This is a genomic window from Nonomuraea antimicrobica (assembly GCF_039536965.1).
GTDB classification, from domain to species: Bacteria; Actinomycetota; Actinomycetes; order Streptosporangiales; family Streptosporangiaceae; genus Nonomuraea; species Nonomuraea antimicrobica.
Map to the genome: position 1 here is coordinate 56,978 of NZ_BAAAZP010000149.1, position 54,574 is coordinate 111,551.

The 54,574-nt window shown below is 69.9% G+C and carries 56 protein-coding genes and 1 riboswitch (1 of these 57 only partly in view); of the genes, 32 read left to right on the plus strand and 24 right to left on the minus strand.

Annotated elements, in window-relative coordinates; translation table 11 throughout:
* Positions 1-97 precede the first annotated feature (97 nt).
* Positions 98-1,555 carry a bifunctional lysylphosphatidylglycerol synthetase/lysine--tRNA ligase LysX gene (lysX, locus tag ABD844_RS36900; RefSeq protein ID WP_344888900.1) on the plus strand — a complete coding sequence of 486 codons (1,458 nt, stop codon included), beginning with the start codon at positions 98-100 and terminating at the stop codon, positions 1,553-1,555.
* Here the strand turns inward: lysX and ABD844_RS36905 are convergent.
* Complete coding sequence (locus tag ABD844_RS36905; protein WP_344888592.1) at positions 1,539-2,801, minus strand: cytochrome P450; 1,263 nt, start codon at positions 2,799-2,801, stop codon at positions 1,539-1,541. The two genes, lysX and ABD844_RS36905, sit on opposite strands and share 17 nt — an antisense overlap.
* 145 nt (positions 2,802-2,946) lie before the next feature.
* On the opposite strand from ABD844_RS36905, the gene ABD844_RS36910 reads away from it, so the two are divergent.
* A complete protein-coding gene (locus ABD844_RS36910) occupies positions 2,947-3,159 on the plus strand; it encodes a LuxR C-terminal-related transcriptional regulator (RefSeq protein WP_043615366.1) in 213 nt (70 codons plus the stop codon).
* 27 nt (positions 3,160-3,186) lie between these two features.
* On the opposite strand, the gene ABD844_RS36915 is transcribed toward ABD844_RS36910, so the two are convergent.
* A complete protein-coding gene (locus ABD844_RS36915) occupies positions 3,187-4,143 on the minus strand; it encodes a C40 family peptidase (RefSeq protein ID WP_344888596.1) in 957 nt (318 codons plus the stop codon).
* A gap of 92 nt (positions 4,144-4,235) precedes the next feature.
* Positions 4,236-4,387, minus strand: a riboswitch (cyclic di-AMP (ydaO/yuaA leader).
* A gap of 277 nt (positions 4,388-4,664) precedes the next feature.
* Here ABD844_RS36915 and ABD844_RS36920 point away from each other — a divergent pair.
* From ABD844_RS36920 to ABD844_RS36940, 5 genes are all read left to right on the plus strand, one after another.
* On the plus strand, positions 4,665-5,234 hold the full coding sequence (locus tag ABD844_RS36920; RefSeq protein ID WP_344888598.1) for an amino-acid N-acetyltransferase: 570 nt from the start codon (positions 4,665-4,667) through the stop codon (positions 5,232-5,234).
* 85 nt (positions 5,235-5,319) lie between these two features.
* A complete protein-coding gene (locus ABD844_RS36925) occupies positions 5,320-6,702 on the plus strand; it encodes an RDD family protein (protein ID WP_344888600.1) in 1,383 nt (460 codons plus the stop codon).
* 113 nt (positions 6,703-6,815) lie between these two features.
* Entirely contained in the window at positions 6,816-7,304 is a 489-nt protein-coding gene (locus ABD844_RS36930; protein ID WP_344888602.1) for an RDD family protein, read from the plus strand.
* A gap of 512 nt (positions 7,305-7,816) precedes the next feature.
* Positions 7,817-8,149, plus strand: a complete 333-nt coding sequence (locus ABD844_RS36935; protein ID WP_344888605.1) for a histone-like nucleoid-structuring protein Lsr2 — start codon at positions 7,817-7,819, stop codon at positions 8,147-8,149.
* A 1,257-nt stretch (positions 8,150-9,406) separates the two neighbouring features.
* Positions 9,407-11,908 carry an ATP-dependent Clp protease ATP-binding subunit gene (locus ABD844_RS36940; RefSeq protein WP_344888608.1) on the plus strand — a complete coding sequence of 834 codons (2,502 nt, stop codon included), beginning with the start codon at positions 9,407-9,409 and terminating at the stop codon, positions 11,906-11,908.
* Between the two features lie 209 nt (positions 11,909-12,117).
* Here ABD844_RS36940 and ABD844_RS36945 read toward each other — a convergent pair whose 3' ends face one another.
* Positions 12,118-12,909: a helix-turn-helix domain-containing protein gene (locus ABD844_RS36945; RefSeq protein WP_344888611.1), complete on the minus strand. Its 792-nt coding sequence runs from the start codon at positions 12,907-12,909 to the stop codon at positions 12,118-12,120.
* An 87-nt stretch (positions 12,910-12,996) separates the two neighbouring features.
* Here ABD844_RS36945 and ABD844_RS36950 point away from each other — a divergent pair, with 87 nt between their 5' ends.
* A complete protein-coding gene (locus ABD844_RS36950; protein ID WP_344888614.1) occupies positions 12,997-13,377 on the plus strand; it encodes a nuclear transport factor 2 family protein in 381 nt (126 codons plus the stop codon).
* A 609-nt stretch (positions 13,378-13,986) separates the two neighbouring features.
* Here the strand turns inward: ABD844_RS36950 and ABD844_RS36955 are convergent.
* On the minus strand, positions 13,987-14,637 hold the full coding sequence (locus ABD844_RS36955; RefSeq protein WP_344888617.1) for a hypothetical protein: 651 nt from the start codon (positions 14,635-14,637) through the stop codon (positions 13,987-13,989).
* Complete coding sequence (locus ABD844_RS36960; RefSeq protein ID WP_344888620.1) at positions 14,619-14,861, minus strand: hypothetical protein; 243 nt, start codon at positions 14,859-14,861, stop codon at positions 14,619-14,621. The genes ABD844_RS36955 and ABD844_RS36960 overlap by 19 nt, the downstream gene beginning before the upstream one ends.
* Before the next feature lie 624 nt (positions 14,862-15,485).
* Between ABD844_RS36960 and ABD844_RS36965 the strand changes: the two genes are divergently transcribed.
* A complete protein-coding gene (locus ABD844_RS36965; protein ID WP_344888623.1) occupies positions 15,486-16,424 on the plus strand; it encodes a sugar phosphate isomerase/epimerase family protein in 939 nt (312 codons plus the stop codon).
* 182 nt (positions 16,425-16,606) lie between these two features.
* On the opposite strand, the gene ABD844_RS36970 is transcribed toward ABD844_RS36965, so the two are convergent.
* Positions 16,607-17,071, minus strand: a complete 465-nt coding sequence (locus ABD844_RS36970) for a MarR family winged helix-turn-helix transcriptional regulator (protein ID WP_344888903.1) — start codon at positions 17,069-17,071, stop codon at positions 16,607-16,609.
* Between the two features lie 60 nt (positions 17,072-17,131).
* Here ABD844_RS36970 and ABD844_RS36975 point away from each other — a divergent pair, with 60 nt between their 5' ends.
* Positions 17,132-17,509: a cupin domain-containing protein gene (locus ABD844_RS36975; protein ID WP_344888625.1), complete on the plus strand. Its 378-nt coding sequence runs from the start codon at positions 17,132-17,134 to the stop codon at positions 17,507-17,509.
* A 12-nt stretch (positions 17,510-17,521) separates the two neighbouring features.
* A complete protein-coding gene (locus ABD844_RS36980; protein ID WP_344888627.1) occupies positions 17,522-17,938 on the plus strand; it encodes a cupin domain-containing protein in 417 nt (138 codons plus the stop codon).
* A gap of 81 nt (positions 17,939-18,019) precedes the next feature.
* On the opposite strand, the gene ABD844_RS36985 is transcribed toward ABD844_RS36980, so the two are convergent.
* Positions 18,020-18,895, minus strand: coding sequence for an HhH-GPD family protein (locus ABD844_RS36985; protein WP_344888630.1), 876 nt, complete (start codon positions 18,893-18,895; stop codon positions 18,020-18,022).
* A gap of 78 nt (positions 18,896-18,973) precedes the next feature.
* Here ABD844_RS36985 and ABD844_RS36990 point away from each other — a divergent pair, with 78 nt between their 5' ends.
* On the plus strand, positions 18,974-19,657 hold the full coding sequence (locus ABD844_RS36990) for a hypothetical protein (protein WP_344888633.1): 684 nt from the start codon (positions 18,974-18,976) through the stop codon (positions 19,655-19,657).
* A 25-nt stretch (positions 19,658-19,682) separates the two neighbouring features.
* On the opposite strand, the gene disA is transcribed toward ABD844_RS36990, so the two are convergent.
* The 5 genes from disA to ABD844_RS37015 form a co-directional block, all read right to left on the minus strand.
* On the minus strand, positions 19,683-20,759 hold the full coding sequence (gene disA / locus ABD844_RS36995; protein WP_344888636.1) for a DNA integrity scanning diadenylate cyclase DisA: 1,077 nt from the start codon (positions 20,757-20,759) through the stop codon (positions 19,683-19,685).
* A gap of 39 nt (positions 20,760-20,798) precedes the next feature.
* Positions 20,799-22,202 carry a DNA repair protein RadA gene (gene radA, locus ABD844_RS37000; RefSeq protein ID WP_344888639.1) on the minus strand — a complete coding sequence of 468 codons (1,404 nt, stop codon included), beginning with the start codon at positions 22,200-22,202 and terminating at the stop codon, positions 20,799-20,801.
* 80 nt (positions 22,203-22,282) lie between these two features.
* Complete coding sequence (gene trxA / locus ABD844_RS37005; RefSeq protein ID WP_344888642.1) at positions 22,283-22,588, minus strand: thioredoxin; 306 nt, start codon at positions 22,586-22,588, stop codon at positions 22,283-22,285.
* 2 nt (positions 22,589-22,590) lie between these two features.
* On the minus strand, positions 22,591-22,959 hold the full coding sequence (locus ABD844_RS37010; protein ID WP_344888645.1) for a MerR family transcriptional regulator: 369 nt from the start codon (positions 22,957-22,959) through the stop codon (positions 22,591-22,593).
* Positions 22,960-23,000: 41 nt separating this feature from the next.
* Positions 23,001-23,699 (minus strand): class I SAM-dependent methyltransferase, encoded by a 699-nt coding sequence (locus ABD844_RS37015; RefSeq protein WP_344888648.1) that lies wholly within the window; start codon positions 23,697-23,699, stop codon positions 23,001-23,003.
* A gap of 124 nt (positions 23,700-23,823) precedes the next feature.
* Between ABD844_RS37015 and ABD844_RS37020 the strand changes: the two genes are divergently transcribed.
* From ABD844_RS37020 to ABD844_RS37050, 7 genes are all read left to right on the plus strand, one after another.
* Entirely contained in the window at positions 23,824-24,633 is an 810-nt protein-coding gene (locus ABD844_RS37020) for a sugar phosphate isomerase/epimerase family protein (protein ID WP_344888651.1), read from the plus strand.
* Positions 24,630-25,403 carry a class I SAM-dependent methyltransferase gene (locus tag ABD844_RS37025; RefSeq protein ID WP_344888654.1) on the plus strand — a complete coding sequence of 258 codons (774 nt, stop codon included), beginning with the start codon at positions 24,630-24,632 and terminating at the stop codon, positions 25,401-25,403. The genes ABD844_RS37020 and ABD844_RS37025 overlap by 4 nt, the downstream gene beginning before the upstream one ends.
* A gap of 49 nt (positions 25,404-25,452) precedes the next feature.
* Positions 25,453-26,142 (plus strand): TetR/AcrR family transcriptional regulator, encoded by a 690-nt coding sequence (locus ABD844_RS37030; protein WP_344888657.1) that lies wholly within the window; start codon positions 25,453-25,455, stop codon positions 26,140-26,142.
* 140 nt (positions 26,143-26,282) lie between these two features.
* A complete protein-coding gene (locus tag ABD844_RS37035; protein WP_344888660.1) occupies positions 26,283-28,388 on the plus strand; it encodes a (Fe-S)-binding protein in 2,106 nt (701 codons plus the stop codon).
* A 147-nt stretch (positions 28,389-28,535) separates the two neighbouring features.
* The gene (locus tag ABD844_RS37040; RefSeq protein WP_344888663.1) at positions 28,536-29,339 is read left to right on the plus strand and encodes a hypothetical protein; all 804 of its coding nucleotides are present in this window, start codon (positions 28,536-28,538) and stop codon (positions 29,337-29,339) included.
* A complete protein-coding gene (locus tag ABD844_RS37045) occupies positions 29,336-30,403 on the plus strand; it encodes a glycosyltransferase (protein WP_344888666.1) in 1,068 nt (355 codons plus the stop codon). Before ABD844_RS37040 ends, ABD844_RS37045 begins: the two co-directional genes overlap by 4 nt.
* Positions 30,404-30,480: 77 nt before the next feature.
* Positions 30,481-30,762, plus strand: coding sequence for a metal-sensitive transcriptional regulator (locus ABD844_RS37050; protein ID WP_080044376.1), 282 nt, complete (start codon positions 30,481-30,483; stop codon positions 30,760-30,762).
* Between the two features lie 511 nt (positions 30,763-31,273).
* Here the strand turns inward: ABD844_RS37050 and ABD844_RS37055 are convergent.
* A complete protein-coding gene (locus tag ABD844_RS37055) occupies positions 31,274-32,614 on the minus strand; it encodes a hypothetical protein (RefSeq protein ID WP_344888668.1) in 1,341 nt (446 codons plus the stop codon).
* 53 nt (positions 32,615-32,667) lie between these two features.
* On the opposite strand from ABD844_RS37055, the gene ABD844_RS37060 reads away from it, so the two are divergent.
* Positions 32,668-33,570 carry a DUF1349 domain-containing protein gene (locus ABD844_RS37060; protein ID WP_344888671.1) on the plus strand — a complete coding sequence of 301 codons (903 nt, stop codon included), beginning with the start codon at positions 32,668-32,670 and terminating at the stop codon, positions 33,568-33,570.
* Here the strand turns inward: ABD844_RS37060 and ABD844_RS37065 are convergent.
* A complete protein-coding gene (locus tag ABD844_RS37065) occupies positions 33,542-34,063 on the minus strand; it encodes a gamma carbonic anhydrase family protein (protein ID WP_425568720.1) in 522 nt (173 codons plus the stop codon). The genes ABD844_RS37060 and ABD844_RS37065 overlap by 29 nt on opposite strands.
* 150 nt (positions 34,064-34,213) lie before the next feature.
* On the opposite strand from ABD844_RS37065, the gene ABD844_RS37070 reads away from it, so the two are divergent.
* On the plus strand, positions 34,214-35,197 hold the full coding sequence (locus ABD844_RS37070) for a hypothetical protein (protein WP_344888677.1): 984 nt from the start codon (positions 34,214-34,216) through the stop codon (positions 35,195-35,197).
* 69 nt (positions 35,198-35,266) lie between these two features.
* Here ABD844_RS37070 and ABD844_RS37075 read toward each other — a convergent pair whose 3' ends face one another.
* From ABD844_RS37075 to ABD844_RS37095, 5 genes are all read right to left on the minus strand, one after another.
* Positions 35,267-35,836 carry an ASCH domain-containing protein gene (locus ABD844_RS37075; RefSeq protein ID WP_344888679.1) on the minus strand — a complete coding sequence of 190 codons (570 nt, stop codon included), beginning with the start codon at positions 35,834-35,836 and terminating at the stop codon, positions 35,267-35,269.
* A 198-nt stretch (positions 35,837-36,034) separates the two neighbouring features.
* Positions 36,035-36,274, minus strand: coding sequence for a hypothetical protein (locus ABD844_RS37080; protein ID WP_344888682.1), 240 nt, complete (start codon positions 36,272-36,274; stop codon positions 36,035-36,037).
* Between the two features lie 121 nt (positions 36,275-36,395).
* Positions 36,396-37,148 carry a GntR family transcriptional regulator gene (locus tag ABD844_RS37085; protein WP_344888685.1) on the minus strand — a complete coding sequence of 251 codons (753 nt, stop codon included), beginning with the start codon at positions 37,146-37,148 and terminating at the stop codon, positions 36,396-36,398.
* A 152-nt stretch (positions 37,149-37,300) separates the two neighbouring features.
* Entirely contained in the window at positions 37,301-37,777 is a 477-nt protein-coding gene (locus ABD844_RS37090) for a VanZ family protein (RefSeq protein ID WP_344888687.1), read from the minus strand.
* A 122-nt stretch (positions 37,778-37,899) separates the two neighbouring features.
* Complete coding sequence (locus tag ABD844_RS37095) at positions 37,900-38,604, minus strand: dienelactone hydrolase family protein (RefSeq protein ID WP_344888690.1); 705 nt, start codon at positions 38,602-38,604, stop codon at positions 37,900-37,902.
* A gap of 173 nt (positions 38,605-38,777) precedes the next feature.
* On the opposite strand from ABD844_RS37095, the gene ABD844_RS37100 reads away from it, so the two are divergent.
* Genes ABD844_RS37100 through kynU form a run of 7 tightly spaced genes read left to right on the plus strand, consistent with a single transcriptional unit; the run spans position 38,778 to position 45,273 of the window.
* A complete protein-coding gene (locus ABD844_RS37100) occupies positions 38,778-40,187 on the plus strand; it encodes an aldehyde dehydrogenase family protein (RefSeq protein WP_344888693.1) in 1,410 nt (469 codons plus the stop codon).
* Positions 40,180-40,995, plus strand: a complete 816-nt coding sequence (locus tag ABD844_RS37105) for a 2-keto-4-pentenoate hydratase (RefSeq protein ID WP_344888696.1) — start codon at positions 40,180-40,182, stop codon at positions 40,993-40,995. Before ABD844_RS37100 ends, ABD844_RS37105 begins: the two co-directional genes overlap by 8 nt.
* On the plus strand, positions 40,992-41,417 hold the full coding sequence (locus ABD844_RS37110) for a RidA family protein (RefSeq protein WP_344888699.1): 426 nt from the start codon (positions 40,992-40,994) through the stop codon (positions 41,415-41,417). Before ABD844_RS37105 ends, ABD844_RS37110 begins: the two co-directional genes overlap by 4 nt.
* Positions 41,414-41,929, plus strand: coding sequence for a 3-hydroxyanthranilate 3,4-dioxygenase (locus ABD844_RS37115; RefSeq protein WP_344888703.1), 516 nt, complete (start codon positions 41,414-41,416; stop codon positions 41,927-41,929). The genes ABD844_RS37110 and ABD844_RS37115 overlap by 4 nt, the downstream gene beginning before the upstream one ends.
* Positions 41,929-42,897 (plus strand): amidohydrolase family protein, encoded by a 969-nt coding sequence (locus ABD844_RS37120; protein WP_344888706.1) that lies wholly within the window; start codon positions 41,929-41,931, stop codon positions 42,895-42,897. Before ABD844_RS37115 ends, ABD844_RS37120 begins: the two co-directional genes overlap by 1 nt.
* Positions 42,898-42,912: 15 nt before the next feature.
* Positions 42,913-44,064, plus strand: coding sequence for an ABC transporter substrate-binding protein (locus ABD844_RS37125; RefSeq protein WP_344888709.1), 1,152 nt, complete (start codon positions 42,913-42,915; stop codon positions 44,062-44,064).
* A gap of 3 nt (positions 44,065-44,067) precedes the next feature.
* The gene (gene kynU / locus ABD844_RS37130; RefSeq protein WP_344888712.1) at positions 44,068-45,273 is read left to right on the plus strand and encodes a kynureninase; all 1,206 of its coding nucleotides are present in this window, start codon (positions 44,068-44,070) and stop codon (positions 45,271-45,273) included.
* A 170-nt stretch (positions 45,274-45,443) separates the two neighbouring features.
* Here kynU and ABD844_RS37135 read toward each other — a convergent pair whose 3' ends face one another.
* Positions 45,444-46,490: a DUF2293 domain-containing protein gene (locus ABD844_RS37135; protein ID WP_344888715.1), complete on the minus strand. Its 1,047-nt coding sequence runs from the start codon at positions 46,488-46,490 to the stop codon at positions 45,444-45,446.
* Between the two features lie 158 nt (positions 46,491-46,648).
* On the opposite strand from ABD844_RS37135, the gene ABD844_RS37140 reads away from it, so the two are divergent.
* The gene (locus ABD844_RS37140) at positions 46,649-47,458 is read left to right on the plus strand and encodes an FKBP-type peptidyl-prolyl cis-trans isomerase (RefSeq protein ID WP_344888718.1); all 810 of its coding nucleotides are present in this window, start codon (positions 46,649-46,651) and stop codon (positions 47,456-47,458) included.
* A gap of 49 nt (positions 47,459-47,507) precedes the next feature.
* Here ABD844_RS37140 and ABD844_RS37145 read toward each other — a convergent pair whose 3' ends face one another.
* A complete protein-coding gene (locus ABD844_RS37145; protein WP_344888721.1) occupies positions 47,508-48,362 on the minus strand; it encodes a M23 family metallopeptidase in 855 nt (284 codons plus the stop codon).
* Between the two features lie 166 nt (positions 48,363-48,528).
* On the opposite strand from ABD844_RS37145, the gene ABD844_RS37150 reads away from it, so the two are divergent.
* Positions 48,529-51,204: an AfsR/SARP family transcriptional regulator gene (locus ABD844_RS37150; protein ID WP_344888724.1), complete on the plus strand. Its 2,676-nt coding sequence runs from the start codon at positions 48,529-48,531 to the stop codon at positions 51,202-51,204.
* Between the two features lie 16 nt (positions 51,205-51,220).
* On the opposite strand, the gene ABD844_RS37155 is transcribed toward ABD844_RS37150, so the two are convergent.
* Entirely contained in the window at positions 51,221-51,511 is a 291-nt protein-coding gene (locus ABD844_RS37155; protein WP_344888727.1) for a GNAT family N-acetyltransferase, read from the minus strand.
* Positions 51,508-52,854, minus strand: coding sequence for a methylation-associated defense system protein kinase MAD6 (gene mads6 / locus ABD844_RS37160; protein WP_344888730.1), 1,347 nt, complete (start codon positions 52,852-52,854; stop codon positions 51,508-51,510). Before mads6 ends, ABD844_RS37155 begins: the two co-directional genes overlap by 4 nt.
* 60 nt (positions 52,855-52,914) lie before the next feature.
* Between mads6 and ABD844_RS37165 the strand changes: the two genes are divergently transcribed.
* The gene (locus ABD844_RS37165; protein WP_344888733.1) at positions 52,915-53,394 is read left to right on the plus strand and encodes a MarR family winged helix-turn-helix transcriptional regulator; all 480 of its coding nucleotides are present in this window, start codon (positions 52,915-52,917) and stop codon (positions 53,392-53,394) included.
* A gap of 77 nt (positions 53,395-53,471) precedes the next feature.
* Here the strand turns inward: ABD844_RS37165 and ABD844_RS37170 are convergent, their stop codons facing one another.
* Positions 53,472-53,984, minus strand: a complete 513-nt coding sequence (locus ABD844_RS37170; RefSeq protein WP_344888736.1) for a hypothetical protein — start codon at positions 53,982-53,984, stop codon at positions 53,472-53,474.
* Between the two features lie 370 nt (positions 53,985-54,354).
* Between ABD844_RS37170 and ABD844_RS37175 the strand changes: the two genes are divergently transcribed.
* A protein-coding gene (locus tag ABD844_RS37175; protein WP_344888739.1) for a hypothetical protein crosses the window boundary here: on the plus strand, positions 54,355-54,574 show its 5' portion. 47 nt of this gene lie beyond the right edge of the window; only the first 220 of its 267 coding nucleotides appear in the window; its start codon is at positions 54,355-54,357; its stop codon lies off the right edge, out of view.

Below are 54,574 nucleotides of genomic sequence, written 5' to 3' on the forward strand. Positions count from 1 at the left end.
AGGACTCTTGCAGCGACCCTGCAGAGAGCCGACGAGCCCTTGCAGTTCGCCATATCCCCTACCCTTTGATGGTGTGAGCGACGAACTTCCCGAGCAGATGCGCATCCGGAGGGAGAAGCTCGACCGCCTTCGCAGCGAGGGCGTCGACCCTTACCCGGTGACCTTCCCACGCACGGCGACCAACGCCGAGGTCAGGGAGAAATACCAGGGCCTGGAGCCCGACACCGCGACCGGTGACAAGGTCGGGGTCGCGGGGCGCGTCATGCTCAACCGCGTGGGCGGCAAGCTCTGCTTCGCCACGCTGCGCGACGGCGGCGCCGACCTCCAGGTCATGATCTCGCTAGACAAGGTGGGCGAGGAGTCCCTGGCGAGCTGGAAGCGCGAGGTCGACCTGGGCGACCACGTGGGCGTGGTCGGCGAGGTCATCACCTCGCGCCGGGGCGAGCTGTCGATCCTGGCCGACTCCTGGCAGATCACCGCCAAGTGCCTGCGCCCGCTGCCGGAGAAGCACGTGGGCCTCACCGACCCCGAGGCGCGGGTGCGTCAGCGCTACGTCGACCTCATCGTCAACGACGATGCCAGGAAGATGGCCCGGGTCCGCAGCGCGACGGTGCGCGCGGTGCGCGACTTCTGGCACGAGGAGGGCTACCTCGAGGTCGAGACGCCGATGTTGCAGCCGATCCACGGCGGTGCCGCGGCCCGGCCGTTCAAGACCCACATCAACGCCTACGACATGGAGCTCTACCTCCGCATCGCGATCGAGCTCTACCTCAAGCGGCTCGTGGTGGGCGGCATCGAGAAGGTCTTCGAGATCAACCGCAACTTCCGCAACGAGGGCGCCGACTCCACGCACAACCCCGAGTTCACGATGATCGAGGCGTACGGCACCTACCTCGACTACAACGACATGGCCGACCTGACCCAGCGCATGTACCAGAATGCCGTCGTGGCCGCGCTGGACACCACGGTGGTCGTGCACGAGGGCACCGAGATCGACCTGGGCCTCGCCGAGTGGCCGCGCATCACGCTCTACGACGCGGTGTCGCGGGCGGTGGGCGAAGAGATCACCACCGCCACCACCCTGGAAGAGCTGCGCAAGCTGGCCGACCGGCGCGAGATCCACTGGGATCCGAAGTGGGGCGCGGGCAAGCTGGTGCAGGAGCTGTTCGAGGTGCTGGTGGAGCACACGCTCGTGCAGCCCACGTTCGTCATGGACTATCCGCTGGAGACCTCGCCGCTGGCCCGCAACCACCGCGACGACCCGCTGCTGACCGAGAAGTGGGACCTGATCGGGTTCGGCACCGAGCTGGGCACCGCCTACTCCGAGCTGAACGACCCGATCGAGCAGCGGCGGCGGCTGGTCGAGCAGTCCCTGCTGGCCGCCGGCGGCGACGTGGAGGCCATGCAGCTCGACGAGGACTTCCTACAGGCGCTGGAATACGCCATGCCGCCCACCGGCGGCATGGGCGCCGGCATCGACCGGATGATCATGGCCTTCACCGGCAAGAACATCCGCGAGACGATCCTGTTCCCGCTGGTCAAGCCGACACAGTGACACGGGCGCCGGTCCGCCGCAGCCTGACGGGCAGGCGGGCCGGCCCGCGCAGCACCACGTTCGCCTTGTACGGCGGCGCGGCGACGGCCAGCTCCAGCCCGGGCGCCGCCGAGGCCAGCGCCGACAGCGCGATCTCGCCCTCCATCCTGGCCAGCGTGGCTCCCAGGCAGAAGTGGATGCCGAGCCCGAAGGCGACGTGCCGGCCGGGCTCCCGGGTCACGTCGAAGCGTTCGGGGTCGGGGAAGACCGCCGGGTCGCGATTGGCCGCGCCGATCACGGCGAGCACGGGTGCGCCCTTGGGCACCGCCACGCCGCCCAGCTCCGCGTCCTCCAGCGCCACCCGCGACGTGAGCTGAACGGGCGGGTCGTACCTCAGCACCTCCTCCACGACCTGCTTGGGCCGCTGCGCGGCGTGCCCCAGCAGGCCGTGCCGCACCAGGTGGAACACCCCGTTGCCGATGAGGTTGACGGTCGTCTCGTGCCCGGCCACGAGCAGCAGCACGCAGGTGGCCAGCAGTTCGGGCTCGGTCAGCTCGCGCACCTGGGTCAGGGCGCTCAGCAGGTCGTCCCCGGGGCGGCGGCGCCTGAGCGCGGCGAGTTCGCGGAAGTAGTCGCGAAACTCCCTTCCGGCCCGCCCGGTTTCCGATACGAGGTCGTCTGTAAGCATCGGGTCAAGACCGCGGGCCAGGATTTCGCTCCAGCCACGGAAGCGCTCCGAGTCCTCCTGAGGCACTCCGAGCATCTCGCTGATCACCGTGACCGGCAGCGGGTACGCCAGCCCCTCCACGAGGTCGGCCTCCTCCGGCAGCGCGTCGATCAGCTCGGCCGTGACCGCCTCGACGCGCGGGCGCAGCCGTTCGATCATGCGCGGGGTGAAGGCCCTGCTCACCAGCGCGCGCAGCCTGGTGTGGTCGGGCGGGTCCATCCACAGGAACGACTCAACGGGCTGACCTGGGTCTCTGTTGGGCCCGCCGCCTGGGCCGCGGCCGAAGCGCGGGTCGCGCAGCAGCGTCGAGCACAGCTCGTGGGTGGTGGCGACGAGCAGGCCGCCGGGCGTACGGAAGAGGGCGCCGCGCGCGCTCATCTCGCGGTAACGCGCATATGGATCGCGCAGAAACTCCCGATCGAACGGATCGAAACCCAGAACGTCGGCCGGGCTCGTCGACGGCTGATCCGGAACGGCGGAAGGCTCGACGGGGTCGCTCATCGTGGACCGATCGATGCCGACATATCGCGAGTACGTCACACATTTCGGATCATGTCAATAGCGCTCGTCAAGAGTGGCGATTGTCATGCTTGACGACCTTTCCGCGATGCGTTTACCGTCTGCGAGGAGCGACTTGGGCCCGGTCGAGAGGCCCAAGTTCTGCTGTTGGGGGGGAGGGCTCCCGATGGATGTGCTCACTGAAGGCGTTGAGCTGAGCCATGCGGATCTGGCGTTGCTGGCGGAGCTGGCCAAGGGGGTCACGGTAGACCGGGTGGGCAGACGACTGGATATCAGCGGTCGTACGGTACGCCGGAGGCTGCGGGGCATCTGCGACCGCATCGGCGTGGCCACGGCGATCGAGGCCGTGGCCTGGGCGGCCCGCCGCCAGTTGATCTAGCGACGGGAGATCCGGCCGATGCCGGGCTCAGTTGGCGATGCGTACCGCGCCGGCCCACGGGCGCCCCTCGATCGAGGCGATCCGTACGACGTCGCCGGTCTGCGGCGCGTGCACCATCATGCCGCCGCCGAGGTAGATGCCCACGTGGTGCAGGTCGTTGTAGAAGAACACCAGGTCGCCCGGCCGCAGCTCGGAGCGGTCGATGTGCTTGCCCGCGGTCCACTGGCTGCCGGTGTAGTGCGGCAGCGAGATGCCCACCTTCTGGTAGGCGGCCATGACGAGGCCGGAGCAGTCGTAGGAGCTGGGCCCTTCGGCGCCCCAGACGTACGGCTTGAGCTGCTGCGTGAGCGCCCAGCGGGCGGCCTGCGCGGCCTTGCCGCTGCCCGCGATCGGCAGGTTGACGCGCTGGGCCCGCGTGCCGGACCGGCCCGCCTCGCCCAGGGCCCGCTTGAACAGGTTGCTCTCGACCTTGGTGACGAGTTTGGTGATCTTGTCGCGCTTGGAGTCGAGGTCGCTGACGAGCTTCTCGACCTCCTCGATGCGCGTCTTGGCGCCGGCCTGGGCGCGCTCGGCGGCCTCCCTGGCCTTGGCCACCTGGTTGACCTGCTCGCCCTGCTGCTGCTCCAGCACGTACGTGGTGGCGGCGCTGTCGAGGAAGGTGTCGGGGTCGGCGGAGGTGGTGAACGCCAGCGCCCTGCTCAGCCCGCCGGTGATGTAGGCGTTCTCGGCGAGCAGGGCGGCCTTGGCGCGCTTGGCCTCGAAATCGGCCTGACTGGTCGCCAGCGTCTTCTGTGCGGCGTCGGCGGTCTTCTCGGCGGCCTTGAGCTTCTCCCGCTGGCCGTTGTAGTCCTCGGACAGCGTCTCGATCTCCGTGTGCATCTGCTCGACCTGCTTGGCCAGGTCCTGCAGCGAGGGCTTGGGGTCGGCGGACGCCGAGCCGACGGGGACGGCGATCAGGAACGCGGCGACTGTGACACTTACCACACCGAAGAGGCGTGGTCGCCGCGCCTGTTCACGAGGGCGGGCGTGCTTGCCCGCCGGCTTCCCCCCGCGGTTGAGCGTGCGCTTCACCAACCAGCTCCTCTCGTCGACGCCTACCGGGTTAGCTGGCGGGTTCGGGCCGGAGCAGCCCTACCGAACGGGTCGGATTCACCCCAGTTGGTGGCGCTGGGAGGACGCCACCGGCGGGTCCCCGGCTCCCCTTGCGAGGATTGGGCGGGTTCGCCGCATGCGACACGCGGCGAACATCGTCGCTGGACACTAATGCACTCCAGGTTCGGGCTCAACCACAACTGCCGAGTCTGTAGAGGTTTCGCAACTGAAGGGTCACAAGGTGATCTCGTGCCCAACCGTGCAGAACTGACTTTATGTCCTCTTTGCCGTTGGTTCCGCCAGAACGAGGGGGCACGCGGGTTTCGTGCACGCATGGCCACACGATGTAACAAGATAGGCCGAGACATGGGAGTTAGGGCCGAGCCGTAATGACATCTGTACCCTGGAGAGCCATGGAGCAGGTGGCGGAACTGACGATGCCGGAGACCGCGGTGGTGGTCAGGCGTGCCCGCACGCCCGACGTGCGCTCGGTCAGACGTCTCGTCGACACCTACGCGGGCGCTGGTCCGCGGCTCCTGGAGAAGGCCACGGTGACCCTGTACGAAGACGTACAGGAGTTCTGGGTGGCAGAGCGGGGCGGGCAGGTTGTCGGCTGCGGTGCGCTCCACGTGCTTTGGGAAGACCTCGCCGAGGTCCGCACCGTCGCCGTGGATCCTGAGTGCCGGGGCAAGGGCGTCGGCCATCGGATCGTCTCGGCGCTCATACAGCAGGCGACGGATCTGGGTCTGCGACGTGTATTCTGTCTGACTTTTGAGGTCGACTTCTTCGCGAGGCACGGCTTTCGCCCTATACAGGGCACGCCGGTCTCCCCCGAGGTGTACGCCGAACTCCTGGCCTCGTACGACGAGGGCGTGGCGGAGTTCCTCGACCTGGAACACGTGAAACCGAACACCCTGGGTAACACCCGCATGCTGCTCCATCTGACATCGGGTGACGCGGACCCTGACCTGATGGAAAGGTGATTGTTGATACCTATGTCGATACGTTGGGCAGCACAGGCATGTGTCCTGACACGTGCCACATGCGCACTCGAAGCGAGGTGACACGGTGAGCACCGGACAGCCGCCGTATCCACAGGACCCATCCGGCGAAAATTCTGCACCCGGCACCCCGTACGGGCAGCAGAACGCGGGCCGCCACCCCGGCGAACCCGACCCGGACGCGACTGTGATCGGCTACCGGGCGGACGACGCCTATGGGCAGCAGCCCCAGTACGGACAGCAGCAACAGCAGCAACAGCAGTACGGCTACGGCCAGCAGCAGCCCCAATACGGTCAGCAGCAGCAGTACGGCCAGCAGCAGCCCTCGCAGCCCGGCTACGGGCAGCAGGGTTACGACCAGCAGCAGGGCTACGGCCAGCAGGGCTACGGTCAGCAGCAACAGCAGCAGTACGGCTACGGCCAGCAGCCCCAGTCGGGCCAGCAGCCGCAGTACGGCCAGCAGGGTTATGGTCAGCAGGGCTACGGTCAGCAGCAGCAGTCGCAACCCGACTACGGCCAGCAGTACGCCCAGCAGCCCCAGTCCCAGCCCGACTACGGCCAGCAGCAGGGCTACGGCCAGCAGCCCCAATCGGGCCAGCAGTACGGGCAGCAGCCACAGTCCCAGCCCGACTACGGGCAGCAGGGCTACGGTCAGCAGGCGCAGTCGGGCCAGCAGTACGGCCAGCAGGGCTACCCGCAGCAGGGCTACGGCCAGCAGCAGCAGTCGCAGCCCGGCTACGCCCAACCCGGCTACGGCCAGCAGCCCGGGTACGGCGACCAGCAGCAGTACGGCCAGCAGGCCCAGTACGGCGACCAGCAGCAGTACGGTCAGGCCGGCTACGGGCAGCCGCAGGCGTACGGCCAGGGCGGTTACGGCCAGCAGCCCGGCTACGGGCAGCAGGGCTACGGCGCGCCGGTCGGCGTACAGCCTCCGGGGGCCCCTGCGCCGCTGGCGGAGTGGTGGCAGCGGTTGGTGGCCAGGATCATCGACTTCGTGATCCTGCTCGTGCTCAACTTCGTGGTGGGCCTGATCATCGGCCTGTTCGCGGTGGCCAGTTACTCCTCACTGGACGGCGCGAGCAGCGGGTTCCTCACCAGCACGGTCGCGGCGATCATTTCGGGGGTCATCGTGACGGCCCTCTGGGTGGCCTTCGACTTCGTCCTGCTGAAGATGAAGGGCCAGACCATCGGCAAGATGGTGATGGGCATCAAGGTCGTCCCCGTGGGTCAGGCTCTGTCGCCGGCCGGTCTCCCCACGAACATGGCGCTCATGCGCGCCGGGGTCACCTGGGGTGGCTGGGTCATCAACGCCATCCCGATCCCCATCATCACCGGGCTGCTCGCCTGGGTCGTGGTGGCGCTCAACGGCGCCTCGCAGCTCTGGGACAAGCCGCTGCAGCAGACGTTCGCGGACAAGATCGCGGGCACGGTCGTGGTGAAGATCAAGTAATCCGTCACGACGCAAAACACAGGGGCCGGCTTCCCGCCGGCCCCTGTGTTTTGCCCGCGGGTCCGTACGAAAATGGTTCGTGATCGGCGCCGTCGACGACGTGAGGTGGAGTTATGGCCGGGACGGTGGCGCGGCTGGACGGGCCACCCGCGGAATGGTGGGAACGACTCGCCGCCCGGCTGATTGAGGCGCTCGTCTTCGGGGTCATCTATTACATTCTGTTCATCGTGCTGTGGGGCGTCTTCCGAACTGTCGGCGGGCTCGACGTGTTCGACGGGCGGCTGCCCGGCGTGCTGGCGTGGCTGGTGGGCGGGCTGGGTTATGCGGGCTACGACTGGCGGGCGCATTGCCGGCGTGGCCGTACCTTCGGTAAGGCGATCATGCGGATTCGCCTCGCGCCGGCCGGTCTTGCGCCCCTGGCGCTGCTCAAACGAGCCCTGGTCTATCCCGCCCCGGTGTTGCTCATGGGCATTCCGGTGGCCAATCTCCTGGCCGGAATGCTGCTGTTCGGGGTGGGGCTGCTCATCCTGGTCGACAAGCCGCTCGAGCGGGGGCCGCACGACAGACTGGCCGGAACGCGGGTGGTAAAAGATCTTCGCTGAGCCGGGCGTACCTGGGGCGATGTCTTTTCGCAAAATTTTCGCTTGATCCGGTAAGGAGCCTGGAGAGACTGGCATTAGGCTATGGGGCGTCCGGGTTGCCGGATCTTGGCGCCCCTGCGACACGCAGGGCATCTGTGTGCCGCTATGGTCGGGTACGGGTGGTTGTCGCCCGCGTGTCATGAGGGGCCAGGGCTCCCTGTGGCGACGCTCCAGGCGCTTAATGCGCCCCCGAAACCCCGCAAGCCGTGGAGGCGAGGCCGAATGGAAGCCCTAACAGACGTATTGTCAGCGCTCATCCCACCGGTCGTGGTGGGCGGCGCCTTCATCTATGGCGTAGTGAAGTTGGTCCGGTCCGAGGCTGTGGGGGGCCGTCGAAACCGCGAGGATCAGCCCGAGAGCCACAACTGATCGGCGACTCAGCCGAATCCCCGTACGCTGAATTGTCTCAGCGCCTTTCCGGGTATATGTTTGGGCAGGCGAATGAAACAATGCTCCGCGAAAGGATTGCGTACATGGCCAAGCAGATCCAGGAGATTCTCATCGATGACCTCGATGGGGGCGAGGCCAATGAGACGGTCAGCTTCGCTATTGACGGCTCCACCTATGAGATTGACCTCAGCGACCTTAACGCGAAGAAGCTGAGGGACGCCCTCACGCCTTTCGTGCAGCACGCGCGCAGGGCGGGAGCCGTGGCCACGCGCCGTCGCGGTCGCGGCGGCACCCGTGCGATGAGCCGCGAGAAGAGCTCGGAGATCCGGCAGTGGGCCAAGGCTCACGGCCTGCCGGTCAGCGAGCGCGGCCGCATCGCCTCCACCGTCGTGGAGAAGTACGAAGCTGCTCACTAAGGAGCCGTCTCTCGACCATGCGCTTATGATGCTCGCCTTGGACCCCGGCGGCCGCCATAAGCGCATGATCGTTTCTGGGGTGTTCCGGAAACCCGGGCCGTCCCGGAGGACGGTCTCCTGAGGCTCTCATATGCGGGCGTTTTGGGCGTGCGCGTTCAGGCCCGTCCGTGGCGCCGTTTCACCGGCGGGCGCCCGCATATGCGACGACGTCCGTGATGGCGTCTGTGTTGACCTCGTGCCCGCGTGCGCGCCGAATGCCGCCTGGGGCGGGCATACCTCATTCACGCGACCCCGGCGCATGGCGTGCCGGTCGTCCACATTGCCGTACGGGGGCGGCATTGCCGAGTCCTCCGCAGACGGGCATGCCGGTCCCAGGAAGCGGTCACGGAACCGGTTGTGGAACGCGCCATCGCAAAATCATCGGCACGGTTAAGCCCGGTGCCCCTTCACGCGCTGTAGCGCTAAAGCGCGATCCTGACTGGTGTCCCGCCGGTGAAACCCGGTGTCCCCTGATATGTAGGCTCTCTTGATATCGCGCCCGTCTAGAGGCGCCGGGCCGGGCATAAGCCGCAAGTATGAGCGTCGCTCGCGCAATCTCTCTTCCCCAGGCGTCCGCGCACAATCCGGCTGTCTCGTGAGTGTGCCAGATTGCGATTGCCGTGCACCTGCAACTGCAAGCGGTGGTGGCGAATGCCGTGCAACGTTCATGGACTGTGTCTCAAGGGTCTCAAGGTACGTCTCATGATGCGCGGTGCGGTTCGGTAACCCGGCTGACCGGATGCGGATTACCGATTACCGTCAGTACGGGCGCGCGCGGGCCGACGCTGGGGTGCGAGGCGCGGTGCGCGGCGCGTGCCGCGTTGTGCTCAGGGCACAGCGCCGTCGCTTGGCCAAGCATCGTGTGACCACATAGGATGATTGCGTAACAGATACGGACGTGGCATCTGAGATGCGCGGGCGAAGCGGCGTCCCCTCGCTGGCTTCGAGCCCGGTCTCCGGAGGCATCCGTCTACGCCGTGGGTGGCAATTTCAGCCGCTTCCGCGAAGCGTCCCAAACATCGTTCGCTTGCGGCGTATCGGGAACACGTCACCCCCGAACAGTAGTTGGATGGAGGGTGAACGCCCTGCTCTCGGGGAACGTCTCTGCTATAGAGCGTGTCAGCGGCAGTGGGCACGGTTCGCCGAGCCAGGGCTAGCATGCGGGAGGACGGGACCGGATTTACCGGCCTGACTGACCGCTCTGTGAGGAGCGACGAGATGTTCGAGAGGTTCACCGACCGAGCGAGGCGTGTTGTCGTCTTGGCCCAAGAAGAGGCCAGGATGCTCAACCACAACTACATCGGCACTGAGCACATTCTTCTTGGCTTGATCCACGAGGGTGAGGGCGTGGCCGCCAAGGCTCTGGAGAGCCTCGGCATCAGCCTTGAGGGTGTGCGCCAGCAGGTCGAGGAGATCATTGGCCAGGGCCAATCGGCTCCGTCGGGGCACATTCCGTTCACCCCGCGGGCCAAGAAGGTCCTCGAGCTGTCGCTCCGTGAGGCTTTGCAACTGGGTCACAACTACATCGGCACCGAGCACATCCTGCTCGGGCTCATCCGTGAGGGTGAAGGTGTGGCGGCTCAGGTGCTGGTCAAGCTTGGAGCTGATCTCAACCGTGTACGGCAGCAGGTCATCCAGTTGCTCCACGGCTACCAGGGCAAGGAGCCGGCCGCGGCGGGCGGCCCCCAGGAGTCGGCCCCGTCCACGTCCCTGGTGCTCGACCAGTTCGGCCGCAACCTGACCCAGGCCGCCCGCGAGGGCAAGCTGGACCCGGTCATCGGCCGCGAGAAGGAGATCGAGCGGGTCATGCAGGTCCTCTCCCGGAGGACCAAGAACAACCCCGTTCTCATCGGCGAGCCCGGCGTCGGCAAGACCGCCGTCGTCGAGGGCCTGTCGCAGAAGATCGTCAGGGGAGAGGTGCCCGAGACGCTGAAGGACAAGCAGCTCTACACGCTTGACCTCGGCGCCCTGGTCGCCGGCTCCCGCTACCGCGGCGACTTCGAAGAGCGCCTGAAGAAGGTGCTCAAGGAGATCCGCACCCGCGGCGACATCATCCTGTTCATCGACGAGCTGCACACGCTCGTGGGCGCGGGCGCGGCAGAGGGCGCGATCGACGCCGCCAGCATCCTCAAGCCGATGCTGGCCCGCGGCGAGCTGCAGACCATCGGCGCGACCACGCTCGACGAATACCGCAAATACCTGGAGAAGGACGCGGCGCTGGAGCGGCGCTTCCAGCCGATCCAGGTGGCCGAGCCCTCACTCAGCCACACGATCGAGATCCTCAAGGGTCTGCGCGACCGCTACGAGGCGCACCACCGCGTGTCCATCACCGACGACGCGCTGGTGGCCGCCGCGCAGCTCGCCGACCGCTACATCAGCGACCGCTACCTTCCCGACAAGGCGATCGACCTCATCGACGAGGCCGGGTCCCGGATGCGCATCCGCAGGATGACCGCCCCGCCCGACCTGCGCGAATACGACGAGAAGATCGCCAACGTGCGCCGCGACAAGGAGTCCGCGATCGACGCGCAGGACTTCGAGAAGGCCGCTGCCCTCCGCGACCAGGAGAAGCAGCTCCAGCTCAAGCGCGAGCGGCGGGAGAAGGAGTGGAAGGCCGGCGACATGGACGTCGTGGCCGAGGTCACCCAGGAGCTCATCGCCGAGGTCCTGGCGACCGCCACCGGCATCCCGGTCTTCAAGCTGACCGAGGAGGAGTCGCAGCGCCTGCTCCGCATGGAGGACGAGCTCCACAAGCGGATCATCGGCCAGGACGACGCCATCAAGGGCCTTTCGCGCTCCATCCGGCGCACCCGCGCCGGTCTGAAGGACCCGCGCCGTCCCGGTGGGTCGTTCATCTTCGCCGGTCCCTCCGGCGTCGGCAAGACCGAGCTGTCCAAGGCCCTGGCGGAGTTCCTCTTCGGTGACGAAGACGCTCTGATCAGCCTGGACATGTCGGAGTTCATGGAGAAGCACACCGTCTCCAGGCTGTTCGGCTCGCCTCCCGGCTACGTCGGCTACGAGGAGGGCGGCCAGCTCACCGAGAAGGTGCGGCGCAAGCCGTTCTCCGTGGTCCTGTTCGACGAGATCGAGAAGGCCCACCCCGACATCTTCAACTCGCTGCTGCAGATCCTGGAAGACGGTCGCCTGACCGACGCCCAGGGCCGGGTGGTCGACTTCAAGAACACGGTCATCATCATGACCACCAACCTCGGCACCCGCGACATCTCCAAGGGCATCGGGGTCGGGTTCGCGAAGTCCAACGACACCGAGTCCAACTACGAGCGGATGAAGGCGAAGGTTCAGGAGGAGCTCAAGCAGCACTTCCGGCCCGAGTTCCTCAACCGTGTCGACGACATCGTGGTCTTCCACCAGCTCACGCCGAACGAGATCATCAAGATCGTGGATCTGATGCTCGCCCAGGTCGACGGCAGGCTGAAGGACCGCGACATGGGGCTCGACGTCTCGCCCGAGGCCAAGCAGCTGCTCGCCGACCGCGGCTACGACCCGGTCATGGGCGCCCGGCCGCTGCGCCGGACGATCCAGCGGGAGCTGGAAGACTCGCTGTCGGAGAAGATCCTCTACGGCGAGCTCCGGCCCGGTCAGGTCGTGAAGGTGACGGTGGAGGGCGAGGGCGACAACGCCAAGTTCATCTTCAGGGGCGAGTCCGTCGCGAAGATCCCGGACTCGGCGGCGGCGATCGCCGCCCCGATCCAGAACTGACGCCCAGCCCGTCCGGTCTGACGAAAGCCCCCGCGTGAGGTCTCTCACCCTCACGCGAGGGCTTTCCGCATGTTGGGGCGGCGTTGGGGTGGCTGGCCGCGCCTTCCGCCCTGGAAGCCCGCAGGTAAGGAAGCCGCATGTCCCCGTACGGCTTCACCTGCGGAGCCATGTACGGGTAGACGTGCATGGCCGGGACATGCCTGAGGCTCTCATGCAGAACGTGCTGCGGCTTCCGCCCGGAAGAACCGGGCGGTGTCGTCATCGGCGGGAAAGTACGCCTCGACGGCGATCTCTTCCAGCGTGACGTCGAAGGCGGCGCCGAACGTGGTGATGGTGTTGATGAAACACAGCTCCGCGCCGCGATGACAGATGCGGATGGGCAGTGCGATGTCGGCGGGATCGGGCGGCGGCGGATCGTCGTCGGGGCCGTAGGACAGCAGCTCTTCATACAGCGCGCTCAACTCCGCATCGCCGGCCTGCGCCACCTGGCGGGCGAGCCGGGGCAACAGGTAGGCGCGGACCTGCCCGAGGTTGCGCAGCCGCGGCGCGAACCCGCCTGGATGCAGGCCCAGCCGCATCATGTTGACCGGAGGCCGCAGCAACGCCGCATCGACGTCCTCCAGGAAGACGTCGATCGCGGTGTTGGCGAGCAACAGGTTCCAGTGGCGGTCCACGGCGAGCGCCGGATACGGTTCGTGCCCCCGCAGGATCTGCTCCAGGACATTTCGCGCCGAGGCCAGGTGCGGATCTTCCAGCGGCCGCTCCCGGATGACGGGCGCGTGCCCGGCCGCCACCAGCAGGCGGTTGCGTTCCCGCAACGGCACGCCCAGATGCTCGGCCAGACGCATCACCATCGGGCTACTGGGAATGGTCCGTCCCGTCTCCACGAAGCTGACGTGCCGGGCGGACACCTCCGCCTGAATCGCCAGATCCAGCTGGCTGAGCCCTCTGCGGTGCCGCCACTCGCGCAGCAGCTCACCGACCGGCCGGTCCTGCTTCATACGGCGATTATCGCCCCGCCTCTCGATCACCGCGATTACATGCCATGTAATCGACAGGGGCGGACGGCGGCTGGGACGGTGACCCGTATGAGCGACAACAGCAAGGCCGCACGCAACAAGCAACTCGCCCTCCACGGCTTCACCCAGTTCGCGGCGGGGAACATCGACGTGCTCCGTACCCTCTTGGCAGAGGACTTCATCGAGCACAGCCCGGGCAATCCCTCTGGGCGGGAGGCGTTCATCGCGTACATCGCCGAGGCTCCCGTGGCCCGCGCCCGGCTCGACCTCAAACGGGTCATCGCCGACGGCGATCACGTGGTCATGCACTACCACATGGTCACGGACGACGACCCGCGCGGCACCGCCGTCGTCGATATCTGGCGGCTGGTCGACGAGCAGATCGTCGAGCACTGGGATGTCGTCCAGCCGGTGCCGGACGCCGCTCAGGTTCCCCAGGGAATGTTCTGAGCGGACAGAAAGTCCTCCTGGCGACTGCAGAACCTGACAGCACCTGATCCCACATGATCTGCCGCGCCACTCTTTGAAGGGCGAGGCGTCGCAACCGCGGAGGCAGTTCCATGTCGGACGGCACCCGGGTCCGACGGCACCCGGGGAGTCGACGAGACCCGGCATCCGCCCTCTCGCCAGGCCGCACACCGGCACGCCCAGCCCGCCGCGCGCCACGGCCGGACCTTCGACGAAGGGCGGGGTGCTGACAACCAGGGCGAGGGTGGTGGTGCCCGCGTGGCGAAGCCTGCGCGGCAGGGGTCCCTCAGCGTGGGGTCGGGCGGGTAGGGATCGCCGAGTCGGCGGCCGATCTCGCCGTCCGGGGTGTTGAGCGAGGTGAGTGGGTCGTTGGCGCAGTGGTCGACGGCTGGGCCCGTCCTGACACCGGTGCTTCTTCTCTGGCCGGTACGGCGATTTCGGGGACTCAGCGGTCCGTGCCGGTCGCGTTGTAGCCGTAGCGCTTGACCGTCGACCCCGAAGCCACGGGCTGTCCGTTCGGCATGACGGGCTCGGGCAGATCGGGCACCACCTCGCGCAACCAGCTCAGGAGATCCGCGCCGTCGGGCTGCGTCAGCGACTCGACGTGCCGCCCCGGCCGATGGATCGCCAGGTGGCCGGGCTCGAAATCGCCAGGTGGCCGGGCTCGAAGTCGAGCTCGGCGTCCAGGCACGTCATGCCTGGAACGGCCCACAACAGGTCGACCGGATCGGAAGCGATGATCGTCTCTTCGAACTCGCCGACCTGATCCCCGTGTTTCTCGCCCAGCACGACGAGCGAGAGGGAGAAGCATCCGAGTCCGCTCGTGGAGACGGGCATGGGGGATGCCGGGGGTGAGTCGCCCGACGCCAGTGATGCTTCGGCCAGTGCTGTCGCTGCCGCCGCGTCATCGGAATTGAGTGCCAGGGCCCGTTCGGCGGCCGAAGCCAACTCGTCGAGCAGCCGGCTTCTCGCATCCTCTTCTTCCTCCGGATCCTCCCAATGGTCCAGGTCCTGATGCCAAGTCCACTCGTCGTAGAGGAAGGCGACCATGGCGCTGGCCGCCGTCCAGCTCGGTGCGTCAGCGGCAAGAACTCGGTTGCACAGCTCCACCGCCCGATCCCGGCAGTGCGCCATCCGCGCGGCCTTCTCCTCCTCCCAAGGGTCCCAGGAGTCTGGGGCGCAATCCTGACGGATCTCGGCGGCGGCCGTCGCATACAGGTTGATCAGGGCGCAGGCCGCCACGGGATCGCCTCCGCCCGAACGGTCAGGCGTTCTTCCGCCTCCCAGCGCTCATTCGGGCGGAAGAATGCCCGATCCCGGCGCAAGGTCAGCAGCCGACCGAGCTCCCGATCGGCGGACGCGTCGCCGTCATCGGCCGCAACGCGCAGGACTTCGGCGGCCTCCCCGATGCGGCCGCCTCTTATCAGGCGATGGGCTCTGGTGACCGCGTCCTGTGGCGTTGTCATGGCCTTCTCTCTGATAGCCGCGGCTTCCGGTACCCACCGGTGACCAGGCGCGGACCGGGGCCGGCCGGTCGGCCGCTCCTGTCGCCTGACCCGATGTCGATCATCCCGAATCGTCGGCATGACAAGATCAACGATCAATTGTCATGACAACCGGCGTGAGCAACTGCCGACTTCGGTGAGCAGCGGCGGCATTGGGCGGGGTGGTGGCGGCCTGTCGGTTGTGGGCGGGGCTGAGATGGTTTCTGCGCGCCTGGCACGTCGGGGTCGGGCACGGACTCCGGCCTCCGGGTGGCGGTCGTCGACCGGAAGTTTGGGCGGCGTACACGGGCATCGTGGGAAATTCGCACTTGCCGGAGGTCGAGAAGTGAGAAAGTTGCCGTCGTTGCGTAATTGTTGGATGGGTGGGTATCCCGCCACGGCGAGTAGTACTACACTCCGTAGAGCAAGCCAGTCTCATCCACGTGAGCCACAACAGCGTGATCCTAAGCTGAGGCTGCTCCCTCGGGAGTAGGAAACAGTCAACTCAGGGCGGACGCGCACGCCACCGGCAGGCAGGCAAGCTCACAGGGTTCGCACGTCCGAGGCGGGCGACGGGAACACTAATGCAAGCCGTGGAGGAAACCGATGCGCCTGCGTCACAATGACGGAACGCTCGTTCACCTCGCCTACAACGCAGGCGTCCACCCCGCTGAGGATCTGGAGAACCTCATCGCGCACCTGACCCGCTACGCGGTCCCCGTGCGCAAGCGGCTGGGCGTGGAGCGCATGGGCATCGGGCTGTGGCTGTCCCCGAGCGTGGCCGACCACCTCACGGCCGACCGCATCGAGCTCGTACGGCTGCGCCGCTCCCTGGAAGAGCGCGGCCTGGAGGTCGTCAGCCTCAACGGCACCGGCGGACGCAACCAGGAGGTCCCCGGCCCCGACTGGGCCAAGCCCGAGCGTTACCGCTACACCATGGCGCTGGCCAAGATCCTGGCGTTCCTGCTGCCGGAGGACGTACGGTTCGGCAGCATCTCGACGATCCCGATCGGCTGGCGCCGCGACTGGCCCACAGACCTGCACACCATCGCCACCCGGCGGCTGGAGCGGCTGGCCCGCGAGTTGCGCGGCATCTACAGCACGACCGGCAAGACGATCAGAGTCGGGTTCGAGCCGTGGCCCGGGTGCGTGCTGGAGACCACCGAGCAGGCGCTTGAGCGGGTGGGCGGCATCGACTCCGAGCACCTGGGCGTCTGCCTGGACGCCTGCCACCTCGCCTGCGGGGCCGAGGAGCCCGGGGCGGCGCTGAAGGGGCTGGCCGAGGCCGGGGCGCCCGTGGTCAAGCTCGGCCACGTACACAACCACACGGGTGAGACGCCCAGCACGGGCGCGGTGCTGCAGGACACGTTGACGGCCATGCTGTCGGGCGCGGTGAGCGGAAGCGCGCACATCGAGGTCGAGACGCACAACCTGACCGTCCCGGGGCGGGCCAAGGGGCCGGGGGCGCTGGTGTCGCTGCTGGCCGAGGAACTGGCCTGGGCGCGGACGAACCTGACCAGCCTCGGGCTGCAACTCGCCGCATAGGCCCTCTGGTGCCCGGCCGGCGCGTCCCGGTGCCCACGGGCGTATCTCCGGCCCTCCCCTCGTAGGCGCGTCTGGGCGCTCGGCGGCGCGGGCGACGCCAAGTTCAAGTCGCCGAGTCCAAAGGGCGAGTGTGGCCCGGTGTGGAGGCGGGGCTCGGTGGGGTCGTCGTTGAGGGCTGGGGTTCAGAGGTTGGTGAACCAGCTTGGGGTGTCCAGGCGCCAGGGGTTGCCCGGCGTCATCGTGCGTAGGTCCGACTCCAGGGCGGTCAGGCGTTCCTCGCCCAGTTCGTCGGCCCAGCGGCCGCGCAGGGTGTCGAAGATGCGGGCCGAGAGGTGGAGGGCCTCCATCCCGTACGGGGTGAGGCGGACGAGCTTGCGCCTGGTGTCGTGTGGGTCGGTGGTGCGTTCGGCGTAGCCGACGCGTTCGAGGGCGTCGATGGTCTTGCCGGCGGCCTGTTTGGAGACGCCCAGCGTACGGCCCAGTTCGACGGCCGTGGTGCCGTCCGGGCCGATGGCCTGCATGACGAATCCGTGCATGGGTCTCATGTCGGGGTGACCCTGCCGGGCCAGCTCGGCATGCAGTTCGTCGATCAACATCCGGAACGCGAGCAGCAGCCGCAGGGGCAGCTCGAAGCCGTGGCTTGACACGATAGACAACCTGGTTAACTATATGGACAACGTAGTTGCCTATCTTAGGGGGTTGACGGCATGGCCGTCATACGTGACGCCGAAGCGCGTCGTTCGGAGACTCCGAGCGGGGTCATGACGACGTTCGCCTCGCCGACGCAGGGAGGGGCCTCCAGGGCCCTGTGGAAGGTCGAGGCGCGGCCGGGCGCAGTCGGGCCCGAGCACGACTTCGACAGCGAGCAGGTGTGGAGCTGGGTCGCCGGTGCGGCGACCGTCGAGCTGGGCGGGCAGACGTACGCGGTCGCGGCCGGCGACACGGTCGTCATGCCGGCCCGTACGCTGCGGCGGGTCCTGGCCGACCCCGTCACCGGCTACACCGCCGTCGTCACGGCGCCCGCCGGTGCCCGTGCGCTGGCCGCCGACGGCGCCGACTACGGCGTACCGCCGTGGATCGCGTGAGAGGAGCCGCAAATGCCGGTTGTCAAGGCGGTGGACGCGCGCAGGACCGAGACCCCCAACGGGGTCATGACCACCTTCGCCTCCCCGACGCAGGGGGCGGCCGGGGCGGCCGTGTGGCGGGTGGAGGCCAGGCCGGGAATGGTGGGGCCGGTGCACGCGTTCGACGCGGAGCTGGTGTGGACGTGGCTCGCCGGCTCCGCGGTGGTCGAGCTGGGCGGCGAGCGGCATGAGGTGGCCGCGGGCGACACGATGGTGCTACCCGCGGACGTAGGGCGGCAGATGTTCGCCGACGCCGCGCACGGGTTCGTGTCGGTCGTGGTGGCCGGGGCCGGGGCGCGGGCGTACAACCCGGGCGGGGTGTCGGAGCCCGGCGCGTGCGACCTGGCCCCCAAGGACGACGAACGGCTCGTGCCGCCCTGGATGAGCTAGCCCTGGACGAAGCTGGGCCCTCAGGAGTGGGGGAGGCAGGTGAGACCGGGTAGAGCGGCCGTGCCCGCCAGGGCTGGGCACTCAGGCGTGGGGGAGGCGGTAGGTGCCGTCGTCGAGCGACTCGGCCAGGCCGTCGGCCACCAGGCCGTCGAGGGCGCGTTCGCGCTGCACCGCGTCGTCCCACACGACGTCGAGCGCCGCCTTGGGGACGGGGCCGTGGGCCGCGCGCAGCACCTCCAGCAGGCGGCCCCGGCACTGGCGGTCGGTGCCCGCGTACGTCTGGCCCTTGCGCGCGGGGCCTGAGTGCGGCGGCTTGCCCGCCAGGCGCCAGGCGCACACGTGCGCGATCGGGCAGTCGGCGCAGCGCGGTGCGCGTGCCGTGCACACCAGCGCCCCCAGCTCCATCACCGCCACGCCCCAGCGGGCCGCGCCCAGCTCGGGCAGCAGGCTCTCCGCCAGCCGCCGCTCGGCCGCCGAGGTGGCGGTCGGCGGGTATTCCTCCGCGCGGACCGACCTGGCGAACACCCGCCGCACGTTGGTGTCGAGCACGGCGTGCCGGCCGCCGTAGGCGAAGCTGGCCACGGCGGCCGCGGTGTATTCGCCGATGCCGGGCAGTGACAGCAGGGTCGCGTGGTCGGCGGGCACCTCGCCGCCGTGCTCGTCGGTGATGGCGCGGGCGCAGGCGTGCAGGCGCAGCGCCCGGCGGGGATAGCCGAGCCGGCCCCAGTGGCGCACGGCCTCGCCGGGCTGCTCGGCGGCCAGGGCCTTGGGGGCGGGCCAGCGTTCCATCCACTCGTGCCAGACGGGCAGGACGCGTATGACGGGGGTCTGCTGCAGCATGATCTCGCTGACCAGCACACCCCAGGGGGTCGCGTCGGTCGCCCGCCAGGGGAGGTCCCGGGCGTTGTCCTCGTACCAGTCCAGAACGGGGGCGTGCAGGAGGTTCGGTTCAACCACAAGGTCAAGCGTATTCGGAGATGGCGCCCTTCGGCGTGTCGTCACTCTTCGTCGTCGCCCGCTCACCATCCTTGGGCTATGGACCCCGATACGATGCGTGGTGACGGCGGTGACATCTACTGGCGGCGCCGGATGAGCGTACTGGTGGCAGTGCTCGTCGTGGTGGCCGTTGTGGCGTGGGCGTGCTCCAGCGGGGGCAGCGGGCCCCAGCGCACGTCCGGTGCCCAGTCGTCGCCGAGCGTCGGCGCCACGCCTTCCGCCGATCCCCTGCTGGCGGGGCTGCGTACGCTGGCCATGGGCACGGCCAGCCCGTCGCCGACCCCCACGCCCTCTCCCAAGGCGGCCCCCCAGGAGCGTCCCAGGCGGCCCGGGGAGCCGTGCGCGGAAGACGACCTCGTGCTCAGCCTCCAGGGCGGCAGGGAGCAGATCTACGCGGGCGACTCCCGGCCCAGCTTCCTGGTCACGTTGGTGAACACGGGCCCGGTGATGTGCACGGCCGACGTGGGGCCGCGCGCGATGGAGATCCGCATCACCTCGGGGGCGGACCGGATCTGGTCCACCGCCGACTGCGTGAGCGGTGAGGGGAGCGAGGTCAAGGAGCTGCAGCGCGGGGTGCCGTACGTGCGGTCGCTGGAGTGGGACCGTCGGCGGTCGAGCTCCGACTGCCGGTCGACGCCGCCGGCGGCCCTGCCGGGGACCTACGTGACCACGGTCAGGATGGGGAAGCTGCGCACCGACAAGGGGATCTTCCACCTCCGCTGAGCGGCCCCCGAAGGTGTGGAAAGGGTCAGACGTAGCGTTCGAGGATGGAGGACTCGGCCAGGCGGGAGAGCCCCTCGCGGACGCTGCGGGCCCGCGACTCGCCCACGCCCCCCACCACCTGCAGGTCGTCGATGCCGGCCGCCAGGAGCTTCTGCAGGCTGCCGAAGTGGTCGACCAGCCGGTCGACCACCGTGGCGGGCAGGCGGGGCACCTTGGCCAGCAGGCGGAAGCCGCGCGGGCTGACCGGGCTCTCGAGCTGGTCGGCGCCGCTGTGGCCGAGGACGCGGGCCACGGCCGTGAGGTCGAGCAGATCGGTGCCCGACAGCTTGTCGAGGCCGTGCAGGGCCTCCACCAGGCGCCTCTGGCGGCGGCCGGACGGGGCCGGGAGATAGTCGCGGATGACCAGCTCGCGCTCGGAGTCGACACCGGCCACCAGCTCGTCGAGCTGCAGCGAGAGCAGACGGCCGTCGGTGCCCAGCTCGACCACGTAGCCCTTGATCTCGTCGGAGATGCGGCGGACCATCTCCAGGCGCTGCGCCACGGCCGACACGTCTCTGACCGTGACCAGGTCTTCGATCTCGAGGGCGGACAGGGTGCCGGAGACCTCGTCGAGGCGGTGCTTGTAGCGCTCAAGGGTGGCCAGGGCCTGGTTGGCCTTGGACAGGATGGCCGCCGACTCCTCCAGGACGTAGCGGATGCCGTCGAGGTAGAGGGCGATGATGCGCATCGACTTGCTGATGGCGATGATCGGCAGGCCGGTCTGGCGGGCCACCCGCTGGGCGGTGCGGTGGCGGGTGCCGGACTCGTCGGTGGGGATGGACGGGTCGGGCACGAGGTGCACGGCGGCACGGACGATCTTGTCGTCGCCGCTCACCACGATGGCGCCGTCCATCTTGGCCAGCTCGCGCAGCAGGGTGGCCGAGAAGTCGACGTCGAGCTCGAAACCGCCGCTGCAGACCTCTTCGACGACCTTGTTGTAGCCGAGCACGATCAGCCCGCCGGTCTGCCCGCGCAGGATGCGCTCCAGGCCGTCGCGCAGAGGTGTGCCCGGCGCCACAGCGGCCAGGGCTTCGCGACGCCGGTCGTCCGGACTCCTATCCACCTGACCCCCGTGTCGATCGGTCACCTCAGCTTAGCCGTGCTATGTGACGTGTGTGAGAGCGTCCCAGACGTTCTCCGCCTGCACCACCTCGAAGCCGGGCGCGAACGCCACCGGCCCCACGGGCACCAGCGCGCGCTGGCCGGGGCGCTTGCCGGTGCCCTCTTCGAGCGACCCGGCGGGCACCAGGGCGCGCTTGAAGCCCAGCCGCGCGGCCTCGGTCAGCCGCCTGCGCACGTCTTTCACGGGGCGCAGCTCGCCCGCCAGGCCCACCTCACCCAGCGCCACCAGCCCCGGGGGCAGCGGCTTGTCGCCGGCGGCGCTGGCGACGGCGAGCATGACCGACAGGTCGACGGCCGGATCGGCCAGCTTGATGCCGCCGACCGTGGCCGTGAACACGTCGCAGCCCCCGAGCCGGGCGTTGAGCCGACGCTCGAGCACGGCGAGGACCATCTGCACGCGGTAGGTGTCGAGACCGGACGAGGTGCGCCGGGGCTGCTGGGCCTCGGTGCGGGCGACGAGGGCCTGCACCTCGGCCGGCAGCGGGCGGGTGCCCTCGACGGTGACCGTGACGCAGGTGCCGGGCACCGGCTCGCTGCGCCGCGAGACGAACAGCCCGCTCGGGTCGGTGATGCCCTCGATGCCCCGCTCGTGCAGGTCGAAGCAGCCGATCTCGTCGGTGGGGCCGAACCGGTTTTTGATCGCGCGCACCATCCGCAGCCGGGAGTGGCGGTCGCCCTCGAAGTTGAGGACCACGTCGACCAGGTGCTCAAGGGTGCGGGGGCCCGCGATGGAGCCGTCCTTGGTGACGTGGCCGACGAGGACGGTGGCCAGGTTGCGCTCCTTGGCCAGGCGTACGAGGTTGGCCGCCACCTCGCGCACCTGCGTCACCCCGCCGGGCACGCCCGTGGCCTGCGCGGAGCCGATCGTCTGGACCGAGTCGACCACCAGCAGCCGGGGCTGGACCTTCTCCACGTGGGTCACCAGGGCCGACAGCTCGGTCTCCGCAGCCAGGTAGAGCTGGTCCTGGATCGCGCCGATGCGGTCGGCCCGCAGCCGCACCTGGGCCGCCGACTCCTCGCCCGTCACGTAGAGGACGGTGGCCCGCTCGGCGATGCGCGCGGCGGCCTCCAGCAGCAGCGTGGACTTGCCGATGCCCGGCTCGCCGGCCAGCAGCACCACCGCGCCGGGCACCAGACCGCCGCCCAGCACCCGGTCGAGCTCGGCCACGCCGGTGCTGCGGGCGGTCGCCACCTCGGCCTTGACCTGGCCGATCGGCAGGGCGGGCGCGCTGGTGGCGCCGGCCTGGACGACGTTGACGCCGCGGGCGCCCTCTTCGTCGACCGTGCCCCACGCCTGGCACTCACCGCACCTGCCCACCCATTTGGTGGTGCGCCAGCCGCATTCGGCGCAGCGGTATCCGGGTTTCTGGGCAGTCTTGGCCATGTGGAGCAGGCTAGCGCCCGGCCCCGACAATCTTCGAGCGCCGGACGCCGGCCCGGCCGTGTGCCTCCCAGACCGACTTCCTAGGCGAGGCCGAGCTCCGAGACCAGCATGCGCTTCGGCTTGGCGCCCACGATCTGCTTGACCGGCTCGCCGTTCTCGAACAACAGCATCGTCGGCACGGCCATCACCCCGTAGCGGGCCATGATCTCAGGATTCTCGTCGGTGTTGAGCTTGCCGATCTTCAGGCCGTGCTCGGCCTCGATCTGCTCCAGCACCGGGCCCACCATCCGGCACGGCCCGCACCACTCGGCCCAGAACTCGACCAGCACCGGCTCGTCGTTCCTGAGCACCTGCTCCTCGTAGTTGTCGGTGGTCAACGTGATCATCTTCATCCCCTCACAAAGCAGCCTGGGCAAGACTGGGCGAGCTGGGCGGCCACCTCGGCGCGGCGGGCCAGCAGGACGCGGATCTCCTGGTCGATCTCGTCGAGCTTGCGCTCGTAGACCTCGACCGACTCCGCGCACGAGCCCCCGGTGCTGTGCCCCCGCCGCAGACAGTCCACGAACGGCCGGGTCTCCGCCAGCGTGAAGCCGATCTGGAGCAGGGCCCGGATCTCGGAGACCAGCCTGACGTCGTCCTCGCTGTAGTCGCGGTAGCCGTTGGTCCCCCGGCGGGCGCTGAGCAGCCCGTGCTGCTCGTAGTAGCGGAGCGAGCGGGTGCTCACCCCGGTGCGTTCCGCCAGCTCACCGATGCGCATACGCCCACGGTAGACGTTGACACCGGCGTCAATGTCAAGCCTCAGAAGTAGCGCCAGCGCAGCACGTTGGGGTAGGCCAGCTCCAGGCCCGGCGTCTCGGCGATGGCCTGCTCGGCCACCTCGGGTGCGAACTCGATGCGCAGCACCGCCTCCAGGTCCGCCCGCCGCTCGAAGGCCATCGTGAGGTCGAGGGGCCGGCGCTGCCAGCCCTGACGGTCCCAGAACGCCTCGACCTCACGCGCCGAGTACGCCGGCACGGTCCGCGAGAACCAGCGGCCGAACGACCCCCGCGTCGCGTCGAGATCGACGACGAAGGCCGCCCCGCCGCGGCGTACGACCCTGGACAGCTCGCGCAGCCCCGGCTCGCACCCGGGACCGAAGAAGTACGCCCACCGCGCGACGGCCACGTCCACCCCGGCGTCGGGCAGCGGCAGGTCCTGGGCGGTGGCGGCGTGCACGGTCACGTTCGCCAGGCCCGCGCAGCGGCGGCGGGCCAGCGCGGCCAGGTCGCCGTGCGGCTCGACGCCGATCACCCGCTCCGCCTCGGCGGCCAGGACCGGCAGGTGGTAGCCGGTGCCGCAGCCGACGTCGAGCACGGTGGCGCCCTTCCACGGGCGCAGGGCGCGCATCGCCGCGTCGGCCGCGCCCTCGGGGTCGACGGCGCGGTTTTCCAGCTCGTAGACCTGGGGCGTGTGCCAGATGTTCGGGCTGGGGATGGCGCCCTTGACGATCCGTGGCATGCCCCAACGCTAGGGCCTCCCGCCCGCTGGCCGCGCCCGGTGCCAGGGCGGCCTGAGGGGCTTGGCACGCTGCGCCGCCATGGCCTGCCGCGCCAGAACGGCTTCTCCGGCTTAGGCTGGCTACGTGGCTGATGTCATCCGCGTGCCCAATGCGAAGATCGCATTGTCCACTGCTTCGGTATATCCGGAACGCACTCCTGACGCGTTCGAGCTGGCCGCCCGCCTGGGCTACGACGGCGTGGAGATCATGGTCGGCGCCGACCCGGTGAGCCAGGACATCGACGTGATCGAGCGGCTTTCCGAGCACTACGAGGTGCCCGTCCTGGCCATCCACGCGCCCTGCCTGCTGGTCACGCAGCGGGTGTGGGGCCGTGACCCGTGGGCGAAGCTGGTCAAGGCGCAGAAGGCGGCCGAACGCCTGCGGGCCTCGACGGTCGTGGTCCACCCGCCCTTCCGCTGGCAGCGCGAGTACGCCCGCGACTTCGAGACCGGCCTGGCCAGGATGCGTGACGAGACCGATGTCACGTTCGCGGTGGAGAACATGTTCCCGCTGCGGGCCAGGGGCAACGACGTGGTCCCGTACTCACCTGACTGGAACCCGATCGACTACGACTTCCCGCAGGTCACGCTCGACCTGTCGCACACGGCCGTGTCGGGCTCCGACGCCATGGAGATGGCCGTGAAGCTGGGCGACCGGCTCGCGCACCTGCACCTGGCCGACGGCCTCGGTGTCACGAACAAGGACGAGCACCTGGTGCCCGGCAGGGGCAACCAGCCGTGCGCGCCGATGCTGGAGCGGCTGGCCAACACCGGCTACAAGGGGCTGGTGGTCCTCGAGGTCAACACCAGGAAGGCGGCCAGCCGCACCGAGCGGATCGACGATCTCGCGGAGGGTCTCGCCTTCGCCCGGCTCCATCTGGCGGCATCCACATGAGCACAGGACCGATCAAGGATCTCGGCAGGTCGTTCGACCGTGTGGCTGACGCGTACGACGAGGGCCGCCCGAGCTACCCCGACGAGGTGTACCGCGCGCTGACCGAGGTGTCGGGCGTCGAGCTCGACGGTGCCACGACGGTCGACGTCGGCGCGGGCACCGGAATCATGACGTGTGCGCTCAGGGCGCGCGGCGCGCGGGTCTTGGCGGTCGACCCGGGGGAGCCGATGCTGGCGCGGCTGGTGTCCAAGGTGGCGGCCCAGCGGGGCACGCCGGTGGCGGCCGTGCTGGGTGACGGCAACGCGCTGCCGCTGGCCGACGGGGTGGCCGACCTGGTGACGTACGCGCAGTCGTGGCACTGGCTCGACCCGGCGACCTCGATCTCCGAGGCCAGGCGGGTGCTGCGGCCCGGGGGCGCGATCGCGGGCTGCTGGAACCTCAACCACGCGGCGCAGGCCGACTGGCTGGCAGCGTACGAGACCCGGCTGGCGGAGGAGGTGCCCGCCTACTGGGGCCCGGCGGTGGAGGAGTGGTCGGTGCCGCCCATCGCCTCGGCCTTCGAGGTGATGGCCGAGCGCTGGATCCCCTGGACCAGGCTGGTCGGCATCGAGCAGTTCCTGCTCGACCTGCGCTCCCACTCCTACATGGCGGCGCTGTCGCGCGAGCGCGCCGACGAGGTGGTCGAGCGGCGGCGGGCGGAGCTGCGTCAGGCGTTTCCCGAGGGCGTGCTGTCGGTGCCCGTGCGGGTCTATCTGGCGGTGGGCCGGTGACGCGAGCGCGCGGCATCCGGACGATCGGGCGGCTGCACGGAGCGCGTCCATGAGCGACGGGGCCATGAACGACGGGGCCATGAACGACGGGGCCATGAACGACAGGGCCATGAACGACAGGGCTGCGAACGGCGTGCGCGCGGGGAGCGAGGCCGGGCACGCCGACAAGCGGCGTCCAGGGCGCAGGCCCGGCTCGGCCGACACGCGCGGGGAGATCCTCACGGCGGCGCGCAGGGTGTTCGCCGAGAAGGGGTTCGACAAGGCGACCGTGCGCGGCATCGCCAGGGAGGCCAAGGTCGACCCCGCCCTCGTGCACCACTACTTCGACACGAAGGAGGGCATGTTCGTCGAGGCCATGCGCCTTCCTGTCGACCCGCAGACGATCATCCCGACGCTGCTGACGGGGCCGCGCGAGCAGGTGGGGGAGCGGCTGGTCCGGCTGGTCCTGGGCGTCACCGCGGACGAGGAGACGCGCGCGCCGATGGTGGCGCTGATCCGCTCGGCCATGACCAACGACCAGGCGGCCGCGATGTTCCGTGAGTTCATCACGCAGGCCCTGCTCCACCAGGTGGCCGACCGGCTGGGCGTGGCGCACCTGCGGGTGGAGGCGGCCTTCGCGCAGATGCTCGGCGTGGTCATGGCGCGTCACGTGCTCAGGCTGGAGCCGCTGGCGAGCGCCGAGCACGACGAACTGGTGGAGATCCTGGCGCCGACCATCCAGAGGTATTTCACGGGATAGAGCATTGTTCTGGAGACGGCGATGACCTTAGGGTATGTCGCGCGTGACCCAGTGAAGTTACTCGTGGGTAGGATTGGGGAAGATTCCTGCGCGGCGGGTGACCGTACGCTGACACCCATCGTCGTCTCTTGGAGGATCCCGTGCTCTGGGTAGCCGTCATCGGGCTCGTGATGACCGTCCTGGCGATCGCCGTGGCCGGCCGCAGGGTGATGTTCCTGTACAAGCTCGCCACCGTGGGCCCACCCGCGCCCGAGCGGACCGAGTACGCCAAGACACACGTGGGCGATGAGGTCAAGGCCCAGCTCGTCGAGGTGTTCGGGCAGAAGAAGCTGCTCAAGTGGACGCCGTCGGGCGTCGCGCACTTCTTCGTCATGTGGGCGTTCTTCATCCTGCTGACCGTCTACATCGAGGCGTACGGCGCGATCATCCAGGGGGCGGTCACCGGCACCCCCGACTTCCACATCCCGCTCATCGGCACCTGGGGCGTGCTCGGCTTCCTCCAGGACTTCATCGCCGTGGCGTGCCTGCTCGGCCTGGTCGCCTTCGCGGTCATCCGGGTCAAGAACTCGCCCAAGTCCCTCGGCCGCGACTCGCGCTTCTCCGGCTCGCACCTGGGCGGCGCCTGGCTCGTCCTGTTCATGATCTTCAACATCATCTGGACGCTCTTCCTGGCCAGGGGCGCGGCGGCGGCCAACGGGAACTTCCCGTACTCCTCGGGCGCGTTCGTCTCGCTGGCCCTGGGCGACGTGCTGCCGTCGAGCCCGGTGCTGGAGGAGATCGCGTTGCTCCTGCACATCGGCTTCATGCTGGTGTTCCTGGTCATCGTGGTGAACTCCAAGCACCTGCACATCTTCACCGCGCCGCTCAACGTGCTCTTCTCGCGCCGTCCCGACGGCCTCGGCGGCGCGTCCGAACTGCGCGTGGACGGCAAGCCGGTCGACTTCGAGGACGAGGACCTCGACCCCGAGCGGCTCGGCCGCGGCAAGATCGCCGACACCACCTGGAAGGGCTTCCTCGACTTCTACTCCTGTACGGAGTGCGGCCGCTGCCAGTCGCAGTGCCCGGCGTGGAACACCGACAAGCCCCTGTCGCCGAAGATGCTCATCCTCGACCAGCGCGACCACGCCTTCGCGGTGGCCCCCTACCTGCTGGCGGCCGCGAACGGCGTCGAGCACAAGGACACCGACGTGCTCGCGTTGCTGGACAAGCCGCTGGTCGGCGAGGAGGGGGTCATCCACCCCGACGTGCTGTGGTCGTGCACCAACTGCGGCGCCTGCGTCGAGCAGTGCCCCGTGGACATCGAGCACATCGACCACATCCTCGACATGCGCCGCTACCAGGTGATGGTGGAGTCGTCGTTCCCGTCCGAGGCGGGGGTGATGGTGAAGAACCTGGAGAACAAGGGCAACCCGTGGGGCATGTCCGAGACGAAGCGGGCCGACTGGATCGAAGAGCTCGACTTCGAGGTCGAGGTCGTCGAGGAGAAGATGCCCGAGGACGCCGAATACCTGTTCTGGGTGGGCTGCGCGGGCGCTCTGGAAGACCGGGCCAAGAAGACCACGAAGGCCGTGGCCGAGCTGCTGCACATCGCGGGCGTGAAGTTCGCGGTGCTCGGCCCGATGGAGGCGTGCACCGGTGACCCCGCGCGCCGGCTGGGCATGGAATACCTGTTCAACATGCTCGCCCAGCAGAACATCGAGACGCTCAACGAGGCCGGCGTCAAGAAGATCGTGGCCACCTGCCCCCACTGCTTCAACACGCTCGCGAACGAGTACCCGCAGCTCGGCGGCACGTACGAGGTCGTGCACCACACGCAGTTGCTGGCGAGGCTGGTGGACGAGGGCCTGCTCACCCCGGTCACGCCGATCGAGGAGAAGATCACCTACCACGACCCGTGCTTCCTCGGCCGCCACAACAAGGTCTACTCCCAGCCCCGCGACATCATGTCGAAGGTGCCCGGCGTACGGACCCAGGAGATGCACCGCCACAAGGACCGCGGCTTCTGCTGCGGCGCGGGGGGCGCGCGCATGTGGATGGAGGAGCGCATCGGCAAGCGCATCAACACCGAGCGCGTGGACGAGGCCCTGACCACGAATCCTGACACGGTCTCCACCGCGTGCCCGTTCTGCATGGTGATGCTCGGCGACGCGATCAACGAGAAGAAGAACACCGGTGCGGCCAAGGAATCGCTCGAAGTCGTGGACGTCGCGCAGCTCCTGATCAAGTCCGTCAAGGGAACTTCCTGACTGTGTGCTGTCGGATTCCTCAACACTCGCTGTGGAGGAATCCGCACGTCAACACAGGTGCCTTACCGAAATCCGGCATCCACATAACGGGAAAATCACGGTAACCTCAACGTCGCATGGCTCTGTTCGACGGGGAGGGGGCTCGCCATGGGCGTCGTCGTCACTGACGCCGAAGTCACCCTGGCCGACGTGCTCTCCCTGCGCCTGGCCATCGGCGAACCACTGGCAGAGGGCACCGAACTCGTTCTCCGGCATCGCACCACGGGGGTGGAACGCGACGTGCTGCTCGGCAGCCCAGGCGCGCGGGCGCGCGAGGCCACGCTGGCGATCTCGCTCGCCCCGCTCGAGCTCGCCACCGGGCGATGGGACGCCTACCTGCGCCGCGACGGCAGACGCGGCAGGCTGCGCAGCGTCGACCCGGGGTTCTCGCTCGACCACCTCGACGCGTACGCGCTGTGCAAGCGCACCCTCGCCTACCGCGCCTACCGCACCCGCAACGGCTACCTGGCGCTGAAGGTCTCCGACGCCGAGCCGGTGGCCGAGGTGCGGGCCATCTGGTTCAGGGAGGGCCGCTTCGAGGTGACGGGCCTGCTGGCCTACACCGGCCTGGAGGACGACGACACCCGTCACGAGGCCGTGCTGACCCTCGACCGCAGGCAGACCGGCGCCCACCTGTCGGCCACGGCCACCGTGCAGGGGGTGCGCTACCACGCGGCCGTGTCGCTCGTCGACGTGCTGGCCGCCGACCCCGAGGGCGCCTCGGGCTCCGGCACGTGGGAGCCCGCGCTGGAGGTCGAGGGGGTGCCCACGGCGCTGCGGCTGGGCGCGCGGCTCGACGACGTCGACGGCAAGCGCCGGCGGCTGCACTACCCGTCGGCCAAGGTCGACGGCGTGCTGGTCAAGCCCTGCTACACCGCCGACGACGAGCTGCGGATCGAGGTCGGCGGATGAAGGTCAGCCTGGTCCTCGCCTCCGCGTACGCCATGCGCGGCGACGTACGCGCCATGCTGAACCTCGCCACCGCGCTCTCCGAGCGGCACGACGTCGAAGTGATCAGCGTCAGGCGGCAGAAGGAGAAACCGTTCTTCCCGGTCGGCCCCAACGTGGTCATGCGCAGCGTGGTCGACGCCCGGCCGGGGGTCAGGCATCTGCTGCCGCGCGGGCAGGTTCGCACCGAGGTGGCGCTGTGGCGGGTGCTGCGCAACCTCAAGTCCGACGTGCTGATCACGACCCGGCCGGGTATCGGGGTCCAGGCGGCCAGGCACGCGCCGCGCGAGACCGTCAAGATCGCCCGTGAGTGGGGCAGGCCGGTCGTGCCGGGGCCGGTCAAACGCTTCTACCCGCGTCTGAGCGCCGTCGTGACGGCCACGGAGTCGGCCCAGGAGGAGTGGGCCAAGCTCCTCGACGGCGGGCCCGTCGTGCACAGCGTCCTCGACGCGCTGCCGGGCGGCCCGTGGCCGCGCTCGCGCATGGACAACCGGATCGTGGCCGCGGGCGGGCGCTGGGTGCCGGTGAAGGCGTACGACCGGCTGATCAGGGCGTTCGCCCTCGTCGCGGACAAGCGGCCCGACTGGCGGCTGCGACTCTACGGCGGCGGCCCCGAGGAGCGGCGGCTGCGCGCCCTGGTGCGCGACCTCGACCTGCACAACCACGTCTACTTCATGGGCACCACGCCCGATCTGGCGGGCGAGTTCGCCAAGGCGTCGATCGTGGCCAACACCTCGCGCAGCGAGGACCTGGGCATGACGGTGCTGGAGGCCATGGGGTGCGGGGTGCCCGTGGTGGCGTTCGAGGGGGCCAGGGGGCCCAGGGAGTTCGTGGCGACGGGCTACAACGGGGTGCTGGTGCCCGAGGCGGACGCCGACCTGCAACTCTTCGCGGCGGCGCTGCTGGCCCTGATCGACGATGAGCGCAGGCGGCGCTCCCTCGCGGCCGGGGCTCGTGACACGGCGGTGCGGCACTCGGCCGACGAGGTGGCCGAGCAGTGGGAGAAGCTCATCGCCGGCCTCCGCTAGGGTTTCGTACCTCTCCCGTCGCACGTCGGCGGGCGCTGGACGCGGCCGGCCATACCTAATACGGGTACCGTAGAAGCATGCATGGGTACAGCGGAGACAAGCAGGCTTATCTCACGCGTCTGCGGCGAATCGAGGGGCAGATCAGAGGGCTGCAGCGCATGGTCGATGACGACGCCTACTGCATCGACGTGCTGACCCAGGTCTCCGCGGCGACCCGGGCGCTGCAGGCGGTGGCGCTGGGGCTGCTGGAGGAGCACATCTCGCACTGCGTGGCCGATGCGATCAACACCGGCGGGCCCGAGGCCGAGGCGAAGGTGAAGGAAGCCTCGGCGGCCATCGCGCGGCTCGTGCGTTCCTAGCGGAACGCCGCCCGCGCTCCTCGCGGGGTCGCCCATGAGGCTCTCATCCGTAAGTCGGATAGCCCGTCCGCGGATTGACTAGTTATGTGAAACCCCGGGAACTAGGTCCCCGGGGCTAGTAATCGTGTTAGTCCTTCAGCGGCTCGCCGAAGTCCGCAATCCGAGCGCGTCGTCGAGTTCGTCCAAGGTCAGCCGCCGCTCGCTGACAGCCACGGCGGTGAGCACCTCGGCGTAGAGCGCAATCTCGTCCAACGCGACACGGTCGTGGACCCGAGAGTCCAGGTCATCGTGCCCCACCGCGTCGTCCTTCCTTCCGCAGCCCACACCCTCTACGAGGTTACGGCTGAGGCCCTTCCGGCGACATGGCCCATCGGAGTCATTCCTTTCGGCGCCTCGGGGGCCCCAGGGGGATCATTTCCCCAATCCGAGATCACAATTCAGCGAATGCACTGTTATCTGAAGTGTTAGAACGATATAGGAGGAGTAAGGATGAAATATCGTTATTAATGGTTTACGTGTGACCTGAGTGATGGTCGTCGCGTTCGTGGACGATCCTGCGTACGAGCGCCGCCTGCCCCGCCAGGCCCCGCTGCGGCACCCTGGCCCCCGACACCCGGCCCCACGCCAGCCCCATGGCGTACGCGGCCCCCAGCACCGCCGCCGCGCTCCCCCTGTCCGGCGGCGCCACTTCGACCACCGGCTCGACCACTGGCGCGGGCGCGACGGAGACGCCGCCCGTACGGACCGCGAAGCCCTCGGGCTGCGTCGACTCGGCGGCAGAGGTGCCGGTGAGCCCGGCGCGGTGCAACTCGTCGTACGCCATCCGCAGCCGGTGGTCCAGCCGCTCCGGCAGCGCCCCCTTGGAGTCGGACAGGTCCGCCAGGAACGTGGCCGCCGCCTCCCTCGGGCCGGGCGTGAAGGACAGCGCGTCCACCAGGTCGTACACGGTGTGGGAGAAATGCGCCCCGGGGTCGTTCTCGACCAGCAGGGCCCGGCACAGGCGCGCGGGGCAGCGCTCCAGCCACGCCCGCCGCACCGCCTCGTCGTCCTCGTACGGGTCGTCGAGCCCCGGCCGGCGCAGCACCGGCTCGACCATCGTGAGCAGAGCCAGCGCCCGCGGCCTGAAGCGGGTGTCGAGGAGCAGGATCTGCGCCGTGTCGGCCATGACGGCCGCCAGCCTGAGCGCCTCCCGCGAGCGCCCCGCCCGTAGGCGTTCGGCCACGAGCGTGACGAGGTCGCGCAGCGGCGGCGCGGGCAGCCAGCGCACCCACTCGTCGCCGGGCAGCGAGCGGCGCAGGTATTCGCCGAAGATCGTGATCAGCCGCTCGTTGCCGTCGAAGGCGGGCGCGTACGCGCACCACATGATCGTCCCCCAGACGGCCGCCACCGTGCTCGGGACGTCGGCGCCGAAGATCTCGTCGAACGCCGTCAGCGGGTAGTCCAGCTCCGACTTGCGCCCGCTCGACCGCACCAGCGACCTGATCTGCTCGGTGAGGACCTCCGGCACGTCGGGACCGATGAACGACTGTGTGGAGCCCGGCTCGGCGTGGAAGTCGTATCCGTCCGGCACGACGGCGTCGGGCAGCGCCGCGGCGGCGTGGCCGACCTCACGGGCTCGCGTGCCCCGGGGCGGCGGGGCGAGGTGCCAGCGGCCGTCGGCCGGGTCGTACAGGTGCCAGCGCGCGTGCGCACCGAAGAGCCACCGGTCGCCATCTGGGGTCACAAGAATTCTGGCGGCCAGGACGTGGGCGCGATCGGGCAGGGAAAGCCCTTGCCAGCGCGGGTCCGCCACCATGGCGCGGACTTGCGCCTCGGTGGCGGTGAACGCGTCCCAGGGTGGCACGGCGGTCATCGTACTGGGGTCATTCGGATCATCCATCGGCATTTCACGGCAGAATGTCCGCTATGAGGGCGAAGGTGGCAGGGTCGTTGGCGGTCGTGAGCGTGCTCTCCGGTTGCGGTACGGCTATGTCGGCGCGGCCGACGCCCTCCGGCCCCGGCGTACTCACGCTACAGAACGCCGTTCCGCCCACGCCCGGTGGGGAGGTGGGCGAGGCCTCCACCGAGTTCGACGACGCGGCCGACCTGACCATGTGGACCAGGCTCAGCCAGACCGAGAAGGACGTCGACAGGATCACCAAGCTCGACGTGAACAAGACCGTGAAGGGCTCGCTCTATCTGGAGCCCAACACCTCGGCCTGGTTCGACGGCTTCCGCGGGCCCTTCGTGTACCAGGAACTGGCCGGCGACATCCTCATGCACGCCAGGGTCAAGGCCGAGGGCAGGCGCGGCGGGAAGCCCAAGCGGAAGTTCTCGCTCGGGGGCCTGATGGCCCGCCAGCCCAACTCGTACGCCAGGCCCAATTGGGTGTCGATCACCACCGGCACCGGCGACAAGAGCGGCCAGGTCGAGGTGAAGTACACCCAGGACGGCAGCTCCAAGCCGCAGGAGCTGGCCGTCGAGAACGGCTGGGTGGAGCTGGCCCTGGCCCGGGTGGGCCGCGTGTTCGTGGCGCTCTACAAGGCGGACGGCGGCGCGTGGAAGGTGGGCCGGCGCTGGCCGTCCACGCTCCCCGACGTGCTCCAGTGGGGCGTGACGGCCTACACCGACTGGGACAGCTACAGCACGCTCAAGCAGGACGCGGCCAAGGGCAACGCCAAGCAGGTCAGGGGCACACCCGACCTTGAGCTGACGGTCGACTTCGTCCGGTTCCTCAGGCCGGAGCTGCCGGAGTACGCCGATCCGCTCAACACCGCGTCGGTCTCGGACGAGGTGCTGATCAAAGCGATGACGCCTGCCGGTGCCTGAGCGCCTTGGCCATGTAGCCGTCCGGCGTGCGGGCGAAGGAGTCGCGGTCGTCGTCGGTGAGCTCGCGTACGATCTTGCCGGGCACGCCCGCGACGAGCACGCCCGCGGGGATCTTCTTGCCGGGGCCGACGAGCGCGCCGGCGGCGACCAGCGTGCCCGCTCCGACGCGGGCGCCGCCCAGCACGATCGCCCCGATGCCGATCAGCGCGCCCGACTCCACGTGGGCGCCGTGGACCATCGCCTTGTGGCCCAGGCTGACGCGGTCTTCCAGGATCGCGGGCTCGCCCGGGTCGGAATGCAGACAGGAAAGATCCTGTACGTTGCACTCCTGGCCGATCTCGATCCGCTCGTCGTCCCCGCGCAGAACGGAGCCGTACCAGATGCTGGACGCCCGGCCCACCCGTACGTTGCCGACCACCACGGCGCCCGGCGCCACGAACGCCTCGGGGTGTATGTCCGGGATTGCCCCGTTGTCCAACGCTGCTATGTACATTCGAGACATCGTAATTCCAGCTCGGGGTATGGCGTTCGGGTTGCGGACGTGGGCAGATGGCAGGAAAGTCGTTTCCTGACGTCCCGTCGCCAGATCCTCACCAACCGCAGTTTTCCCCCGCCTCACGCAAACCAGCCTTAGGTAACCCCCATGATGAACCAGCACGAGAGCATTCCCGACCTGATGCAAGAGGACACCTTCGAAGTCGTGATGCGCGGCTACAACCGCCGCCAGGTCCACGACTACATGATCCGCACCCGTAACCAGATCAGAGATCTGGAGGAGCGGCTGGCGCGGGCCATCGAGCAGGCCGAGCAGGGCCGCGTCGAGCTGGCCGAGGCCCGGCGGCGCATGGTCGAGACGCCCCAGAGCTACGAGGACCTCAGCCCCCGCCTCGCCCAGATCCTCCGCCTCGGCGAGGAGGAGGCCGCGGCCAAGCGCGAGGACGCCGAGGCCGAGGCCGCCAGCGTGCGCGACGCGGCCAAGTCCGAGGCCGACCGCCTGATGTCATCCTCCCGAGAGACCTCCGACAAGATCCTCACCTCCGCCCAGGCCGAGGCCGAGCGGCGGGTGAGCGAGGCCACGCAGGCCGCCGAGGGCATGCTGGCCCAGGCGGGCAGCGACGCCGAGGAGCAGCTCACCGCCGCCCGCACCGAGGCCGACGACACGCTGAAGGAGGCGCGGGCCGAGGCCGAGCGGCTGCTCGGCGTGGCCCGTACGGAGTCGGAGCAGCTCGTGCAGTCGGCCGCGGCCCAGGCCGAGCAGGTCGTGACGGCGGCACGCAACGAGTCCGACTCGATGCTCGCCGCCGCCAACCAGCGCACCGCGGCCCTCGACGAGCAGGCGGGGCGCAGGGTGGAATACCTGACCAACACCCACACCGAGGTGGTGCGGCGGTTGACGGAGATCGGCTCGGTGCTCGGCGACCTCATGCGCAGCGAGTCGAACGCGGGTCCGCTGCTGCCTGAGGAGGCCGCCACGGTCCCGGCGCCCCAGGACCCACAGGACGACGTACGGATCATCGTCGAGGAGGAGGGGCCGCAGCAGGAGCCCACACCGCCCGGCGTCGCTCCCGCGGGCACCTCCGACGACACCGACGTGCACATCGTCCGGCTGTCGGAGGCGCACAAGTAGGCAGCACGCTGTCCGCGGCGTACGGGCAGGCAGCGTACGGGCAGGCAGCGTGAGCGGAGCAGGTCGCCGTCAGGCGAGGCGGGCCGTCAGGTACGCCTCGCCCCTGGGCGAGAGGCGGTAGCCGGTGTCGAGGCTGATCGTCAGGCCGAGCGCCTTGAGCCTGCGGACGTTCGCCTTGAACCGGATCGTCTCCTGCCCCACCTCCGGCGCCAGGTCCCCGGCGCGTACCCCCGGCCGGCGCGCGATCAGCTCCAGCGCGGGCACGGCCCAGGGCCCCATCCGGTCCAGCCGCCGGGTGAGGGCGGCCACGTCGCCGGGCGTCAGGTCGGCGGTGGCCGCCAGCGCGTCACGCGGATCCGGCCCGTCGAGCAGCCGCAGCTCCACGCGGTGGATCGGGTCGGAGCCCCGCGCGTCGAGGTCGGCCAGGAGGGCGGCGCGGTCGGCGTAGCCCGCCGCCCTGGCCTGCTCCTCGGTCACGTCGTCCGCCGAGGTCACCTCGACCGAGAGCACCTCGGCCATCGGGCCGCCGCCCATCCGGTAGTGCCCGCCCGTCGTGACCTGGGCGCGCTTCCAGCGTCTGAAGGCGAGGGTGATGGACCCGTCGGCGATGCCCTCGCGCAGCCGTCGCTCGAACAACATGCCCACGACTGTACGCAGCTGTTGTACGCATCCGTACGCATCGCTGAGCGGAAGCCCCCGCCCCCGATAGGGTCGGAGGCTTCCGCGTTCGTGGCCCCTCCCAAGTTGGTGGCCCGGTGCCGGGGCCGCCGAGACGCTGGACCCGGCACCGGGCTGCTCGTGTCGGCGGGTGGCGGAACGCTCCACCACCCGCCTCATTCAAGGTGCTGGGCCGGTCTGCCACGGGTGCTGCTCGTCGGCCCGTCTTTCCTGGTCCCGGAGCTGGTCGCGCAGGCCGTCCGGGTCGTCCGCGTCGATGGTCATCGCACATCCGGCCGCGCGCTGCGCCGCGCTGAGCGGATGGTGTCTCGTGGCCCACCAGCGGCCCGCGTCGCTCCGCCAGATGGTCCAGTGGGGGTACTCCCGGGCTATCTCGGCAAGATGCCGGTCGAAGGGCATCTGCGTCCACCTTTCCAGGACCCCTGCGAGGTTCCATCTCCTTAGACGATGCGGCACCTCTCTAGAGAAATCAATGATCGTGACGGACAGGTCAACCTATCGCTTGACAGATCGCCTTGAATCACGCGTCGAAGTCGTACTGGAGTACATACGCCGCCGAGTCCAGCACCATCTCGTTGACCTCGACCGGCAGCCCGCCCGACGTGTACGCGATCCGCGCGATCACGATCACCGGGGTTCCCCCCGGCAGGTCGAGCAGCCCGCTCTCGCGCGGCCCCGGCATGCGGGCGCGTACCTCCTCGGTGAAGTGGGCGGGAGGCAGGCCCAGGTCGCCGAGCCTGGCGTAGACGCCGCCGGGCCCGGTGTCGGCGAGCGTGATCGCGCTGCCCTCCACCAGGTGGGCGGGGAAGTAGGAGGTGGCCAGTTGCACGGGTCTGGAGTCCACCGAGTAGCGGCGGCGGCGCACCCACACCTCGCCGCTCTCGAGTACGGCCGCCACCTCCTCCGCGGCTCGCTCCAACGCCACCTCCACCCGGTCCACGGTGAAGGGCCGGCCCCGGGTGTCGGCGTCCCAGATGGCCCTGCCCTGACCCCACTGCTCTCGTGACAGGCGGCGTGAGCCGTGCCTGCGTATCGGTTTGAACAGCCGCACGTAAACCCCCGAACCTCGTTTGGGCACCGCCAGCCCTTCGTTGATCAGTACGGCAAGCGCCTGCCTGGCGGTGGCTCGTGCGATTGCGTATTCGGCCATAAGCGCGTTCTCGCCCGGTAGTCGGTCCCCGTCGCGCAGTTCGCCGGACAGAATCCGGGCGCGGAGGCCGTCGGCGATGCGGCGATAGATAGGGGGTTCGTGGGGTACCGGGGATTCAGACAACTTTGATCACCCTCTGTCACCAACCAGGTTGTGGCGTCTCCAGAGAACTTGCCCCGTCTTGTCCACGATCGCACAGAAGGATGGGATGGTCGCGGGCTGATTTTGAGAGGATCGTGCCCGAGTGGTGAATTCGGCGATGTTTTAGCGGTCCGTTATCGCGGAACGGCCTCGACCGGTATCCGTCCGGCCCACCAGCGGCGAGTAACCAAAGCGAAGATCACGGCACCTGCCGTGTTGAGGAGGACGTCGTCCACGGAGGAGAAACGGCCCAGACGGAGTACGTACTGGAGCACCTCGACCACGACCGAAAATGCCGCCGCGACGGCCGCAACCCGGGCCGTCGAGGACATCGCCCGACTGCGTACGGGCAGCAGCGCCCCCAGCGCCGCGAACACCAGGAGATTGCCCCCGACCTGCACCAACACCGCCTCCGGCGGCGCGTTGAGCAGGTCGAGGAGGTCGGCGAACGGCACCGGCCCGACCCCGCCGGCGCCGTCCGAGGGCGTGAGGATCATCCACAGCCAGGGGGCGGTCCCCACCACGATGCCGATGTCGCCGATCGAGGTGCGCAGGGGCGCCGGGTGCCCGGCGCGAGCGCGGTGGCGCGAGAGGAGCAAGATTGCCGGCAAGCACAGGAGGAGTGCAAAGCTGCCAGCAATAATGACGTTTCCCCATAATTCCCACGTCCGCGACATCTGCTCATGATGGCGATTGACCCCGGGGTACTGGAAGATGTCTGTCCGGACAGGTCTTATCGGGTCGGCAGATGCTCCTCCAGGAAGGCCAGCGCCACCTCCCATGTACGCTCCGCAGCCTCCGGCTGGTGGAACATCGGCGCCTCGCTGTTGTGGAAGGCGTGCCCGGCCTTCTCCTCGACGTGCATGACCACGTTCGCCCTGCCCTCGGCGGCCCGCTCGACCACGGCCACCCGATCGCGCGTGATGAAGGGGTCGCTGCCGCCGAAGACCAGCAGGAGCGGCGCGTCGATGCGGTCCATCAGCCCGGTCGCGTCGGGCACTGCCGAGCCGTAGAAGGACAGCACCGCCTCCAGCTCGATCTGCGTGGCCAGCATGTAGCCGACCGAGCCGCCCAGGCAGAAGCCGAGCGTCCCCACGCCGCCGCTCACCTCCGGCAGCGAGCGCAGGTGGTCCACCGTCAGCGCGCAGTCGGCCACGCCCTGCGCCAGGTCGAAGCCCTGCGCCAACTCGATCGAGGCGGTCGTGCCCTCGGGCGTGTGCTCGCCCTTCCAGTGCGGCTGCAGGCGCCAGAACAGGTCGGGCGCGGCCACCACGTAACCACGGGAGGCCAGGTCGAGGGCCACCTTCTCGATGTAGGGGCCCACGCCGTAGATCTCCTGGACCAGGAGGACGCCAGGCCCGCTCCCCGCGTCGGGGAGCCACACCTGTACGTCGAAGGAGCCGCCATGGGCAGTGATTCGGTCTGTTCGGGTCTGCATGTCCACCAGCATCGCGCATGGCGCGCGCCGCGTTCCGGCGAGACGATGCGATCGGGGGTTCCGTGTCCCAAAACACTGTGTTGTCCCCGAGCGGCGTTGTCTCCAAGCGGCGTTGTCTCCGAGCGGCACGGCGAACCTGTACCGAGAGGCGAGGGAGAGATGAGGAGAGTGTTGTGCTGACCCATTTCATCGGTGGCCAGCCGGTGGCCTCGGGAAAGGTCTTCCCGGTGCACGACCCGGCGACGGGCGCGATGGTCAGGCAGGCGCACGAGGCCGATCCCGAGGTGGTCGACCGCGCGGTGCGCGCGGCCAGGGAGGCGGCCCGCGACTGGGCGGCGCTGCCCGTCGGCGAGCGCGCCGGGTGGATGCGGCGCCTGGCCGAGGGCATCGAGGCCCGCTTCGACGACCTGGTGGCGGCCGAGATCGCCGACACGGGCAAGCCGCTCGACCAGACGCGTACGCTCGACATCCCCCGTGGCATCGCGAACTTCCGCGCCTTCGCCGAGATCGCCGCCCAGCGCCCCGACGACGCCTTCCACCTGTCGGGGACGCTCAGCTACACCGTACGCAGGCCGCTCGGCGTGGTCGCGGTGATCGTCCCGTGGAACCTGCCGTTCCTGCTGATGACCTGGAAGCTCGCGCCCGCCCTCGTCTCCGGGAACACCGTCGTCGTCAAGCCGTCGGAGCACACGCCCGGCTCGGCCTCCGTGTTCGCCGAGATCTGCGCCGAGGCGGGCCTCCCGCCCGGCGTGGTCAACATCATCCTCGGGTACGGCGCCTCCGGCCAGCTCCTGGTGGAGCACCCCGGGGTCGACGCCGTGACGTTCACCGGGTCCACGAAGACCGGCACGACGATCATGCGGACGGTGGCCGACCGGGTCAAGCCGATCTCGTTCGAGCTGGGCGGCAAGAACGCGGGCCTGGTCTTCGACGACTGCGACGTCGACCGGGCCGTGGAGGGCACGGTGAAGTCGGTCTTCACCAACGGCGGCCAGGTGTGCCTGTGCACCGAGCGGATGTACGTCCAGCGCTCGATCTTCGAGGACTTCTGCGCCCGCCTGGCCGTGCGCGCCCAGGAGATCCAGCTCCAGCCCATGATCTCCGCCGAACACCGCGAGAAGGTGCTCTCCTACTACGCCTTGGCCCGCTCGGAGGGAGCCAAGGTGCTCACGGGCGGCAGCGTCCCGGTGTTCGGCGATCACCGCGATTCCGGATATTTCGTGGAACCGACAGTAGTGACAGGCTTGTCGGAGTGGTCAAGGTTCAACAGGGAGGAGATCTTCGGTCCCGTGTGCCACGTCGCCCCGTTCGACAGCGAGGCCGAGGCGATCGACCTGGCCAACGGCAGCCAGTACGGCCTGGCCGCCACGCTGTGGACGACCAACCTCGACCGCGCCCACCGGGTGGCCCAGCGCCTGGAGGCCGGGCTCGTCTGGGTCAACACCTGGTATCTGCGCGACCTGCGTACTCCGTTCGGCGGTGTGAAACTGTCGGGAATCGGTCGCGAGGGCGGCACGCGGTCGCTCGACTTCTACTCAGAACCCACCACGATCACCATCAAACTGGAGCAACCCGATGCATGACGAGTGGTCCCAAGCAGTGGACGCCCGCGCCCAGGCCGCGGACCGGCTGGCCGAGGCGGCTCGTACGGGGCGGCCATGCGCACCGATCAGGGACCTGGTCAGCACGGCGGCCGACGGGTACGCCGTACAGGAGATCCACACGAGGCGGGCGCTCGGCGCGGGCCGGCGGCCGGTCGGCAGGAAGATCGGCCTCACGAACCCGCTGATACAGCAGCAACTGGGCATCGACCAGCCCGACTTCGGCATGCTCTTCGCGGACATGTCCTACAGCGACGGGCTGCCGATCCCGCTCGACCGGTTCCTGCAGCCGAAGGTCGAGGCCGAGATCGCGCTCGTGTTCGGCGCGGACCTGCTGGGCGGGCCCTTCACGGTGGCCGACGTGATCAGGGCGGTCGACTTCGTCCTGCCGGCCGTCGAGATCGCCGACTCGCGGATCCTCGACTGGGACATCACGCTGGCCGACACGATCGCCGACAACGCCTCGGCCGGGGCGTTCGTGCTGGGCGGCACACCGGTGTCGCTGCGCGGGCTCGACCTGCGGGCCGCCGGGATGACGATGACGCGCGGCGGGCAGGGCGGGCAGGGCGGGCAGGAGGTCTCGACCGGCTCGGGAGAGGCGTGCCTGGGCCACCCGCTCAACGCCGCCGTCTGGCTCGCCACCCGGCTCGGGCATTCCGAGCACGCGCTGCGGGCCGGTGACGTGGTGCTGACGGGCGCGCTCGGGCCGGTGGCGCCCGTCGAGCCCGGCGACGTCTTCGAGGCGCGGATCGAGGGTCTGGGCTCCGTACGGGCGGTGTTCGGCAAGTGAGACCCAGGGGCATCCGGGTGCCGGGCAAGGCCACCCCGCGAGGGCGGTTCCCACACGTCAAGCGGGCCGGCGACTTCCTGTACGTCTCGGGTACGAGTTGCCGCAGGCCCGACGACACGTTCGTGGGCGTCGAGGTCGACAAGTACGGCGCCACGAACCTGGACATCCGCGCCCAGACCAGGGCGGTCATCGAGAACATCGGCGACATCCTCAAGGCCGCGGGCGGCTCGCTGGCCGACCTCGTCCAGATCACCACGTATCTCGTGAACATGAATGACTTCAGGGGCTATAACGAGGTCTACGCGGAGTTCTTCGACGAGGAGGGGCCCACCAGGACCACGGTCGCGGTGCACCAGCTCCCGCATCCCCACCTCCTCATCGAGATGCAAGCCGTCGCCTACCACCCACAGGAGCGATCATGATTCCCCCCATTGACTTCACCAAGTGGATCGACGAGCACGCCCACCTGCTCAAGCCGCCCGTGGGCAACAAGGTGGTCTTCGAGGGGGCGAACGACTTCATCGTCATGGTGGTCGGCGGGCCCAACTCCAGGACCGACTTCCACGTGGACCCGTACGAGGAGCTGTTCTACCAGGTACGCGGCAACATGCACGTCAATGTCGTCACCGAGGACGGCCCCGGGACCGTGCACATCCGCGAGGGCCAGATGTGGCTGCTGCCGCCGCGCGTGCCGCACTCGCCGCAGCGGCCGGAGGCCGGGTCGGTGGGCCTGGTGGTCGAGCGCATCCGGCCCGAGGGCGAGCTGGAGAGGTTCCAGTGGTACTGCGCGGAGTGCGGCGGCCTCGTGCACGAGGTCGAGCTCCAGGTCCGCGACATCGTCAAGGACCTGCCGCCGGTCTTCGAGGCGTTCTACGCCGACGAGAGCGCCCGCACCTGCGGCCGATGCGGCGCGCTGCACCCTGGCAAGGGCTGATGGTCATCGACGTCCACACGCACTACGTGCCCAAGGGCTGGCCCGAGCTGGGCTGGCCCGGGGCGCCCAGGCTGAGGGTCGAGTCGGAGCGCGAGGCGATGATCCTCGTCAACGACCGGGACTTCCGCCGTGTCCAGGATGACTGCTGGGACCCGGAGGTCCGGCTCGCGCGGATGGCCGCCGACGGCGTGGACCGGCAGGTGGTCTCGCCCACGCCGGTCTTCTTCGGCTACGACCGGCCGGCCGCGCAGGGCTTACGGATCGCGCGGGTCTTCAACGACCTGGCGCTGGAGCTGTGCCGCGACGAGCGGCTGATCCCGTTCTGCCAGGTGCCGCTGCAGGACCCCGGCCTGGCCTGCGCCGAGCTGGACCGCTGCCTGGACGGTGGGCACCGGGGCGTGGAGATCGGCAACCACGTCGGCGACCGCGACCTCGACGACCCCGGTGTCGTGGAGTTCCTCCAGCACTGCGCGGAAAGGAACGTTCCCGTCTTCGTGCACCCTTGGGACCTGCCCGCGGGCCCGCGCGTCGAGCGGTGGATGGCGCAGTGGCTGGTCGGGATGCCGGCCGAGACGCACCTGTCGATCCTGGCCATGATCCTCGGCGGCGTGTTCGACCGCGTGCCGGACACCCTGCGGATCTGCTTCGCGCACGGCGGCGGCTCGTTCGCCTTCTGGCTCGGCCGATTAGAGAACGCCTGGCACCGCAGGCACGACCTGGTCGGCGTCTCCGAACGGCCGCCGTCCCACTACCTCGGCAGGTTCAGCGTCGACTCTGCCGTCTTCGACGAGCGCGCGCTGCGGCTGCTCGTCGACACTCTCGGGGAGGACCACGTGATGCTCGGCAGCGACTTTCCCTATCCGCTGGGTGAGTCACCCTCGGGTGATCTGATCCGGCACGCCGGTTTCCTGTCCGGTACGGCTCGCGCCAAGCTGCTCGCGGGCAACGCCGAGGCGTTCCTGGGCTGAGAAGGGAGCCTCCCCATGCGCCTGCGCGTGCTTGGGGCGCCCGTGGTCGGGCTGGCGGTGCTGATGGCCGCGGGATGCGGTGGGTCGGTGCCGCCGTCCGGCCAGGACGGGCTGCCGGTCAGGATCGGCGCGATCATCTCGCAGACCGGCGTGTACGCCGTGCTCGGCGACGACATGGAGACCGCCATGCGCCTCTACCTCGGTGACCACGGCGGGCGGCTGGGCGGCCGGCCGGCCGAGCTGGTCGTGGCCGACGACGCGGGCAACCCCGAGCAGGGGCGCGAGGCGGCTCGCAGGCTCGTCGACGAAGAGGGCGTGAGCGTGCTCACCGGGCTGATCGCCTCGCCCGTCGCGGTGGCGGTGGCGGAGGAGGCGGACCGGCCGCCGCCGGGCATCGTCGGGGCGGGCCCGACGCCCGTCGTGGTCGCGGGCGCCGGCGCCGGCGAGCTGGGCGGCCAGAACGTCTTCCGGGTCTCCTACACCGACCACGAGCAGGGCCAGGCCGCCGGCCGCTACGCCGCGGAACGGTACGGCCCTGCGGGCGTGGTGCTCATGGCCCCCGACCAGGCGGCCGGCATCGAGACCCTCAGGGGCTTCGCCGAGGGCTACGGGGCCGAGCCGCTCAAGCGCATCCTCACGCCGCCCGGCACGATCACGGACCTGGAGCCGTACTTCGCGCAGATCCCGCCGCAGGCCCGGCTCCTGTACGCCTTCTACGCGGGCGGGGAGGCGGTCGCGTTCGCCAGGGCGTACAAGCAGCTCGGCTACGACGCCAGGATCGAGCTGCTGGGCTGCATGAGCCTCACGGACGAGGACGTGCTGCGGGCCGTCGGGCCCGACGCCGAGGGCATCACGAGCGTCGGCATGTACTCGCCCGCGCTGGACAACCCGGACAACGCCGCCTTCGTCGCCCGGTGGCGGGCCAAGACCGGCGCGAACCCGTCCGCGGTCGCGCTGCAGGGCTGGGACGCCCTGCGCCTCATCGACGCGGCGCTGTCCAGGGGCGGCGACCTGACGCGTCGGCTGGGCGAGGTGGGCGAGCTGGCGGGGCCGCGTGGCACGTTCCGGCTGGACGCCGAGCACAATCCGGTGCAGAACTGGTATGCCCGCCACTACCAGAATGGCGTAAACCGGATAATAGCCACCATCCCTCCACGACGGGAGTGACCTTTGGACCGCGACCAGTGCCTCGCCCTCGACGCCGAGGATCCCCTGCGTGCCTTCAGGGACGAGTTCGTGCTGCCCGACGGGGTGATCTACCTCGTCGGTAACTCACTCGGCGCGTTACCGCGCCGTACCGCGGAGCGGGTGCGGCGGACGGTCGAGGACGAGTGGGGCAGGCACCTCGTCGGCGGCTGGAACCACTCCGGCTGGTACGACCAGCCGCTCACCACCGGCGACCGGCTGGCCCCGCTGATCGGCGCCGGCCCCGGCCAGGTCGTGGTGGGCAACACGACCTCGATCGCGGTCTTCCAGGCAGTGGCGGCGGCGCTCAAGCTGCGGCCCGAGCGCCGGGTGATCGTCTCCGACGCGCGCAACTTCCCCACCGACCACTACATGGTGCAGGGGCTGGCCGGGCTGCTCGGCGGCCCTGAGCGCGGCTACGAGGTGCGCGACCTGGCCGAGGGACGCTTCGACGACGCGGCCGTGGTGTTGCTGTCTGAGGTCGACTACCGCACCGGGGCCCGCCAGGACGTGCCCGCGGTCACCGCCGCGGCGCACGCGGCCGGCGCGCTCATCGTGTGGGACCTGTGCCACAGCGTGGGCGCCATGGAGGTGGACGTCTCGGCGGCGGACTTCGCCGTCGGATGCACCTACAAGTACCTGAACGCCGGGCCCGGCGCGCCCGCCTTCCTCTACGTCAACCCGCGCCACCAGGCCGCCGCCGAGAACGTCCTGTCCGGCTGGCACGGCCACGCCGAGCCGTTCGCGTTCGAGCCAGGGTTCCGTCCGGCCGAGGGCGTCAGGCGGTTCGCGGTCAGCACGCCGCACGTGCTGTCGTTCGCGGCGCTGGAGGCGGCGCTGGACATCTGGGAACGGGTGCCGATGCCGCTGGTACGGGCCAAGAGCATGGCCCTGACCGCGCTCTTCGTCGACCTCGTGGGCGACAGGCTGGAGCTGGCCTCGCCCGCGGACCCGGCCGCCAGGGGCAGCCAGGTCAGCCTGCGCCACCCCGACGGCTATCCGGTGATGCGGGCGCTGATCGACCACGGCGTGCACGGGGACTTCCGGGCGCCCGACATCCTGCGCTTCGGCTTCGCGCCGCTCTACATCCGCTACGCCGACGTGCACGACGCCGCCACCACGCTGCTGGAGGTGCTGGACAAGGAGCTGTGGAAGGACGGGCAGTACGCCACCCGCCTGGCCGTCACCTGAGGCCGTCACGCTGAGCCCGTCACGCTGAGGTCGTCGCTTGGGGCCGTCACGCTGAGGTCGTCACCTGAGCCCGTCACGCTGAGGTCGTCGCTTGGGGCCGTCACGCTGAGGTCGTCGCTTGGGGCCGTCACGCTGAGGTCGTCGCCGAGACGGCCCGGGTGGCTTCCTTCTCAGCCGCGGGCGGTGCGGAACTCCTGGAGCCGGTGCTCGATCCGGTCCCTGATCCGGTCGCGGGCCTCCATCCTCGGGACCCCCGCCATCAGCAGGCGGTCGTAGTCGGTGTCGAGGTGCCGGATCGAGGCGATCACGGCGAGCGTGATGGCGTTCTCGTCGAGCGCCCTGGCCGCCGCCGACCGGCCCACCCGGCCGCTGCCGCGCTGGCCCGCGTGCTCGGCGATCTCCCGGACGCGCGGCTCGGGGCAGCCGGGGAACAGCCTGGCGATCTCGGCCGCCATCCTGGCCTGGAACTCGACGTCCTGCTCGGCCCTGCGGACGCTGTCGCGTTCGCGGCGGCGTAGCCGTACCTCCTCGTCGGCCAGGCAGCGCTCCTCGGCCGCGGCCAGCGCGGCCTCCTCCACCAGCAGGCCCTGGCGCTGGTAGACCTTGCGCCGCCGGTTGAACCGCACCACCACCGCGGACAGGCCGCTCTCCTGCTTGGCGCGGCGGCTGAGCGCCGCGTTCCCCGACGGCAGGAACACCAGGTGGTCCAGGTCCGCGCAGGTCAGGCAGTGCGGCTGGTCGTCCTCCATGATCAGGTAAGGGCCGGTGTCGCCGCACGACGCGCACGTCCAGGCGTCCAGCGGGGCCACCGCCACCAGGTCGGGCGCCTTGCTCTGCGCCTCGGTGAGCCGCCGTACCCTGGCCTCGCTCAGGTCGGGGGAGAGCCAGTGGATCCGGAACGGCTCCTGCGCGTGCCCGGCCGTGAAGCGCAGCTCGCGGCGGTCGCGGGTGCCGGCCACGTAGGGGGTGTCCACCGGGTTGAGCCCCTTGGCCCGCGCCCAGTCGCGCAGCAGTCCGGCGGTGGTGAGCAGGCGGTCCTCGTCGACCGCCGCCAGCTCGGCCAGCGTCGTCGCCCTGCCCTGCCGCCAGAGGTCCACGTGCCTGGAGTGCAGCCAGCGCAGGCCGGTCACCACGTCGATGAACGTCACGTATTTGCGGGTGGTCAGCGCGACCTCGGCCACCTCCGCGACCCTGCGGGCCAGACCGGGTTTGCTCACAGGACCACCCCCGCCGTCGTCGTGAAGATCCTGCCGGGCCGGACGGTTCGCTTGCTTCGCTGCCTCACGTTCCAAGTTTGTCGTGAGATGGCGGGGGCCGAGGCTTTCCTTTTGTCACTTGCGGCAAGGACTCCTTCGGATTCGGACCTGGAGGAAACGTGCGTCTGTTCTGGCCCGCCCTCCTCATGCTCGCCGCCTCGTGCGGCCTGGCGGAGGAGGGTACGACGCGGCCCGTCGTCACGGGGAGGTTCGGCAGCAAGCCGATCGTCTCCATCCCCAAGGGCCAACCAGGGCGTACGCCGCAGATCACGGTGTTGTCGGTGGGCCACGGGCGGCGTACGGTGCCCGGCGACGTGGTCCTCGCCGACGTCGACATCCGGCGCTGGTCGGGCAACCGGCCGTACATGAGCACCCACGACGGTCACCAGCCCACCACCGTGGTCTTCGACGGCAGGCAGGTGTCGGAGACCTGGCGGCAGTCGCTCATCGGGCGGCCCGCGGGCAGCCGGGTCATGCTGGTCGGGCAGGCCGCCGAGGCACTCGGGCCGAACGCGCTGCCGGCCGGGGTCTCGCCCGCGGACACCATGGTGGTCGTGTTCGACATCCTGGGCGGCTATCCGCCCGACGCCCGGCTGGTCGGGCGTACGCTGCCGGCGATCCCGGCCGACCTCGCGCCCGCCACGCCGCCGCGCACCCTGATCGACGGGTCGGGGCCGGTGGTCGTGGCCGGATCGAAGGTGGTCATCCAGTACGTGGCCGCGTCCTGGCCGTCGAGGACCGTCGTGGACTCCTCGTACCGCAGGGGCGGGCCCAGCGCGTTCACGCTGGAGGAGGGGGCCGTGCCGGCGGCGTGGCTCGCCGCGCTGACCGGGCGGCGGGTCGGGAGCCGGGTGGCGGTGCCGTCGTCCCCCGGGGAGCGGCCGATGCTCTACCTCATCGACATCCTCGACACGATCACGCGCACGTAGGCCGGGCGGCCCTGTCGCCGCCCGGCCTCGTTCGTTCTCTCAGGGAGCGTCAGCCGCAGTGCTCGAGCGGGCTGTCGTAGACGGCTGCGCCGGCCTTGCCGCCCCACTTGACGCACGTGCCTGACGCCTGGGCGACGACCGGGCCCGCGTAGTAGCCGAAGTTGCCCGAGTCCGTCTTTCTCGCGGTGCCCTGCACCTCCAGATAGGCGCTGGTCGCGGTGGCGGTGCCGAGGGACTTCGACTTCAGCGTCGTGACGCAGTTGTTGCCGTTGGCACTGTTGAAGAGCAGGTAGACGGTGCCCTCACTGCCGAGCGCCGCCGAGTCGATCACGCTGTAGCCCGACCCGCAGACCTCCTGCGGCGTGTACGGGTTGGTGGAGCCGCCGCAGTTCCGCGAGGTCAGCGTCTGCTCCGGGTAGCCGAAGGTGACGCCGTTGAAGACGGCCTTCTGGACGTTGGACGGATAGCTGGTGCCCAGCCGTACCTCGTAGTGGAGGTGAGGCGAGATGTTGTTGCCCGGCTTGCTGGTCTTGCCGACCGTGCCGATCTGCTGGCCCTGGGAGACCGACTGCCCGGCGCTGACCGAGCGGGTGTTCAGATGGGCGTAGTACGTGGTCCAGCCGCCCCCGTGGTCGATCTTGACGAGGTTGCCGTAGCCGTTCACCGAGCCCTGGTGCGCGGAGATGGCCACCGTGCCCGAGGCGGCGGCCACCACGGGGTCGCCGAGGTCGGCGTCCGCGGTGCTGCCCCGGTTGAAGTCGATCTCCCACGACTGGTGCGCGCTGCTGGCGCTGGAGTTTCCCGTCCACGACTGGCCGCAGGGGAAGGGGAGCTGGAAGTTCGTCGCGAGTATCTGTGCCTGTGGCGACTCCGGTTCCGGGTCGGCCGCTGCGGCTGGGGTCATGCCGAGGCCGAATAACAATGCGAGGCCCGCGACCATTGCTCCGCTGCGCTTCATCGGGTGATCCTTTCCCGTGGGATCTCTGAGACCAGGGTCCGTGTGAGCCGCACAAGAATCGTCCAGAACCGATACAAAGAGCTGTCAGGCCTCTGTAGAGGAGCTGATGCGGATGACGGTCACCTTCCACGTGCTCGGGCCGTTCGAGGTCCGCCGACATGGGCGTCCCGTCCGGATCTCCGGCAGGAAGCCGCGCCTGCTGCTGGCCACGCTGCTGCTCGACGCCGGGCGCGTGGTGGGCGCCGACCGGCTGGCCGAGGTGCTCTGGCCGCACCGCCCGCCCCGCTCTGCGCAGGCCAACCTGCGCACCTACGTCAGCTCGCTCCGCTCCGACCTGGGCGCCGAGCGGCTGCGGTCCGACCCCGCGGGCTACGCGGTCGACGTGACCGTCCAGGAGCTCGACCTGCTGGCGTTCGAGGAGCTGGTCGACCGGGGACAGTACGCCGAGGCCCTGGCCCTGTGGCGCGGCGCCCCCCTGTGCGACCTGCCCGGCAGCCCCGTCTGGGACCGCCGTCTCGAACCCCTCCACGAGGTACGCCTGCGTGCCGCCGAGGCGCTGATCGAGCGGCGGATCTCGGTCGGCGACCACGACGGCGCCGCCGGCGAGCTGCGCGGGCTGCTGGCCGAACACCCGTACCGGGAGGACCTGTGGGCCCGCCTGGTGCTGACCCTGCACCGGGGCGGCAGGAAGGCCGAGGCCCTGCGCGCCTACGCCGCCGTCCGCTGCCGGCTCGTGGACGAGCTGGGCGTCGAGCCGGGGGCCGAGCTGCGCGGCGCGTACGAGCTGATCCTCGCCGACGAGACGTTGGCCGTCGTGCCCCGCCAGCTCCCGCCCGACCTGCCCGACTTCACCGGCCGGGCCGAGGCCGTGGCGGATCTCGGGAGGCCGTTCGCCGTGGCGGTGATCTCGGGGCCGCCGGGGGCGGGCAAGTCGGCGCTGGCCGTGCACGTGGCGCACGGGCTGCGCGCCGCGTACCCGGCCGGGCAGCTCTACCTGGAGCTCGGCGACCGGGAGCCGGGCGACGTGCTGGCCGAGGCGCTGCGGGCGCTGGGCGTGGCGGTCGCCCCGCCGACGGTGGCCGAGCGCTCGGCGCTGCTGCGCTCGCTGCTGGCCGAGCGGCCCATGCTGGTGCTGCTCGACGACGCCCGCGACCACGCGCAGGTGCGCCCGCTGCTGCCCGGCGACGGCAGCGCCGTGCTCGTCACCAGCCGCCGCCGCATCACGGAGCTGCCCGGCGCGGTACGCGTCCAGCTCGGCGGGCTCGCCACGGAGGAGGCGTTGTCGCTGCTCGGCCGCATCGCGGGCGGCGACCGGGTGGCGCGCGAGCGGGACGCGGCGCTGGCGATCGTGGCCGCGTGCGACGGGCTGCCGCTGGCCGTCAGAAACGCGGGCACCCGTCTGGCCGCGCGGCCCGGGTGGTCGCTGTCGGTGCTGCGGCAACGGCTGGCGGACGACTGGCTGGGCGAGCTGCGGGACGTACGGGTCTGCCTGGACCAGGGGTACGCGGGCCTGCCGCCCGACGCCGCCCGCGCCCTGGGCGCGCTGGGGCTGCTCGGGCCGCCCGCCCAGCCGGGATGGGTGATCGACGCGGCGCTCGGCCGGCCCGGCACCGACGAGGTCACGGATCTGCTCGTGGAGCTCAACCTGCTGGAGTCGGTCGGCACCGACCGGGTCGGGCAGCCACGCTACCGGGTGCCCGGCCTGATCGCCGGGCACGCCGTGGACCGCCTCGTGGGCGCCCCCGACGGACCGGCCGCCGTCGGACGCGTGCTGGCCGCGTGGACCGCGACCACCGAGCACGTCCTGGCCCGGTTACCCACCACCGTGTTCAGCCTCACCGCCACCGGGGCGCCGCGTCGGGCACTGCCCGGCCACACGCTCGAACGGCTGACCTCCGACCCGGCCGGCTGGTTCGAGGCCGAGCACGAGGCGCTGGCCGGCGCCGTGGAGGTGGCGGCGGGGCTCGGGCTGGCCGAGTCCGCGTGGGGGCTGGCCGCCGCGATGGTGCCCTACCTCGACCTGCACTGCCATCTCGGCACGTGGCGGCGTACGCACACGGCCGCCCTGGCCGCCGCCCGCGCCGCCGGCGACCGGTACGGCGAGGCCGCCATGCTCAGGGGCCTGGCCCAGGTGGCCCTCTACCAGGACCGGTACGAGGAGTCCGCCGAGGGCTTCACCCAATCCCGCCGGATCTTCCACGAGCTGGGCGACAGGCGGGCCAAGGCCATCTCGATCTGCGGCCTGGGGGCGGTCAGCCAGTTCCGCGGCCGTCACGCGCGCTCGCTCGGCCACTTCAAGCAGGCCCTGGCGATCTTCCTGGCCACCGGAGACAGGCCAGGAGAGGCCTATGCCCGCCAGGCCATCGGCCGGGTGTGCCTGAAGTCGGGCGACCTGGCGCAGGCGTCGGAGTCGCTCGGCCAGGCCATGCGGCTGGCCCAGGAGCTGGGGGACGCGCACCGGGAGGGCTGCGTGTGCGTCCAGATGGGCCACCTGCACCAGGCGATGTCGTTCCACCGGCACGCCCTGGAGATCTTCGAGTCGCTGGGTGACCGGCACTGCGGGGCGTACGCGCTGCAGAGCCTGGCCGGGTTACAGGCCGCCCGCGGCGACCTGGTCCGGGCGTCGAGCGGGCTCGAACGGTCGCTGGAGATCTTCCAGGAACTGGGCGACCGCAGTGGGGAGGCGTCATCCATCCAGCTCCTGGGCGAGCTGCACCGCTCGGCCGGGCGTACCGGGCTGGCCCTCGACTACCTCAGGCACGCCAGCGCACTGCGCTCAAGCCTCTAGGCCAGATCGGAGCGGATCATGCTGCGCACGCCGTCGCGCCACTCGCCGGCCCGGAACCCGCAGCCCCGCAGCACCCGCGGTTGGCGATCTGCCTGGTCCACGACACGAAGCCGAGCGGGTCGCCGCCGTCCGCGATGATCAGGATGCCGCCGTCGTCGCCCAGCATGCCGTTGTCGTCCCAGCGCTCGCGCATCCGGTGGGGGTTCTGGAACCCGTACCACTGGAACTCGCCCGTGCTGCCGGGGTCGCTGGTGAGCCGGTGGAGAAAGGGCAGATCGTCTGCTTCGACGGGGCGCAGGGCGGTCATGAACGGGACACTATGCGGCGTACGAGCCGCTTGAGCCTCGACTCCTGGAGCGGTACGTCCTTGAGCGCCTCAAGGGCCTGCTCTGCCGTGGGGCGCTTGGCCGGGGAGTGGTCGAGCATGCGGCGGACGACCTCGGGCACGTCGGGGCCCTGGGCGTCGCCGCTGGTCGGGAGCTGGCCGGTGAGGAGCTGGTAGGCGATGGCGCCGGCGGCGTACACGTCGGAGGCGGTCGTCATGCGGTCGGCGCGCTCCTGGCACTCGGGCGCGACGTAGTGGGCGTCGAGCACGTTGCCCAGCTCGTGGGCCACGGTGTAGTCGCGTGGCCCCGGCTTGGCGTAGTCGAACCCGGTCAGCACCGCGTGCCCGTCGTCGGTGACCAGCACGGAGGCCGGGGTGAGCGCGCGGTGGATCACGCCGTGGGTGTGGGCGTGGGCCAGCCCGCGCAGCAGGTCCTGGATCACGCCCAGCGGGGCGCCCTTGCCCATCGCCAGGTGCAGCGCCTCGCCGTGCACGTCGTCGAGCACCAGCACGAACCGGCTCTCGTCGTCGATGGCGAAGAAGTCGCGCGAGCGCACCACGCACGGGTGCGGCGGGATGCGGGCCAGCGTCTGGTACGCGTTGGCGATGCGGTGCCGCTCGGCCGCCCGCGCGCCGTGGTCGGCCAGCGGGTCGGCCTGGTAGACGCGCAGCAGCACGGTCTCGCTGCCCGGCAGCGTGGCGTTGAACGCGCGGTATTCGGTCACCTTGGAGTCGCCGCCGAGCTGCTCCTCGACCTCCCAGTTGCCGAACCGGGGCGGGGCCGTGCTGCGGCGTACGGTCTGGTTGAGGGCGTCGAGGATCGCGGTCAGGTAGGGCCGCACGTCGGGGCTGCACCCGCGCCTGACCCGCGAGACGTCGCTCAGCGTGGCCAGCAGGCGGGGCAGGTAGGTGACGTTGACGATGTCGCGCCCGACCGGGTCGACCAGCGAGGCGTCGGGCGAGGTGAGCACGACGAGGCTGTCGACGTAGACGCGTTCGAGCTGGGTGGCCCTCGACACCAGCAGGCCCTTGAGCGCCTTGGCGGTGCCCCGCAGCTTGGTCACCGGCGACCCGAACGCCTCCCTGCGCGGCGGGAACCAGCGCGTGCCCGACACCTCGATGCGCCCCCGGGTGCCCTTGACGTCGACGACCACGAGCGAGTGGCCGGTCAGCACGATGAGGTCGACCTCGAAGACGTCGTTGCCGCGTGGGACCTCGACGTTGTGCAGCAGCAGCCAGTCGGCGGGCGCGTGGTCGCGCAGAAAGGCGATCACGCGCCGTTCGGCGTCGTTGATCGGACGTCCTCCGCCGACGATCTCTGCCATGCGACTATCCTCGCACGGTATTGCATTGACAGCATGTTGTCGTAACGACAAAGTGTTGTCATGAGTGAGAGTGCCGAGCTGCTGTCGGGGCTGGTGCTGGGGGCTTTCCGGCTGAACGGGCAGTTCCTGCACGTGGCGGAGGGGCTGGCGCGCCCGGCGGGGGTGACGGCCGCCTGGTGGCAGGTGCTCGGGGCCGTTGTGGGTGAGCCGCTGCCGGTGGCCGGGATCGCGCGGGCCATGGGGATGACGCGTCAGGGGGTGCAGCGGATCGCGGACCTGCTGGTGGAGCGGGGGCTGGCCGAATACCGTCCCAATCCGGCGCATCGGCGGGCCAAGCTGCTGTGGCCCACCGACGCGGGACGGGAGGCGATCACCAAGATCGCCCCCGTCCACCGGGAGTTCGCCGACCGGCTGGTGGGGGAGCTGGGGGCCGAGGGCGCGCGCGACTGCCTGGAGGCGCTCCAACGGCTCTCCACGGCCCTCGACCGGCTGACCGCCCCCCATAGCCGCCCGCAGCAGCCGGAGACCGGCCGTCCATAGCCGCCCGTGGCAGCCGGGGACCGGGCGTGATCGACCGTCTGTTGCCGCGTACGCCCGGGACGGGCCCCGGGCGTGTTTCAGGCCGCGGGCGCGGGCCGGATTCTGCGGCGGGGTTTGAAGACCGACAGCGTCGTCGCCGTCAGCAGCATGACGATCTGCGTGCCCAGCGCCGCCACCTGCCCCCACCGCAGCGCGGGGGCGGCCGGCCCGGCCGACGTCGCGGCGGCCATTCCCTCGGGATCGAACAGGAACATGCCGACGCAGATCACGGCCACCAGGAGTACGAGCTTGCCCGCCGTCCAGTAATAGCGAAACAGCCTCCAATGGCTGCTCAGCCCCAGGGCGATGCCGGTGATCAATGCGGTGAGGCTCAGCGGTATCCCACCGGCGAACACCAGCAGCGGCATCAAGCGATACGCCGCGTGCGCCAGTTCCAGATCGTTTGTCAGGGCCGCCGACGTATTCAGCACGACCAGCCCCCACACCTCGCCGAGCAGCGCGACCGACGCGATGACGTGGATAACCACGATCGACTTCCGGATACGCGGACGCATCCCGCTCACCTCCAAATCAAGGAACTCGGCGGCCATCCTCGCTGCTTTGTTCGGCCCGTACGTCCGCCCTGGGAGGGCCGTCCGGGTACGCCGAGAGGTGTACCGGCGATTCTCAAGTTTCGGGTGATCATTGCCAATACGGCGGTGAACGGCCGCGCGGCAGTTCTCGCGGCCAGTCAAAACAAATCTGCTTCGAAACTTTGCCGGAGCGGTCGATATCCCGGGTGCCGGTTAACTGCGGCAAAACCGAGTGCCAAGAAACCGAGGTGTCTCCTTGACCTCCATTAGGGCTTTCTGAGTTGCGGTTCCCGCTGCCTGCCGCGATTGTTATTTCCGGCACCTCACAGCCCTGCACAAACGACTATGGCGTCGGGTTTTCCGCGCCGATCCATGGAGGAAAGCAAACATGATCCGTCGCATTCTGGCCGGTGCAGCAATCGCGGCCGCCGCTCTCGGCTTCTCCGCCACCGGAGCCTCGGCCGACGTCGGTCCCAACCCGCACAACAGCGGTCAGAGCATCCTCAGCCAGTTCAGCATCCTGGACGACCTGACCGCACTGAACGACGTCCTCAACGACTCGGTCAAGTACGTCGACATCCTCACCCTGCTGCACCTGAACGACATCG

What these genes read in the sequence shown, in the direction of transcription:
- ABD844_RS37125 (WP_344888709.1), top strand. Translation starts at nt 42,913, where the DNA reads ATGCGCCTGCGCGTGCTTGGGGCGCCCGTGGTCGGGCTGGCGGTGCTG.
- mads6 (WP_344888730.1), bottom strand. Translation starts at nt 52,854, where the DNA reads ATGGCAGAGATCGTCGGCGGAGGACGTCCGATCAACGACGCCGAACGG.
- ABD844_RS36990 (WP_344888633.1), top strand. Translation starts at nt 18,974, where the DNA reads ATGGACCCCGATACGATGCGTGGTGACGGCGGTGACATCTACTGGCGG.
- ABD844_RS37070 (WP_344888677.1), top strand. Translation starts at nt 34,214, where the DNA reads ATGATGAACCAGCACGAGAGCATTCCCGACCTGATGCAAGAGGACACC.
- ABD844_RS36950 (WP_344888614.1), top strand. Translation starts at nt 12,997, where the DNA reads ATGAGCGACAACAGCAAGGCCGCACGCAACAAGCAACTCGCCCTCCAC.
- ABD844_RS36945 (WP_344888611.1), bottom strand. Translation starts at nt 12,909, where the DNA reads ATGAAGCAGGACCGGCCGGTCGGTGAGCTGCTGCGCGAGTGGCGGCAC.
- ABD844_RS37120 (WP_344888706.1), top strand. Translation starts at nt 41,929, where the DNA reads ATGGTCATCGACGTCCACACGCACTACGTGCCCAAGGGCTGGCCCGAG.
- ABD844_RS37030 (WP_344888657.1), top strand. Translation starts at nt 25,453, where the DNA reads ATGAGCGACGGGGCCATGAACGACGGGGCCATGAACGACGGGGCCATG.
- ABD844_RS37025 (WP_344888654.1), top strand. Translation starts at nt 24,630, where the DNA reads ATGAGCACAGGACCGATCAAGGATCTCGGCAGGTCGTTCGACCGTGTG.
- ABD844_RS36920 (WP_344888598.1), top strand. Translation starts at nt 4,665, where the DNA reads ATGGAGCAGGTGGCGGAACTGACGATGCCGGAGACCGCGGTGGTGGTC.
- ABD844_RS37075 (WP_344888679.1), bottom strand. Translation starts at nt 35,836, where the DNA reads ATGTTGTTCGAGCGACGGCTGCGCGAGGGCATCGCCGACGGGTCCATC.
- ABD844_RS36960 (WP_344888620.1), bottom strand. Translation starts at nt 14,861, where the DNA reads ATGACAACGCCACAGGACGCGGTCACCAGAGCCCATCGCCTGATAAGA.
- ABD844_RS36965 (WP_344888623.1), top strand. Translation starts at nt 15,486, where the DNA reads ATGCGCCTGCGTCACAATGACGGAACGCTCGTTCACCTCGCCTACAAC.
- ABD844_RS37105 (WP_344888696.1), top strand. Translation starts at nt 40,180, where the DNA reads ATGCATGACGAGTGGTCCCAAGCAGTGGACGCCCGCGCCCAGGCCGCG.
- ABD844_RS37115 (WP_344888703.1), top strand. Translation starts at nt 41,414, where the DNA reads ATGATTCCCCCCATTGACTTCACCAAGTGGATCGACGAGCACGCCCAC.
- ABD844_RS37155 (WP_344888727.1), bottom strand. Translation starts at nt 51,511, where the DNA reads ATGACCGCCCTGCGCCCCGTCGAAGCAGACGATCTGCCCTTTCTCCAC.
- ABD844_RS37095 (WP_344888690.1), bottom strand. Translation starts at nt 38,604, where the DNA reads ATGCAGACCCGAACAGACCGAATCACTGCCCATGGCGGCTCCTTCGAC.
- ABD844_RS37045 (WP_344888666.1), top strand. Translation starts at nt 29,336, where the DNA reads ATGAAGGTCAGCCTGGTCCTCGCCTCCGCGTACGCCATGCGCGGCGAC.
- ABD844_RS36910 (WP_043615366.1), top strand. Translation starts at nt 2,947, where the DNA reads ATGGATGTGCTCACTGAAGGCGTTGAGCTGAGCCATGCGGATCTGGCG.
- ABD844_RS37145 (WP_344888721.1), bottom strand. Translation starts at nt 48,362, where the DNA reads ATGACCCCAGCCGCAGCGGCCGACCCGGAACCGGAGTCGCCACAGGCA.
- lysX (WP_344888900.1), top strand. Translation starts at nt 98, where the DNA reads ATGCGCATCCGGAGGGAGAAGCTCGACCGCCTTCGCAGCGAGGGCGTC.
- ABD844_RS37010 (WP_344888645.1), bottom strand. Translation starts at nt 22,959, where the DNA reads ATGCGCATCGGTGAGCTGGCGGAACGCACCGGGGTGAGCACCCGCTCG.
- ABD844_RS36940 (WP_344888608.1), top strand. Translation starts at nt 9,407, where the DNA reads ATGTTCGAGAGGTTCACCGACCGAGCGAGGCGTGTTGTCGTCTTGGCC.
- ABD844_RS37065 (WP_425568720.1), bottom strand. Translation starts at nt 34,063, where the DNA reads ATGTACATAGCAGCGTTGGACAACGGGGCAATCCCGGACATACACCCC.
- ABD844_RS37050 (WP_080044376.1), top strand. Translation starts at nt 30,481, where the DNA reads ATGCATGGGTACAGCGGAGACAAGCAGGCTTATCTCACGCGTCTGCGG.
- ABD844_RS37060 (WP_344888671.1), top strand. Translation starts at nt 32,668, where the DNA reads ATGAGGGCGAAGGTGGCAGGGTCGTTGGCGGTCGTGAGCGTGCTCTCC.
- ABD844_RS36930 (WP_344888602.1), top strand. Translation starts at nt 6,816, where the DNA reads ATGGCCGGGACGGTGGCGCGGCTGGACGGGCCACCCGCGGAATGGTGG.
- ABD844_RS36975 (WP_344888625.1), top strand. Translation starts at nt 17,132, where the DNA reads ATGGCCGTCATACGTGACGCCGAAGCGCGTCGTTCGGAGACTCCGAGC.
- ABD844_RS36980 (WP_344888627.1), top strand. Translation starts at nt 17,522, where the DNA reads ATGCCGGTTGTCAAGGCGGTGGACGCGCGCAGGACCGAGACCCCCAAC.
- ABD844_RS37150 (WP_344888724.1), top strand. Translation starts at nt 48,529, where the DNA reads ATGACGGTCACCTTCCACGTGCTCGGGCCGTTCGAGGTCCGCCGACAT.
- ABD844_RS37015 (WP_344888648.1), bottom strand. Translation starts at nt 23,699, where the DNA reads ATGCCACGGATCGTCAAGGGCGCCATCCCCAGCCCGAACATCTGGCAC.
- ABD844_RS37080 (WP_344888682.1), bottom strand. Translation starts at nt 36,274, where the DNA reads ATGCCCTTCGACCGGCATCTTGCCGAGATAGCCCGGGAGTACCCCCAC.
- ABD844_RS36935 (WP_344888605.1), top strand. Translation starts at nt 7,817, where the DNA reads ATGGCCAAGCAGATCCAGGAGATTCTCATCGATGACCTCGATGGGGGC.
- radA (WP_344888639.1), bottom strand. Translation starts at nt 22,202, where the DNA reads ATGGCCAAGACTGCCCAGAAACCCGGATACCGCTGCGCCGAATGCGGC.
- ABD844_RS37165 (WP_344888733.1), top strand. Translation starts at nt 52,915, where the DNA reads ATGAGTGAGAGTGCCGAGCTGCTGTCGGGGCTGGTGCTGGGGGCTTTC.
- ABD844_RS37040 (WP_344888663.1), top strand. Translation starts at nt 28,536, where the DNA reads ATGGGCGTCGTCGTCACTGACGCCGAAGTCACCCTGGCCGACGTGCTC.
- trxA (WP_344888642.1), bottom strand. Translation starts at nt 22,588, where the DNA reads ATGATCACGTTGACCACCGACAACTACGAGGAGCAGGTGCTCAGGAAC.
- ABD844_RS37170 (WP_344888736.1), bottom strand. Translation starts at nt 53,984, where the DNA reads ATGGCCGCCGAGTTCCTTGATTTGGAGGTGAGCGGGATGCGTCCGCGT.
- ABD844_RS37055 (WP_344888668.1), bottom strand. Translation starts at nt 32,614, where the DNA reads ATGACCGCCGTGCCACCCTGGGACGCGTTCACCGCCACCGAGGCGCAA.